This is a genomic window from Buchnera aphidicola (Periphyllus testudinaceus), from assembly GCF_964059035.1.
Lineage (GTDB): Bacteria > Pseudomonadota > Gammaproteobacteria > Enterobacterales > Enterobacteriaceae > Buchnera_J > Buchnera_J aphidicola_BN.
In genome coordinates this window covers 1-57,671 of record NZ_OZ060380.1, presented here as the reverse complement: position 1 = coordinate 57,671, position 57,671 = coordinate 1, and the positions used below count along the sequence as shown (strand labels likewise).

At 20.5% G+C, this 57,671-nt stretch carries 50 protein-coding genes and 7 tRNA genes (1 of these 57 running past the window's edge); 29 read left to right on the top strand and 28 right to left on the bottom strand.

Features of this window, described 5'->3' with window-relative positions; translation table 11 throughout:
- Nucleotides 1–50: the 5' end (the start) of a flagellar basal-body MS-ring/collar protein FliF gene (gene fliF / locus AB4W45_RS00285; protein ID WP_367671307.1), read on the bottom strand. Its footprint begins 1,618 nt before the window's first position; only the first 50 of its 1,668 coding nucleotides appear in the window; the start codon lies at nt 48–50; its stop codon lies off the left edge, out of view.
- Nucleotides 51–212: 162 nt separating this feature from the next.
- Here fliF and AB4W45_RS00280 point away from each other — a divergent pair, with 162 nt between their 5' ends.
- Nucleotides 213–521: a flagellar hook-basal body complex protein FliE gene (locus AB4W45_RS00280; RefSeq protein WP_367671306.1), complete on the top strand. Its 309-nt coding sequence runs from the start codon at nt 213–215 to the stop codon at nt 519–521.
- 110 nt (nt 522–631) lie between these two features.
- Here the strand turns inward: AB4W45_RS00280 and gltX are convergent, their stop codons facing one another.
- The gene (gltX, locus tag AB4W45_RS00275; RefSeq protein WP_367671304.1) at nt 632–2,044 is read right to left on the bottom strand and encodes a glutamate--tRNA ligase; all 1,413 of its coding nucleotides are present in this window, start codon (nt 2,042–2,044) and stop codon (nt 632–634) included.
- 158 nt (nt 2,045–2,202) lie between these two features.
- Here gltX and AB4W45_RS00270 point away from each other — a divergent pair.
- Both AB4W45_RS00270 and AB4W45_RS00265 read left to right on the top strand, forming a co-directional pair.
- Nucleotides 2,203–2,275, top strand: a tRNA-Val gene (locus AB4W45_RS00270).
- A gap of 11 nt (nt 2,276–2,286) precedes the next feature.
- Nucleotides 2,287–2,359, top strand: a tRNA-Lys gene (locus AB4W45_RS00265).
- Between the two features lie 14 nt (nt 2,360–2,373).
- Here AB4W45_RS00265 and ligA read toward each other — a convergent pair.
- A complete protein-coding gene (gene ligA / locus AB4W45_RS00260) occupies nt 2,374–4,389 on the bottom strand; it encodes an NAD-dependent DNA ligase LigA (protein WP_367671302.1) in 2,016 nt (671 codons plus the stop codon).
- Nucleotides 4,390–4,727: 338 nt separating this feature from the next.
- Here ligA and AB4W45_RS00255 point away from each other — a divergent pair, with 338 nt between their 5' ends.
- The 3 genes from AB4W45_RS00255 to crr all read left to right on the top strand — a co-directional run bounded on the left by AB4W45_RS00255 (nt 4,728) and on the right by crr (nt 7,338).
- Nucleotides 4,728–4,985, top strand: a complete 258-nt coding sequence (locus AB4W45_RS00255; protein WP_367671301.1) for an HPr family phosphocarrier protein — start codon at nt 4,728–4,730, stop codon at nt 4,983–4,985.
- A 96-nt stretch (nt 4,986–5,081) separates the two neighbouring features.
- Nucleotides 5,082–6,809, top strand: coding sequence for a phosphoenolpyruvate-protein phosphotransferase PtsI (ptsI, locus tag AB4W45_RS00250; protein ID WP_367671300.1), 1,728 nt, complete (start codon nt 5,082–5,084; stop codon nt 6,807–6,809).
- A gap of 22 nt (nt 6,810–6,831) precedes the next feature.
- The gene (gene crr, locus AB4W45_RS00245) at nt 6,832–7,338 is read left to right on the top strand and encodes a PTS glucose transporter subunit IIA (RefSeq protein ID WP_367671298.1); all 507 of its coding nucleotides are present in this window, start codon (nt 6,832–6,834) and stop codon (nt 7,336–7,338) included.
- A 106-nt stretch (nt 7,339–7,444) separates the two neighbouring features.
- On the opposite strand, the gene AB4W45_RS00240 is transcribed toward crr, so the two are convergent.
- Nucleotides 7,445–8,680 carry a tRNA CCA-pyrophosphorylase gene (locus AB4W45_RS00240; protein ID WP_367671296.1) on the bottom strand — a complete coding sequence of 412 codons (1,236 nt, stop codon included), beginning with the start codon at nt 8,678–8,680 and terminating at the stop codon, nt 7,445–7,447.
- Between the two features lie 158 nt (nt 8,681–8,838).
- Between AB4W45_RS00240 and ribB the strand changes: the two genes are divergently transcribed.
- On the top strand, nt 8,839–9,471 hold the full coding sequence (gene ribB / locus AB4W45_RS00235; protein WP_367671295.1) for a 3,4-dihydroxy-2-butanone-4-phosphate synthase: 633 nt from the start codon (nt 8,839–8,841) through the stop codon (nt 9,469–9,471).
- A gap of 34 nt (nt 9,472–9,505) precedes the next feature.
- Here ribB and tsaD read toward each other — a convergent pair whose 3' ends face one another.
- A complete protein-coding gene (gene tsaD / locus AB4W45_RS00230; RefSeq protein WP_367671293.1) occupies nt 9,506–10,513 on the bottom strand; it encodes a tRNA (adenosine(37)-N6)-threonylcarbamoyltransferase complex transferase subunit TsaD in 1,008 nt (335 codons plus the stop codon).
- 115 nt (nt 10,514–10,628) lie between these two features.
- On the opposite strand from tsaD, the gene rpsU reads away from it, so the two are divergent.
- From rpsU to rpoD, 3 genes are all read left to right on the top strand, one after another.
- Nucleotides 10,629–10,844 (top strand): 30S ribosomal protein S21, encoded by a 216-nt coding sequence (rpsU, locus tag AB4W45_RS00225; RefSeq protein WP_367671291.1) that lies wholly within the window; start codon nt 10,629–10,631, stop codon nt 10,842–10,844.
- Between the two features lie 95 nt (nt 10,845–10,939).
- Nucleotides 10,940–12,679, top strand: a complete 1,740-nt coding sequence (gene dnaG / locus AB4W45_RS00220) for a DNA primase (protein WP_367671290.1) — start codon at nt 10,940–10,942, stop codon at nt 12,677–12,679.
- Between the two features lie 132 nt (nt 12,680–12,811).
- Complete coding sequence (rpoD, locus tag AB4W45_RS00215) at nt 12,812–14,653, top strand: RNA polymerase sigma factor RpoD (protein ID WP_367671289.1); 1,842 nt, start codon at nt 12,812–12,814, stop codon at nt 14,651–14,653.
- A 115-nt stretch (nt 14,654–14,768) separates the two neighbouring features.
- On the opposite strand, the gene secB is transcribed toward rpoD, so the two are convergent.
- The 5 genes from secB to AB4W45_RS00190 all read right to left on the bottom strand — a co-directional run bounded on the left by secB (nt 14,769) and on the right by AB4W45_RS00190 (nt 19,527).
- Nucleotides 14,769–15,227: a protein-export chaperone SecB gene (gene secB / locus AB4W45_RS00210; protein WP_367671288.1), complete on the bottom strand. Its 459-nt coding sequence runs from the start codon at nt 15,225–15,227 to the stop codon at nt 14,769–14,771.
- A gap of 75 nt (nt 15,228–15,302) precedes the next feature.
- Nucleotides 15,303–15,734: a rhodanese-like domain-containing protein gene (locus AB4W45_RS00205; RefSeq protein WP_367671287.1), complete on the bottom strand. Its 432-nt coding sequence runs from the start codon at nt 15,732–15,734 to the stop codon at nt 15,303–15,305.
- 84 nt (nt 15,735–15,818) lie between these two features.
- A complete protein-coding gene (gene argH / locus AB4W45_RS00200) occupies nt 15,819–17,213 on the bottom strand; it encodes an argininosuccinate lyase (RefSeq protein ID WP_367671285.1) in 1,395 nt (464 codons plus the stop codon).
- A gap of 61 nt (nt 17,214–17,274) precedes the next feature.
- Nucleotides 17,275–18,477: an argininosuccinate synthase gene (locus AB4W45_RS00195; protein ID WP_367671528.1), complete on the bottom strand. Its 1,203-nt coding sequence runs from the start codon at nt 18,475–18,477 to the stop codon at nt 17,275–17,277.
- Nucleotides 18,478–18,648: 171 nt separating this feature from the next.
- Entirely contained in the window at nt 18,649–19,527 is an 879-nt protein-coding gene (locus tag AB4W45_RS00190) for a methylenetetrahydrofolate reductase (RefSeq protein WP_367671284.1), read from the bottom strand.
- 351 nt (nt 19,528–19,878) lie between these two features.
- Between AB4W45_RS00190 and AB4W45_RS00185 the strand changes: the two genes are divergently transcribed.
- The 13 genes from AB4W45_RS00185 (at nt 19,879) to AB4W45_RS00125 (ending at nt 32,416) form a co-directional block, all read left to right on the top strand.
- Nucleotides 19,879–19,951: transfer RNA gene (locus AB4W45_RS00185), tRNA-Thr, on the top strand.
- Nucleotides 19,952–19,984: 33 nt separating this feature from the next.
- Nucleotides 19,985–20,066, top strand: a tRNA-Tyr gene (locus AB4W45_RS00180).
- A gap of 16 nt (nt 20,067–20,082) precedes the next feature.
- A tRNA-Gly gene (locus tag AB4W45_RS00175) sits at nt 20,083–20,154 on the top strand.
- Nucleotides 20,155–20,212: 58 nt separating this feature from the next.
- Nucleotides 20,213–20,286, top strand: a tRNA-Thr gene (locus AB4W45_RS00170).
- 70 nt (nt 20,287–20,356) lie between these two features.
- A complete protein-coding gene (gene secE, locus AB4W45_RS00165) occupies nt 20,357–20,740 on the top strand; it encodes a preprotein translocase subunit SecE (protein WP_367671283.1) in 384 nt (127 codons plus the stop codon).
- Between the two features lie 45 nt (nt 20,741–20,785).
- Nucleotides 20,786–21,304 carry a transcription termination/antitermination protein NusG gene (gene nusG, locus AB4W45_RS00160; protein ID WP_367671526.1) on the top strand — a complete coding sequence of 173 codons (519 nt, stop codon included), beginning with the start codon at nt 20,786–20,788 and terminating at the stop codon, nt 21,302–21,304.
- A 26-nt stretch (nt 21,305–21,330) separates the two neighbouring features.
- Nucleotides 21,331–21,762 carry a 50S ribosomal protein L11 gene (gene rplK / locus AB4W45_RS00155; RefSeq protein ID WP_367671282.1) on the top strand — a complete coding sequence of 144 codons (432 nt, stop codon included), beginning with the start codon at nt 21,331–21,333 and terminating at the stop codon, nt 21,760–21,762.
- A 3-nt stretch (nt 21,763–21,765) separates the two neighbouring features.
- On the top strand, nt 21,766–22,440 hold the full coding sequence (gene rplA / locus AB4W45_RS00150) for a 50S ribosomal protein L1 (protein ID WP_367671281.1): 675 nt from the start codon (nt 21,766–21,768) through the stop codon (nt 22,438–22,440).
- A gap of 258 nt (nt 22,441–22,698) precedes the next feature.
- On the top strand, nt 22,699–23,190 hold the full coding sequence (gene rplJ / locus AB4W45_RS00145; RefSeq protein ID WP_367671280.1) for a 50S ribosomal protein L10: 492 nt from the start codon (nt 22,699–22,701) through the stop codon (nt 23,188–23,190).
- A gap of 36 nt (nt 23,191–23,226) precedes the next feature.
- Entirely contained in the window at nt 23,227–23,595 is a 369-nt protein-coding gene (gene rplL, locus AB4W45_RS00140; protein WP_367671279.1) for a 50S ribosomal protein L7/L12, read from the top strand.
- A 156-nt stretch (nt 23,596–23,751) separates the two neighbouring features.
- A complete protein-coding gene (gene rpoB / locus AB4W45_RS00135; RefSeq protein WP_367671278.1) occupies nt 23,752–27,774 on the top strand; it encodes a DNA-directed RNA polymerase subunit beta in 4,023 nt (1,340 codons plus the stop codon).
- A gap of 65 nt (nt 27,775–27,839) precedes the next feature.
- On the top strand, nt 27,840–32,072 hold the full coding sequence (rpoC, locus tag AB4W45_RS00130) for a DNA-directed RNA polymerase subunit beta' (RefSeq protein WP_367671277.1): 4,233 nt from the start codon (nt 27,840–27,842) through the stop codon (nt 32,070–32,072).
- Nucleotides 32,073–32,143: 71 nt separating this feature from the next.
- Entirely contained in the window at nt 32,144–32,416 is a 273-nt protein-coding gene (locus AB4W45_RS00125) for an HU family DNA-binding protein (RefSeq protein ID WP_367671276.1), read from the top strand.
- A 704-nt stretch (nt 32,417–33,120) separates the two neighbouring features.
- Here the strand turns inward: AB4W45_RS00125 and rpoH are convergent.
- Both rpoH and ftsY read right to left on the bottom strand, forming a co-directional pair.
- Nucleotides 33,121–33,987 (bottom strand): RNA polymerase sigma factor RpoH, encoded by an 867-nt coding sequence (rpoH, locus tag AB4W45_RS00120; protein ID WP_367671274.1) that lies wholly within the window; start codon nt 33,985–33,987, stop codon nt 33,121–33,123.
- Between the two features lie 113 nt (nt 33,988–34,100).
- Complete coding sequence (gene ftsY / locus AB4W45_RS00115; RefSeq protein ID WP_367671273.1) at nt 34,101–35,219, bottom strand: signal recognition particle-docking protein FtsY; 1,119 nt, start codon at nt 35,217–35,219, stop codon at nt 34,101–34,103.
- Between the two features lie 85 nt (nt 35,220–35,304).
- Between ftsY and rsmD the strand changes: the two genes are divergently transcribed.
- On the top strand, nt 35,305–35,865 hold the full coding sequence (gene rsmD / locus AB4W45_RS00110; RefSeq protein ID WP_367671272.1) for a 16S rRNA (guanine(966)-N(2))-methyltransferase RsmD: 561 nt from the start codon (nt 35,305–35,307) through the stop codon (nt 35,863–35,865).
- A gap of 85 nt (nt 35,866–35,950) precedes the next feature.
- Complete coding sequence (locus AB4W45_RS00105; protein WP_367671271.1) at nt 35,951–36,682, top strand: ATP-binding protein; 732 nt, start codon at nt 35,951–35,953, stop codon at nt 36,680–36,682.
- A 26-nt stretch (nt 36,683–36,708) separates the two neighbouring features.
- Here AB4W45_RS00105 and efp read toward each other — a convergent pair whose 3' ends face one another.
- From efp to AB4W45_RS00090, 3 genes are all read right to left on the bottom strand, one after another.
- Nucleotides 36,709–37,275 carry an elongation factor P gene (gene efp, locus AB4W45_RS00100; RefSeq protein ID WP_367671270.1) on the bottom strand — a complete coding sequence of 189 codons (567 nt, stop codon included), beginning with the start codon at nt 37,273–37,275 and terminating at the stop codon, nt 36,709–36,711.
- 162 nt (nt 37,276–37,437) lie between these two features.
- Nucleotides 37,438–39,084: a chaperonin GroEL gene (gene groL, locus AB4W45_RS00095; RefSeq protein ID WP_367671269.1), complete on the bottom strand. Its 1,647-nt coding sequence runs from the start codon at nt 39,082–39,084 to the stop codon at nt 37,438–37,440.
- Nucleotides 39,085–39,130: 46 nt separating this feature from the next.
- Nucleotides 39,131–39,424 carry a co-chaperone GroES gene (locus AB4W45_RS00090; RefSeq protein ID WP_367671267.1) on the bottom strand — a complete coding sequence of 98 codons (294 nt, stop codon included), beginning with the start codon at nt 39,422–39,424 and terminating at the stop codon, nt 39,131–39,133.
- Nucleotides 39,425–39,638: 214 nt separating this feature from the next.
- Between AB4W45_RS00090 and AB4W45_RS00085 the strand changes: the two genes are divergently transcribed.
- Nucleotides 39,639–39,711 (top strand) — tRNA-Phe (locus AB4W45_RS00085).
- A 45-nt stretch (nt 39,712–39,756) separates the two neighbouring features.
- On the opposite strand, the gene mnmE is transcribed toward AB4W45_RS00085, so the two are convergent.
- The 4 genes from mnmE to rpmH form a co-directional block, all read right to left on the bottom strand.
- Nucleotides 39,757–41,118, bottom strand: a complete 1,362-nt coding sequence (mnmE, locus tag AB4W45_RS00080) for a tRNA uridine-5-carboxymethylaminomethyl(34) synthesis GTPase MnmE (RefSeq protein ID WP_367671265.1) — start codon at nt 41,116–41,118, stop codon at nt 39,757–39,759.
- A gap of 86 nt (nt 41,119–41,204) precedes the next feature.
- A complete protein-coding gene (gene yidC, locus AB4W45_RS00075; RefSeq protein WP_367671263.1) occupies nt 41,205–42,842 on the bottom strand; it encodes a membrane protein insertase YidC in 1,638 nt (545 codons plus the stop codon).
- Between the two features lie 176 nt (nt 42,843–43,018).
- Entirely contained in the window at nt 43,019–43,363 is a 345-nt protein-coding gene (rnpA, locus tag AB4W45_RS00070; protein WP_367671261.1) for a ribonuclease P protein component, read from the bottom strand.
- A gap of 13 nt (nt 43,364–43,376) precedes the next feature.
- Nucleotides 43,377–43,520, bottom strand: a complete 144-nt coding sequence (gene rpmH / locus AB4W45_RS00065) for a 50S ribosomal protein L34 (RefSeq protein WP_343183559.1) — start codon at nt 43,518–43,520, stop codon at nt 43,377–43,379.
- Between the two features lie 241 nt (nt 43,521–43,761).
- On the opposite strand from rpmH, the gene dnaA reads away from it, so the two are divergent.
- From dnaA to gyrB, 3 genes are all read left to right on the top strand, one after another.
- Nucleotides 43,762–45,048, top strand: coding sequence for a chromosomal replication initiator protein DnaA (gene dnaA, locus AB4W45_RS00060; RefSeq protein WP_367671258.1), 1,287 nt, complete (start codon nt 43,762–43,764; stop codon nt 45,046–45,048).
- A gap of 4 nt (nt 45,049–45,052) precedes the next feature.
- Nucleotides 45,053–46,159, top strand: coding sequence for a DNA polymerase III subunit beta (dnaN, locus tag AB4W45_RS00055; protein ID WP_367671256.1), 1,107 nt, complete (start codon nt 45,053–45,055; stop codon nt 46,157–46,159).
- 75 nt (nt 46,160–46,234) lie between these two features.
- A complete protein-coding gene (gene gyrB, locus AB4W45_RS00050; RefSeq protein ID WP_367671254.1) occupies nt 46,235–48,646 on the top strand; it encodes a DNA topoisomerase (ATP-hydrolyzing) subunit B in 2,412 nt (803 codons plus the stop codon).
- Nucleotides 48,647–48,732: 86 nt separating this feature from the next.
- Here gyrB and atpC read toward each other — a convergent pair whose 3' ends face one another.
- The 9 genes from atpC to mnmG all read right to left on the bottom strand — a co-directional run bounded on the left by atpC (nt 48,733) and on the right by mnmG (nt 57,411).
- A complete protein-coding gene (gene atpC, locus AB4W45_RS00045) occupies nt 48,733–49,146 on the bottom strand; it encodes an ATP synthase F1 subunit epsilon (RefSeq protein WP_367671253.1) in 414 nt (137 codons plus the stop codon).
- 44 nt (nt 49,147–49,190) lie between these two features.
- Nucleotides 49,191–50,612 carry a F0F1 ATP synthase subunit beta gene (atpD, locus tag AB4W45_RS00040; protein ID WP_367671251.1) on the bottom strand — a complete coding sequence of 474 codons (1,422 nt, stop codon included), beginning with the start codon at nt 50,610–50,612 and terminating at the stop codon, nt 49,191–49,193.
- Between the two features lie 32 nt (nt 50,613–50,644).
- Nucleotides 50,645–51,514 carry an ATP synthase F1 subunit gamma gene (gene atpG, locus AB4W45_RS00035; protein WP_367671249.1) on the bottom strand — a complete coding sequence of 290 codons (870 nt, stop codon included), beginning with the start codon at nt 51,512–51,514 and terminating at the stop codon, nt 50,645–50,647.
- A gap of 37 nt (nt 51,515–51,551) precedes the next feature.
- Entirely contained in the window at nt 51,552–53,090 is a 1,539-nt protein-coding gene (gene atpA, locus AB4W45_RS00030) for a F0F1 ATP synthase subunit alpha (protein ID WP_367671248.1), read from the bottom strand.
- A gap of 13 nt (nt 53,091–53,103) precedes the next feature.
- Entirely contained in the window at nt 53,104–53,640 is a 537-nt protein-coding gene (atpH, locus tag AB4W45_RS00025; protein WP_367671247.1) for an ATP synthase F1 subunit delta, read from the bottom strand.
- Complete coding sequence (locus AB4W45_RS00020) at nt 53,637–54,122, bottom strand: F0F1 ATP synthase subunit B (protein WP_367671245.1); 486 nt, start codon at nt 54,120–54,122, stop codon at nt 53,637–53,639. Before AB4W45_RS00020 ends, atpH begins: the two co-directional genes overlap by 4 nt.
- Before the next feature lie 119 nt (nt 54,123–54,241).
- Nucleotides 54,242–54,481, bottom strand: coding sequence for a F0F1 ATP synthase subunit C (gene atpE / locus AB4W45_RS00015; RefSeq protein ID WP_367671243.1), 240 nt, complete (start codon nt 54,479–54,481; stop codon nt 54,242–54,244).
- Between the two features lie 31 nt (nt 54,482–54,512).
- The gene (gene atpB, locus AB4W45_RS00010) at nt 54,513–55,334 is read right to left on the bottom strand and encodes a F0F1 ATP synthase subunit A (RefSeq protein WP_367671241.1); all 822 of its coding nucleotides are present in this window, start codon (nt 55,332–55,334) and stop codon (nt 54,513–54,515) included.
- A 184-nt stretch (nt 55,335–55,518) separates the two neighbouring features.
- Nucleotides 55,519–57,411, bottom strand: coding sequence for a tRNA uridine-5-carboxymethylaminomethyl(34) synthesis enzyme MnmG (gene mnmG / locus AB4W45_RS00005; RefSeq protein ID WP_367671525.1), 1,893 nt, complete (start codon nt 57,409–57,411; stop codon nt 55,519–55,521).
- Nucleotides 57,412–57,671 lie beyond the last annotated feature (260 nt).

Genomic DNA, 57,671 nt, shown 5'->3' with positions numbered 1-57,671 from the left:
TTTAATATTTTTTTTTTTATATGTAAATCATTTTTTTTACAGAAATTCATAATTTTTTAATAACCTAAATTTTATTTAAAAAAATATTTTTATTAATTAAATATTTATATAATTTTTATAATAAAATAAAATAAAAAAATATTTTTTGAAAAATATTAAATTATGATATTATAAAAAATAATTAAAATATAATTTTTATTCAAGAGAAAAAAATGCTTATAAATAAATATCATTACTTATCTTATATAAAAAATATTTATAAAAAAATAAATTTTAATAAAAAAAATAACAATATAAATAATCAATTTTCTCAATATATGAAAAAATCTTTACAAAAAACAAATAATATAAAAAATAAAAAAATTAATTTTAACAATAAAATAAATTTAAACTCTTCTAATAATTTTGTAAATAAAATACTCTTTAATTTAAAAAAATCTAAAATTTCCATAGACGTAGCAATACAAATAAGAAACCAAATACTTTTTTCATATCATGAAATAATGAATATACAAACATAAAAAATTAAAATTAATATTTTAAATATTATTATAATTAATATTTTATAATAAATAACAATAATTTACAAAAATTTTTATATTAAAAATTTTAAATAAAATTTATTAATAAATTAAATAAAAATTATCTTAAGATATTTTATAAAATTTTTTAATCTTTTTAAAGATTCTTTTTTCCCTATAAAAAATAAAATTTTATTAATTCCTAAAGAATGTATTTTTCCGATTAAAGAAATCCTAATAGGAATAATAACATCTTTTAACGCAACTTTAAGAGATAAAGATAAAGACTTAATAGATTTTAAAATATTAATTTCATTCCAATCTATTAATTTTAAAAAAATATTATATAATTTTTCTAATATATAAATACTTTTTTTATTTAAATAAATTTTTATTTGTTCTTTATTAAATTTAATATTTTTTTTTACATAAAAAAATTTTATAGAATTAAACAATTCTAAAACAGTCGAACAATGCGGAGAAAAAGTTTTCAAAATTTTATTTAATTTAGTATTAATTTCAAAATCTATTTTATTTTTATAAAAAAAAGGAAAAATAATTTTTTTAATTTTTTTTTCACTTTTTAAATTCATATAATATTTATTTAACCAAAGCAATTTTTTTTTATCAAAAATACTAGGAGATTTAGTAATTGAATTAAAATTAAATAAATTAATCATTTCTTTTACACTAAAAATTTCTTTATTTTTATGTGACCATCCTAAACGAACGATATAGTTTAAAATAGCTTCTGGAAAATAACCAAATTTTTTATATTCTAAAACTTTAGCAGAATCACTTCTTTTCGAAAGAACTTTTCTATTACTATCTACAATCATAGATAAATGTGCATAAGATGGAATTTTAGATCCTAAAGAATTTAAAATATTTATTTGACGCGGAGTATTATTAATATGATCTTCTCCTCTTATGACATGTGTAATATTTGATTCCATATCATCAATAACTACACAAAAATTATAAGTTGGTATTCCATTTTCTCTTTGTATAATTAAATCATCTAATTCATTATTATTAAATGTAATTTTTCCTCGAATAGAATCATTAAAAAAAACTTTTCCATATTCTGGATTTTTAAATCTTACAACATACTTATTCAAACTAGTAAAATTCTTATTTAAATTTCTGCAAGTTCCATCATATCTTGGTTTCTCTCCTTTAAGAATTTGATGTTCTTTTATTAAATTTAATTTAGTTTTTCCACAATAACATTTATATGCTATTTTTTTTTTTAACATCATTAAAATAATATTTTTATAATGTTCAATTCTTGTGCTTTGAAAATAAGGACCTTCATCCCAATTCAATTTTAACCATTTTAAAGTTTTTATAATTTTTTTAGAAAAAATATTTTTTGAACGAAACATATCCGTATCTTCTATTCTTAAAACAAATATCCCATTATTTTTTCTTGCATATAACCAAGAATACAAAGCCGTTCTAATATTCCCAAAATGTAATTCCCCAGTAGGACTTGGAGCAAATCGAGTTTTTATAACCATAATTTCTCTTATTAGTAAAATTTATTTTATTTTTTTATAAAAATATTATATAATAAAATAAAAATTTTTAAAATTAAAAAAAAAATGAAATAAAATTTATTTTTTTATAAAAAATAAAATAATAAATATTAAAAATTTAATTTTAAAAAATAAAATTAGGGTGATTAGCTCAGTTGGTAGAGCGCCTCTCTTACACGGAGGATGTCGGCGGTTCGAATCCGTCATTACCCAAAATAAATAATGGGTCGTTAGCTCAGTTGGTAGAGCAGTTGACTTTTAATCAATTGGTCGCAGGTTCAAATCCTGCACGACCCACATAAAAAATTTTATTATTTTTTTGATATTTTTTTTAAAAAATTTATTTCATCTATTATTTTAATATTATATTTTATAGCTTTTATTAACTTTATTCCAGGATTTTTTCCTTTAATAACTAAATTTATATTTTTAGAAAAATGATTTTTTACATTTGCTCCTAATTTTTCTAATTTTTTAATTGCTGAAATCCTAGAAAATTTTTTTAATTCCCCGGTAATTAAAACATTTTTATTAAAAAATAAAGAATTAATATTTTTTATTGTTTTATTTTTAATAATATTTATTTTTAATTTGTTAACTAAATAATTAATTGTTTTTATATTTTTATAATTCATAAGAAAATTATATACATTTTTTGCTATAATTTTTCCTATTCCTGATACTTTATAAAAATCTTTTTTTTCAGATTTCATTAATTTTTTTAAAGATCGAAAATGTTTTGACAAATTTAATGAATTTACTTTACCTATTCCTTTAATTCCAAAAGAAAAAATAAATTTATCTAAACTAATTTTTTTAAATTTTTTTAAAGAAAAAATAATATTGTTAGAAGTTTTTTTTCCAACATTATTTAAACTTTTTAATTTTTTTTTATTTAATTTAAAAAAATCAATTGGATTTCTAAAATTATTTTTTTCAACTAATTGAGAAATTACTTTAGGACCTAAATCTTGTATTTCAAAAGATTTTTTAGAAAAAAAATGTATTAAACGTTTTTTTATTTGTTCTATACAAAATATACGATTAATACAATAATAACTTTTTTTATCTTTAGAAATTTGTAAATATGAAAAACAAGATGGGCATTTTTTTACAAATCTTACTTTTTTTAAAAAAAGTTTAGAATTAGTAATTTCTTTTCTAACAATTTTTGGTATAACATCTCCAGCTCTAGAAACAAATATAGTATCTCCTATATTTAATTTTAACTTTTTTAATTCATTTTTATTATATAAAGTAGCTTTCTTAATAATTATTCCAGATATAATTATAGGATTAAAATAAGCAACAGGAGTAATTATACCTGTTCTTCCAACTTGAAATAAAACTTTTAATAAAGTAGTTTTTTTTTCTTGAGAAGGAAATTTAAAAGCAATAGCCCATTTAGGAGATCGTGAAACAAATCCAATTTTATTTCTCAATTTTAAAGAATCTACTTTTACAACAATTCCATCAATATCAAATTTTAATTTTGAACGTTTCTTTTGTATATCTAAATAAAAATTTATAATTTTATCAATAGAAGAAGATAAAATAAAATTTTTACTAATCTTAAAACCCCAAATTTTAATTTTTTTAAGAATATTATAATAACTATCTATATTTTTAAAATAATCAAATAACTCAAATCCATGACACACAAAAAATAACTTTCTTTTAGAAAATGGATTAAAATTTTTTGTACGCAAAGTTCCTGATGCTAAATTTCTAGCACTAGAAAATTTTTTATAATTTAATTTTATATTTTTTTTATTTAAAGAAGAAAAATCTTTTTTTAGCATAAAAACTTCTCCTCGAATTTCCATTATTTTTGGAAACTTTTTTCCTTTTAAAAAATAAGGAATAGATCGTACAGAAAAAATATTTTTAGTAACGTCCTCACCAATTAATCCATCTCCTCTAGTAAATGCTTTTTGAAAAATACCATTTTTATAAATTAAATTTATAGCAATACCATCAAATTTCAATTCACAAAAAAAATTTATTTTACTATATTTTTTTTTATATTTTAATATTTTATAAATAAATTTCATAAAATCATTTTTATTAAAAACATTATTTAAAGATAACATAGGAGTTAAATGATTTTTTAAAATAGATTTATTAAATATCTTAGAACCTACAAATTGAGTAGGAGAATAAATATTACTTTTTTTTAAATACTTATTCTCAAGAAATCTTAATTTATTAAACAAATAATCATATCTATTATCAGAAATAATAGGATCGTCTAAAACAAAATATAAATAATTATGGTAAATAATAAGATTTTGCAAATTTTTAATTTTTTTTTTTACTTGACTCATATATATAACTTATTTTTTAAATAATATTTATTGTATAACATTTCTTTTTAAAAATTAATTAAAGAATAAAAAATTATTAAAATTAAAAAATTTAAAAAAAAATTTATATTAATTATATATTAAATTTAAAAAATTATACAAAAAACAACTATAAAATATTTCTTTTTAAATAAATACGGAAATTTTTTAAGTTTTTTTGTAAGAGTATAATTATTAATGTTAATATAAAAATTATTGACTTTACAAAAAAATTGTTTTTTTAATAAAAATTAAGAATAATTTAAATTAAATTTATTATAAAAAAATGTACAAATCTTTAATTAAGGAAAAAATATAAAATGGTTAAAAAAAAAATAAAAATTACATCACAAAATGGATTACATACTAGACCTGCTGCACAATTTGTTAAAGAAGCAAAAAAATACCTATCAAACATTACAATCATATCAAATGGAAAACAAGCAAATGCAAAAAGTTTATTTAAACTTCAAACTTTAGGATTAACTCAAGGAAGTATTATAACTTTATCTGCTGAAGGTTTAGATGAAAAAACTGCAATAGAAAAACTATCTATCTTTATCAAAAAACTTATATAAAAAAAAATATTTAAAAACTCTTAAATCTGTTAATCAAAATTTTATAAAAAATTTTGTATTAATAACTCTATAATTATAATATTCAAAGGTAATGTCATGATTTCAGGAATTTCAGCATCGCCAGGCATTGTTTTTGGAAAAGCGCTTCTTTTCAAAGAAAAAAAAATAAAAATTAATAAATTAAAAATATCTAAAAAAAATATAGAAAAAGAAATAAAAAAATTTTTAAAAGCTAGAAAAAAATCAGAAATACAAATCAATAAAATTAAAATACAAGCAAAAAAAAAATTTGGAAAAAAAAAATCTTCTATATTTGAAAGTCATATATTAATTCTACAGGATGAAGAATTTGAAAAAGAAATTATTAATTTAATAAAAAAAAAAAAAATAAGCGCTGAATTTGCTGTAGAAAAAACAATTCAAAAACAAATAAAAACATTAGAAAATATCCAAGACGAATATTTAAAAAATAGATCAATCGACATAAGAGACATTGGAAATAGATTATTACAAAATATATTAAATATAAAATTTATAGATCTAAATAACATTACAAAAAAAATTATCTTAATAACCAATGATTTAACTCCATCTCAAACTGCTCAAATGAATTTAAAAAAAGTAATTGGCTTTGCAACAAATTTAGGAGGAAGAACTTCTCATACTTCTATTATGGCTAGATCTTTAGAGATACCTGCTATTGTAGGAATAAAAAATATTACAAAAAAAGTAAAAAATAATGATTTCTTAATTTTAGATAGTATAAATAATAAAATTATTATTAATCCAACCAAAGAAAATATTAAAAAATTTAAAAAAGAAAAAAAAATATATATAAAAAATCAAAAAAAATTAATATCTTTAACAAATCTTTCAGCACGCACAAAAGATGGAAAAAAAATAAAAATAGGATCAAACATAGGAAGTTACGATGATGCTGTAAAATCAAAAAAATATGGATCAGAATTTATTGGATTATATCGTACAGAATTTTTATTTATGGGAAGAAATAATTTTCCATCAGAAGAAGAACAATTTCAAGCATATAAAGCAGTTGCTAAAAAAATGATTGGAAAAAAAATTGTTATAAGAACTATGGATATTGGAGGAGATAAAAATCTTTCTTATATGAATTTTCCAAAAGAAGAAAATCCATTTCTTGGATGGAGAGCAATTCGAGTATCAATTGATAAAACTAATATATTACATGATCAATTAATAGCAATTCTCAGAGCGTCAGCTTTTGGAAAGTTTAAAATTATCTTCCCAATGATTATTTCTATTGAAGAAATAAAATTTCTTAAAAAAGAAATTAAAAAAATAAAAAAAGAACTACAAAGAAAAAAAATAAATTTTGATAAAAAAATAAAATTAGGAGTAATGATAGAAACACCTGCATCTGCAATAATTTCTAAACATTTAGCTAAAGAAGTAGATTTTTTTAGTATAGGAACTAATGATCTAACACAATATACATTAGCGGTCGACCGTGGAAATGATCGTATATCTCAATTATATCAAACTATGAGCCCCTCTGTATTATATTTAATAAAAAAAGTAATTAAAGCATCTCATAAAGAAAAAAAAATAACAGGAATATGTGGAGAATTAGCAAGCAATAAAAAATATATTGCTTTATTAATTGGAATGGGGATAGATGAATTAAGTATGAGTTCTATATCTATACCAGAAATTAAAAATATAATAAGAAAAATAAATTTTATGAAAGCAAGAAAACTAGCAAAAAAAATTTTGAAACAACCTACAGTGAAAAAAGTAAAAAAATTAATACAAAAATTTAATAAAAAAGAAGATTTATTATAAATACTATAAATAGGAGAATATAATGAGCTTTATTTCAAATTTTTTTTCAAAAAAAGATGCTCATTTAAAAAAAAAAATAGAAATTATTGCGCCTATTTCTGGAAAAATAGTTCCAATTGAAAATGTTCCAGATGTAGTTTTTTCTAAAAAAATTGTAGGAGATGGAATAGCTATAAAACCTACAGAAGAAAATATTGTCTCTCCTGTTAATGGAATAATAGGAAAAATTTTTAAAACATTACATGCATTTTCTATTGAATCTTTCGAAGGAATTCAAATTTTTGTTCACTTTGGAATAGATACTGTTCAATTAAATGGAGATGGATTTACATCTTACGCAAAAGAAGGACAAAAAGTAAAAAAAGGAGATTTAATAATTAAAATAAATTTAAAATTATTAAAAAAAACAGCAAAATCTATTATTACTCCTGTAGTTATATCTAATATAGATGAAATAAAAATTATAGAAAAAAAAGAAGGTTTAATTATTGCTGGAAAAAGTATAATCATGTATGTTAATAAAAATTAGAAAAAATTATTTAAACGGCGTTAAATCGCCGTTTAAAAAAATAAAAATAAAGAAAATTTTTAAATAAATATATTTATAATTATAAAATTTAAAAAATATAAAAAATTTATTTAATTAAAAAAATTTTTAATCGATAAATTTCTAATAATAATGTTCTTAATTTAATTAATTCTTTTTTAATATAATACCCTTTAAAACCAGATTTTATAATCCATTTAATAGAAATAGAACTTGAAATAATAAATATTATTTTAAGAAAATTTTTAATATCATACCTTTTACAATGATATTTGCACTCTGGAAAAAAAATACAATATTCACTTAAAATTCCTAATTTTATTATTATTGAAGGATTTCTCCATACATCAATTTTATTAAATAAACAAATAATATCTTTAGAAGATTTTAAAAAAATATTATGTAAAAAAAAATAATTATTAGAAGAGATATAAGATAACTTTCTAATAAAAATAGGAATATTTAAGCGAATAAACATATTTTTAATTAAATTTGATTGAAAAAAATCTTCTTTAAATTTTTTATTAATTCGATAAATATATCTATAATAAATAAAAAATTGACAAAGAAAAGCAAATCTTAATTCAATACTTAAATTAAATTTTGAAAAATTTGATAAAGAAAATAAAAAATGCTCTCCTAAATTATTATTTTTAAAATATAAATTTTTAATTTTTATATTATATAAATAATTTATTTCTGGAAAAATAACAGATAAAGCATTACATTGTCTTAAAATATAAAAATAAACATGAGGAGAATAAGAAATTAATGCTTTTTTTGTTTCATTCCATATTCTATGAGAAGTTAAAAAAGATAATTCGCCTGTTCCTACCATAATTTTCATAAATTTCATAGTATTTTTTTCTACTTGAAAACCCAAATGAGATAACTGAGCAGAAAAACGAGCAACTCTTAAAATTCTTAAAGGATCTTCTTTAAAAGCTTTTGATACATGACGAAGTAATCGTAATTTTAAATCTTGAATTCCATTAAAAGGATCTATAAAATTTCCTTTTACATCTTGAGCTATTGCATTTATAGTTAAATCTCTACGAATCAAATCATCATTTAAAGTAACTCTTTTAGAATGATTTGTTTGAAAACCTTTATAACCTACTCCAAGTTTTTTTTCAGTTCTTGCTAAAGCATATTCTTCAAAAGTTTTTGGATGTAAAAAAACAGGAAAATCTTTTCCAACTTGTTTAAATCCTTTTTTAATTAATTCATTTGGAGTTGCTCCAACAACAACCCAATCTCGATCTTTAACAGGTAATTTTAATAAATTATCTCGAACAGCTCCTCCTACTAAATAAATTTTCATTCATTTTCCTATTAAAAATTTTATTAACCTAAATAAAAAATTATTAAAAAAAATTATAAAATATTATAAATATAATAGTCGAAGCTCAAAAAATATGCTAAAATTTTTATTCTTTAAAAAATTTAAATTTTTTATATAATTTAAAAAAGGTATATTTAATGCATACAAAACTATTTAAATTTGGAAATTCAATTCAAAGAATAAAAACAGCAATACATGACCTAAAACATGGAAAAGGTATTATTATTTTAGACAGCAAAAATAGAGAAAATGAAGGAGATTTAGTTTTTCCAGCAGAAACTATGACAGTTAATCAAATGGCGCTTTCTATTAGATATACTAGCGGAATAATTTGTTTATGTATTACAGAAAAAACACGTAAAAGACTAAATATTCCAATGATGGTAAAAAATAATACAAGTCAATATAAAACTAATTTTACAGTAAGTATAGAAGCAGCTCATGGAGTAACTACAGGAGTATCAGCTATAGATAGAATAAAAACTATAAAAACTGCAATTTCTAAAAAATCAAAACCTCACGATTTAAATAAACCAGGACATATTTTTCCATTAAGAGCTCATATAAATGGAATAAAATCTCGTCAAGGACATACAGAATCTTCTTTAGAAATAATAAAATTAGCAGGATTTAAAAAATACAGTGTAATAGGAGAATTAACAAATAAAAATGGAACAATGTCTCGTATTAAAGATAGTATAAAATTTGCAAAAACTCATAATATGACTATTATATCTATTAAAGATATTTTAAATTATTTAAATCAATAAAATTATTTTTTAAAAAAATAATTTAATTTTTAAATTATTTATAAATTTTCCATTTCGGATACACTTTAATTTTTAAATTTGATACAAAATTTTTTTTTTTGAATTTTAAAAAACCTAAATAAGCTATCATAGCGCCATTATCTGTACAAAATTTAGATCTTGGAAAATAAACATCACCTTTATATTTAAACAGCAGATTTTTTAATTTTTTTCTTAATAAAATATTTGAACTAACTCCTCCAGCTACAACTAAACGATTTAAAGACATTTTTTTAATAGCTCGTTCGCATTTAGAAACTAAAACATCTATTACAGAATTTTCAAAAGCATTAGCAATATCTGCTTTAATTTGAAAATTCAAAAATGAAAATTTTTTAATAAAATTAATAACAGAAGTTTTTAAACCAGAAAAACTAAAATTCAAATCTTTTCGATTAATCATGGGTTTAGGAAAAATATACTTATTTAACATTCCAAATCTTGATATTTTAGAAATTTCTGGACCACCTGGATATTTTAAACCTAATTCTTTAGAAATTTTATCAAAAGCTTCGCCTGCACTATCATCTAAAGATTCTCCTAATAAATAATATTTACCAATTTTTTTTGCATAAATTAATTGGGTATGTTTACCAGATACTAAAAGAACTAAAAAAGGAAAAATTGGACATTTTTTTTCCATCATAACAGATAATAAATGAGCTTCCATATGATTTATAGGAATAGCTGGTATATTTAAAGAATAAGATAAAGATAAACCAAATGTAGATCCTACTAATAAAGAACCAGCTAAACCTGGTCCTGCAGTATAAGCTACTGCAGAAATTTCATTTATATTAATATTTGTCTTTTTAAAAGTATTTTTTACTAATTTAATAATATTTAATAAATGTTTTCTAGCCGCTATTTCTGGTACAATTCCTCCATATTTATTATGAATCAAAGATTGACTTAATGTTTTATTAAAAATTAATCCAAAAATACTATCATATATAGCAATACCAGTATCATCACATGATGTTTCAATTCCCAAAATTTTCATATATATTATTCCTAAAATATAAATATTTTTTAATATAACTGATTTAAATTTATAAATTTGATAAACTGTTCTATAATATTTTATAAAATAAATCTCAAAAAAAAAAAGAAAAAAAATGCCTATAATAAAAGTACGTGAAAACGAACCATTTGATGTTGCACTTAGACGATTTAAAAGATCTTGTGAAAAAGCTGGAATTTTAGCAGAAATTCGTAGACGTGAATGTTATGAAAAACCAACTACAGAAAGAAAAAGAGCAAGAGCTTCTGCAATTAAAAGACTAACAAAAAAATTATGCAGAGAAAATCTAAAAAGAATTAGATTATATTAACAAATTTTTATAAAAATATTATTAAAACCGTTCATATTTTAAATACGAACGGTAATAATAAATTTTATATATAAAAATATAACTTTTAAAAAAATATGACTGGAAAAATTCCAAAATACTTTATTAATGAATTAATATTACAAACAAATATTGTTGACTTAATAAAATCTAAAATCTCTTTAAAAAAAACAGGAAGAAATTATCAAACTAAATGCCCATTTCATGAAGAAAAAACCCCTTCATTTATTGTAAGTTATGAAAAACAATTTTATCACTGTTTCGGATGTAATTCTCATGGAAATGTAATTGATTTTTTAATTAATTATGACGGTTTAACATTCGTAGAATCTATTGAAGAATTATCAATTTTAAATAATGTTTGTATTCCATATCAAAATAATAATTTTGAAATAAAAAAAAAATATAATATAAAAAAAAACTTATATCATTTAATGGATAATATTTCTAATATATATTATAAAAATTTTATTAATAAAAATTCTAAAAAAGCAATAAAATATATAAAAAAAAGAGGAATTAATTCAAAAATATTAAATTTATTTCTAATAGGATATTCAAATCCATTAGCAATGAAAAAAATATTAAAAACTCAATTAAAAAATTTTAAAAAAAAAGATTTAATTAAAGCAGGAATTATAAAAATTAATTATTCAGGAAAAATATATAATAGATTTAATCATAGAATAATTTTTCCAATTCGAGATAAACATGGAAGAATAAACGGATTTGGAGGACGAACATTAAAAAAAAAAATTCCAAAATATATAAATTCTCCTGAAACAGAAATATTTCATAAAAAAAAACAAATTTATGGATTATATGAAATAAAAAAAAAAATAAGAAAAATAAAATATTTAATAGTTGTAGAAGGATATTTTGATGTTATTTCATTAACTCAGTTTAAAATCTATAATTCAGTTTCTATTCTAGGAACAGCATATACAGAAAATCATATAAAAATTTTGTTTAACATTACTAAAACTATTATATTTTGCTATGATGGAGATCAAGCTGGAAAAAATGCATCATGGAAAACCCTTATTAAATCTTTACCATTTTTATATGGAAAAAGATCAATTAAATTTATTTTTCTTCCAAAAAATGAAGATCCAGATTCAATTATTAAAAAAGAAGGTGCTAAACTTTTTAAAAAAAGAATTAAAAAATCAATTTGTATGTCAAAATATCTATTTCAAGAGCTTATAAAAAAATACAACATTAATACAGTAGAAGGAAAAAAAAATTTTATTTATTATTCTATCTCTTTAATTAATAAGATTCCAAGTAAAACATATAAATTTTTTTTATATAAATATCTAGGAAAAAAAATTGGAATATTAGACGAATATTCTTTAAAAAAAATATTTTATAAACATACACATATTAATTTAAAAAAAGAAAAAAAATATAGTTTAATGAGAGTATTAATTAGTTTAATTATTCAAAATCCTAAATTATACAAATTAACTAAAAATTATTTAAAATTTTTAAACAAAAAAAAAAAAGGAATGAAAATATTTTTAAATATAATAAAAATATGTAATAAAAATAAAAATCTTAATACTGGAATTTTATTAGAACAATATAGAAAAAAAAAAATATATCATATTTTAAAATATTTGGCTAAATGGGAAAATATGATATCTCAAAAAAAAATAAAAAAAACTTTTTTAGAAATATTAACTTATTTAAATAAAAAATTTTTAAATAAAAAAATTGAAAAAATGATATTAAAAGAAAAAAAAATAGGATTAGATAATAATGAAAAAAAAAAACTTTGGAAAATAAATAAAAAATTAATAAACTTAAAATAAAAAAATAAAAATTTTAAAAACTAATATATTTTTTTAAAAATAAATTTTTTAACATAAAAAATTTATTTAAATCTAAATATAATTTACAACAATTCATTATTTAATTTAAATTCATAAAATGGATATTATCTTATGGGTCAAAAACCAAAATCACAGCTCAAATCGCTTATTACTTATGGTAAAGAGCAAGGATTTCTAACTTTTGCTGAGATTAATGATCATTTACCAGAAGATATGATTGATTCCGAACAAATTAAAAATATAATTCACATGATTCGTGATATGGGAATTCAAGTAGTAGAAAATGCACCTGATTCAGACGATTTAATTTTAAATAACTCAAGAAATAATAACGATTCTGATGAAGATACTGTAGAAGCAGTCACACAAGTTTTATCAAATGTAGAAACAGAATTAGTTCGAACCACAGATCCTATTAGAATGTATATGAGAGAAATGGGTACTGTTGAATTATTAACCAGAAAAGGTGAAATAAAAATAGCAAAAAAAATAGAAAATGGAATAAAACAAATTCAATCTTCTATTTCAAAATATCCTAAATCCGTTAAATATCTTTTAGAACAATATGAACAAATTCAATCTGGAAAAATTAAAATATCTGAAGTAATTACAGGATTTATAGACAAAAATATAGAATATACTTGTAAAAATTCAATTAAAAATAATAATTCCTATTACAATTTTATAGAATTAAAACAAAAAAATATAAATACAAAAAATAATAAAAACTTAGAAGAAGACAAAATAGATAAAAAACTAGCAAAAAAAAAATTTTCAGAATTAAGAGATCAATATATCTTAACCAAAAAAACAGTTAACAAAAAAAAACGAAATCATATAGACTCAATAAAAGAAATAAAAAAATTATCTAAAATTTTTAAACAATTTCGATTAGCACCTAAAAAATTTAATCATTTAATAAAAAATTTACGTTTAATCATGAAAAAAATAAGATTTCAAGAAAGTATACTCATGAAAGAATGTATAAAAAAATGTAAAATGCCAAAAAAAACATTTATAAAAATATATTTAGGAAACGAAGCTAATATAAAATGGTTTAAAAAAGCAAAAAACATGAATAAAACTTGGTCAAAAAAATTAAAAAAAATAAAAAAAAAAATTACATATAGAATAAATAAATTATTAAAAATAGAAAAAAAAATAAATCTTTCTATTAATCAAATAAAAGAAATAAATAGAAAAATTATAATTGGAGAAAAAAAAACTAATTTTGCAAAAAAAGAAATGGTAGAAGCTAATCTTAGATTAGTTATATCTATTGCAAAAAAATATACTAACAGAGGACTTCAATTTCTAGATCTAATACAAGAAGGAAATATTGGATTAATGAAAGCTGTAGACAAATTTGAATATAAAAGAGGTTATAAATTTTCAACTTATGCAACATGGTGGATTAGACAAGCTATAACAAGATCTATTGCAGATCAAGCAAGAACTATAAGAATACCTGTACATATGATTGAAACAATTAATAAACTTAATAGAATATCAAGACAAATATTACAAGAAATTGGAAGAGAGCCTACACCTGAAGAATTATCAGAAAAAATGTTTATTTCTGAAGAAAAAATTAGAAAAGTTTTAAAAATAGCAAAAGAACCAATATCTATGGAAACTCCTATTGGAGATGATGAAGACTCGCATTTAGGAGACTTTATTGAAGATACTACTTTAGAATTACCTTTAGATTCTGCAACATCAAAAAGTTTAAAAAATGCTACTAATAATATACTTTCCGGGCTCACTCCAAGAGAAGCAAAAGTTTTAAGAATGAGATTTGGAATTGATATGAATACAGATCATACATTAGAAGAAGTTGGAAAACAATTTGATGTTACCAGAGAAAGAATACGACAAATAGAAGCTAAAGCTTTAAGAAAACTCAGACATCCTAGTAGATCAGAAATTTTAAAAAGTTTTTTAGACGATTAAAAATATTAATTATATTTATTTTAAAAATATCGTTAACAATAATTTACTCCAATTATTGTTAACAAAAAATAATTAAATTAATTTCAAAAATTTTTTTAAAAACAATAAAAAATTTTTATTTAAGTAAATCTTTATTTTCATTGTTTTTTTTAAAAATAGTATCAAAATTTACAGGATCTAAATTTAAATTAGGAAAACCTCCTCGAGAAGTCAAACTAGATACGCATTCTCTAACATAAGGAAATAAAATATCAGGACAATAAACTCCTAAACAATAAAGAAGTTTTTTATCAGATAAACCTTTAATATAAAAAATTCCTGATTGATGAACCTCGCATAAAAATACTAATTTAAAATTAATATGAACTTTGACTATTACTCGTAAAGTAACTTCAAATAAAAATTCTTTTAATTTATTAAATATATTATTTAAATCACAAGAAATTTTTGGATTCCAAGTTTCTTTAAAAATATTTGGAGAATGCGGAGATTCAAATGAAACATCTTTAATATAAATTTTTTGAATCTGAAAAATTACTGTATCATCTTTTTTTTTTATTTTTTTTCCAAACATTAATTACATCCTATCAATTATTTATTTTTTATTCTATTTAACTCAACCTAAAAATAAAAAATAATTTTCAAAAAATTATTTTTTATAAATTAATGGTAAATTCTTAATATTCCAATCATCTAAACCATTATTCAATATATATAATCTATTAAAACCTAATTTATTAAAAATTTCTATATAATTATTTAAAGAAACATTAGAATAAGAAATAAAAATTATTCTTGTATTTTTTGAAAGAGATAATTTTTTTATATCAAAATTATAAATTTTTTTAAATGGAATATTTACAGAATAAGGAATATGACCTAATAAAAAATGTTTTTTAGATCGAGTATCTATTACAAAAGATTTTTTTTTATTTATTAAAAAAACAAAATAATAAATATCTATAAATATAGATTTTATAAAAAAATTTTTAATTGATGTAGATATTATTAAAAAAAATAACATAAACCATATAAAAAAAATAAACAAATGTTGATGAAAAAAATATAAAAAATTATTCACCTCTTATCCTTTTAATTGTTATAAATAAAAAATACTTATTTTTTTTAAAAAAATATATAAATATTTTATAATTATAATATTAAATTAATTCATTAAATTAATATTATTAAAAATTATTTTTTTATTTTTTTGAATTTCAGATAAAACTTTTTCAGGAGCTGTTCCTCCTTTAGAATTTTTTTGATTTAAACAATTTTTTAAAACTATATACTTATATATATCATTTTCAATTAACACACAAAAACTTTGATAATCTAACAAACTTAATTCTGATAAAGATTTATTATTATTAATTGCATGCAAAACTATTTTTCCAGAAATATCATGAGATTCTCTAAAACTTATACCTTTACGAACTAAATAATCTGCTAAATCAGTAGCATTCGAATAACCAGATTCTGCTGATTTTTTACAAATATTTTTATTTAATTTTAATCCTAATAAAACTATTTTAGACATCTTTAAACACATTCTCCATGTCTCTAAAGAATCAAACAATCCTTCTTTATCTTCTTGCATATCCTTATTATAAGATAAAGGTAATCCTTTTAATAAAACTAAAATATTTATTAAAGAACCATATACACGACCAGTTTTTCCTCGAATTAATTCTAATGAATCTGGATTTTTTTTTTGAGGCATTAATGAAGACCCTGAAGTTACTTTATCTGATAATTCAATAAAATTACATTCACCAGAATTAAAAAATATTAAATCCTCAGAAAATCGAGATAAATGCATCATTCCAATAGAAGCTATAGATAATAATTCTACAACATAATCTCTATCTGAAACACTATCTAAACTATTATTACTTTCTTTAGAAAAATTCATAAAATTAGCCAATTTTTTTCTATCAATTTTCCACCCTGTTCCTGCTAAAGCTCCTGAACCTAACGGACTAATATCTATTCTTTGTAAACAATCTTTTAATCGATCAAAATCTCTTTGTATCATTTCAAAATACGCTAAACACCAATGAGAAAATATAATCGGCTGAGCTCGTTGTAAATGAGTATATCCAGGAATAATAATAGAAAAATATTTTTCAGATAGAGTTATTAAAGATTTTTGAAAATTTATAATACTTTTTTTAAGTTTATGAATTTCTTTTTTACACCATAATCTTAAATCTGTAGCAATTTGATCATTTCTACTTCTTCCAGTATGAAGTTTTTTTCCAACATCTCCTAACATATAAATTAATTTCTGTTCTACCCATGAATGAATATCTTCAGAATTACTTAACAATATTTTTTTTGGTGTATTTTTTATTTCCGAATATATTATATTTAAAGATGTTTCTAACTTTTTTTGTTCATCTTCTGTAATTATTTTACTATCTAATAATATTTTAGACCATGCTATAGATCCAAAAATATCTTCTTTAACTAAAATAAAATCTATTTTTAAAGAATTATTAAATTTTTTAAAAAAAGAATTTTGTTTCTTTAAAAACCTTCCACCCCAAAGAGCCATATATTTGTTTTCCACAAAATTTTTTATAAAAATGAAATATAAATTTAAATACAAAAAATAATTATTTTTTTTTAATTGCTCTAATTTTAGAAGACAATGAAAAAAGATTAATAAAACCAGTAGCATCAGATTGTTTATAAACAGAATCTTTTCCAAAAGTAGAATAAGATTTTGAATAAAGAGAATTTATAGATCTTTTTTTAACTGCAATTACATTACCTTTATGTAATTTTAATACTACTTCTCCTGTTATTATTTTAGATAAATTATCAGCAGAAGATTGAATAGCATAACGAAGAGGAGAAAACCATCGTCCTTCATAAACAATATGCGACATTTCTAAAGCTATTTTAGATCTCCATTTCATAGATTCTCTATCTAACACTAATTGTTCAATAGAACGAATAGCTTCATTCATAATTGTTCCACCAGGAGTTTCATAACATCCTCTAGATTTTAATCCAATAATTCTATTTTCTAATAAATCTACTCGTCCTATTCCATGAATAGATCCAATTTTATTTAATTTTTTTAAACATTGAAAAGGAGTTCTATTTTTATTATTAATAGATACAATACAACCATTTTTAATTTTTATATGTACATATTCCGGTTTATTAGGAGCATTTTCTATGCTATTTGTCCATGACCAACATTCTTCTGTAGGCTCATTCCATAAATCTTCTAATAATCCTCCTTCTGTTGAAATATGCCATATATTTTCATCTCTACTATATATCTTTTTTAAAGTAGCATTTGTAGAAATATTTTTTTTATGTAAATAATTTAAAAGATCTTCTCGAGATTTAAATTTCCATTCTCTCCAAGGTGCAATTACTTTTAATTTAGGAGATAACGAAGAATAATTAATTTCAAATCGTATTTGATCATTTCCTTTACCTGTTGCTCCATGAGATACAGCAAATGCATTAATTTTATTTGCAAAATCAATTTGAGCTTTTGCTATTATAGGTCTAGCAATAGCTGTTCCTAAAAAATATTTTCCTTCATACAAAGCACCAGTTCTTAATAAAGGATAAATATAATCTTTTACAAATACTTCTTTAAGATCAAGAACTTTACATCCAATTGATCCTGATTTTATAGCTTTTTGTTTTATTCCTTTTAAATCATTTTTAGATTGACCAATATCAATTACTAAAGAAAAAATATCTAAATTGTAATTTTCTTTAATCCAAGGTATTATCGCTGAAGTATCTAATCCTCCAGAATATGCTAAAACAACTGTATTTTTTTTCAAAATTTTTACAAACCTCAAAATTAAAAGAAAAATTATTTTTTATTAAAAATAATATATTTTAAAAAATTTTTTTATTTTATTTACAAATAAATATAAAAAATTTTTTAATTATATTTAATATAAAATTATTATATCAGACTTTTTAAAAATAATTTATCTTCAATAAAAATATCTTTAATCTAAATTAATAGAATTACAAATAGAATAAGAAAAATCTAATTTATTTAAAGTATAAATATGAAAATCACGAATACCTTCTTTATATAATTCTTTTATCATATTTACAGCAATTTTAAATCCTATTAAATCATTTTTTTGATATAAATTGTTTGATCTTAAATATAAATTTTTTAACCATTTTGGAACATATATATTTGAAATTAAACAAAATTTATATACTTGATTAAAATCTTGTATAGGAAGTATTCCAGGAATAATTTTTTTTTTAATTCCTATTCCTGAACATCTATCTCTAAAACGTAAAAAATTTTCAATATCAAAAAAAAATTGAGTAATTGCTTGATCTGCTCCAGAATCAAGTTTATTTTTTAAATTTATCAAATCATATTGAGAACTTTTTGCTTCTGGATGAACTTCTGGATAAGCTAAAACAGATATATAAAAATTTGAAATTTCTTTTAATAATACAATTAAATTTATTGCATTAAAATGAAATTTTGTATTTTTATAAATAGAATCTCCACATAATGCTATTATATGTTTTATTTTTTTTTTTTTATATTTTATTGAAATTTTTTTTAATTCTTTATTCTTAAAATTTATACATGTCATATAAGGAGCTAATTCTATATTTGTATAATTTTTAATAATATTAATAAAATTATACATATTTTTTGTATTTCTATCATTAGAACTATGAACGATAGAAATAAAATTTGTATTTAACATACTTAACTTATTTATAAAAAATAAAAAATTTTTTTCAAAATTAATTTTAGAAGAAAAAAAAACTTCAAAAGAAAAATTTATTTTATTAAAATTATTTTTTTTTTTTTTTATAATACAATCTATTTCTTTTTTACATACTTTCATAAAAGTTTTCTCATAATTAAAAATTATTAAAAAAAAATAAATAATTTATTATCAAACTTAAAATAAAAAAATATTTAAAAAATTAATTACTAATTATTTTTTATATATAAAATTTAAATTTTATATAAAAATATAATTAATTTATAAATTATTTATTAAAAATATAATTTATTATATTATATAAATAATTTATAATTAAAAATTAATAATTCATTCACTTAACAAAATTTTTTATTTTTTTAAATAATTTTTTAAGCATTTGATTTTTTTAAAAAAAAAAAGTAAAATATATAAATAAAATTAAAATTTTATTGTAAATTCTAATTAATAAATTTATAATGTTTTAAATTTGCCGGTTTAGCTCAGAAGGTAGAGCAACTGACTTGTAATCAGTAGGTCACCAGTTCGATTCCGGTAACCGGCATAAAAAAAATTTTAAGAAATATTAAAAAAAAATGGTGAGATTCCCGAGCGGCCAAAGGGAGCAGACTGTAAATCTGACGTCATAGACTTCGAAGGTTCGAATCCTTCTCTCACCAAAATAATAAATAAAAAGCGAGCATGGTATAAAGGACATTACCTCAACCTTCCAAGTTGAAGATGTGGGTTCAATTCCCACTGTTCGCTCAATACTTAAAATTTTTATAAAAAATAATACAATATTTTTTAAAAAAATTTTAAAAAAGCTGATATGGCTTAGTCGGTTAAAGCGCACCCTTGGTAAGGGTGAGATCCTCAGTTCAAATCTGAGTATCAGCATTAATCTGATATTTAATATTAAAAATTTTTTGTTATAATAATTTTATATAAAACTTTTTTAGGATTTCTTATGAAATCTAAAATTTTAAACACAATATTTACAATTTTAAAAAAAAAAAAATGTGTTTTAGGAAATATTTTAATTATTTTTATTATGTTTTTTATTAAAAAATATAATTTTCCATCAACAACTTTAAAATATTTTACAATATTTATTTTTCTTTTATCACTTATAATAATAATTTTAATTATAAATAAATACTATACTTTTCTTCAATCCATATATAAAGATATACAAATAGAAATAAAAAACATCACATGGCCAAAAAAAAAAGACACATTAAACACAACATTTATTATTATTTTAATAAGTATTTTAATATCAATGGTCTTGTGGGGTTTAGATAATATAATATTTTATTTAATATCTTTTATTACATCTATAAAATACTAAGGTTATTATGAAAATAAAAAACCACAAAAAAAAAAATGGTATGCTATACAAATTTATTCAGGATTTGAAGATAAAGTTGTCAAATCTATAAAAGAACAAATCAAACAAAAAAAATTAAAAACAATATTTTCAAGAATATTAGTACCATCTGAAGAAGTCATAGAAATAAAAAAAGGAAAAAGAAAAAAAAGTGATTGCAAATTTTTTCCTGGATACGTTTTAATAAAAATGATTATGAACGAAAAAAGCTGGCATTTAATAAAAAGTATTCCAAAAGTTATAGGATTTATTGGAGGATCTCCAGAAAATCCCTTTCCAATTAACAAAACAGAAATAAAAAAAATAAAAAATAAACTTTTAAAAATTGGTAATAAACCAAGACCTAAAATACTATTTGAACCTGGAGAAAGTGTTAGAATAAATAATGGACCATTTTCAGATTTTAATGGAATAGTAGAAACAATAGATTATGAAAAAAATAGACTAAAAGTATCTGTTTCAATATTTGGGCGATCAACTCCAGTAGAATTAGACTTTAATCATGTAGAAAAAATTCTTAAATAAAAAATTTTAAAAACAAAGAGAAAATAATGTCTAAAAAAATAACAGGATATATAAAACTTCAAGTTCCTGCTGGACAAGCAAATCCTAGCCCACCTGTTGGTCCAGCTTTAGGGCAAAAAGGATTAAATATTATGGATTTTTGTAAACAATTTAATTCTGAAACTAATAAATTAGAAAAAGGAGTACCTACACCAGTTGTAATAACTGTGTTTTCCGATAAAACTTTTTCATTTATTACAAAAACTCCTCCAGCATCAATTTTATTAAAAAAATATGCAGGAATAAAATCAGGATCTAAAAAACCAAACATTGAATTTGTAGGAAAAATTAATATTTCAAAAATTCAAGAAATTGCAAAAATTAAAAAAAAAGATATGACAGGACGTAATATAAAAAAAATGTGCCTATCTATTATAGGAACAGCAAAATCTATGGGTTTAAAAATAGAAAAATCTTAAAAAATGAAAAATAATAATAAAAAAAAAAATCATATATTAAAAAAAATGAATATCATAAAAGCAATATCAATTTTAAAAGACAAATCTAAAAAAAAATTTGTTGAAAGTTTTGATATAGCTATAATGTTAGGAATTGATCCAAAAAAAACAGACCAAAACATTAGAGGAGCAACAGTTTTACCTCATGGGAATGGTAAAAAAATAAAAATAGCAGTATTTGCAGACGGAGAAGAAGCAAAAGAAGCTAAAAAAGCTGGAGCAGAATTCATTGGAATGGATGACTTAGCTAAAAAAATTAAAAAAAATAAAATTAAATTTGATATAACTGTTGCAACACCAAAATCTATGAAAATAGTAAGTTCTTTAGGATCTATTTTAGGACCAAAAGGATTAATGCCAAATCATAAAATTGGAACTATTACATCAAACATTTATAAAACTATTAAAAAAATAAAAAATGGACAAATAAGATATAAAAATGATAAAAATGGAATTATTCATGCATCTATAGGAAAAACAAATTTTTCTGAAATTCAAATAAAAGAAAATTTAATTAGTTTAATAACAGATCTAAAAAAACAAAAGCCTAATAAAATGAAAGGAATATATTTAAAAAAAATATTTTTAACCACTACAATGGGACAAGCAATACAAATTAAACAATCTATTTTAGAGTAAAAATTAAAAAATTATTTTTTTTTAAAATATATAAACTATCCTAGTTTCTTAATTAATTTCTTTATATTTTAGTTAGAAATTAGGTTTTTTATTTTTATTATGAAAAAATATAATTAAATTTCTTTACAAAAAAAATATTAAAATATAAAAAATTAATTCTTAAATTTTATTAATGAAATCTTGATCAATATTTAAAATATATACAATAATATTAAAAATAATTATAAAGGATTTCTTTAAAAAAATCTAGGAGTAAAAATGTCTATTAATATTAAAAAAAAAAAAAAAATAATAAATGAAATAAAAAAAATATCCGAAAATTCATTATCAGCAGTAATAGCAGATCCAAAAAAAATTAATTCAAATAAAATAAATATATTAAGAAAAAACGCAAGAAAAAACAACGTTAAAATTAAAGTCATAAAAAATACATTACTAAAAAAAGCAATTCATAAAACACAATTTGAATGTTTAAAAAAGAAATTAAAAAATTTTACTCTAATTGCTTATTCTATAAAAAATCCTGGAAGTGCAGCAAAATTATTATATTTATTTTCAAAAGAAAACAAAACTTTTAAAATAAAAGGAGCAGCTTTTGAAGGTAAATTTATTAAATCAAAAAAAATAAAAAAATTAGTATCAATACCTACATATAAAGAATCTATACAAAAACTAATGTTTACAATAAAAGAAGCAACAATAGGAAAATTAGTTAGAACTCTTATGTCTATAAAAAATAAAAAAGAATAAAATAGAAATAAAATTTATTTAAAATTGGAAAAAAAAATGTCTATTAATAAAAAAGAAATAATAAATACTGTCTCACAAATGTCAGTAATGGAAATAATGGAATTAATAAAATCCATGGAAAAAAAATTTGGAGTTTCAGCAACACAAATCACAAACCAAAATATACAACAAGAAGAAAAAAAAATAGAAGAAAAAGTAGAATTTGATGTTCATATACAATCTATAGGAAAAAACAAAGTTTCTGTAATAAGAGCTGTAAGAAGTTTAACAACTCTAGGGCTAAAAGAAGCTAAAGATTTAGTAGAATCTGCACCTACTATTATAAAAGAAAAAGTTAATAAAGAAGAAGCCGAATCTTTAAAAAAAACACTAGAAACAGCTGGCGCAATAGTAGAATTAAAATAATATTGATTTTTTATTTCTTAAAAAATTTTAAAAAATCAAGCTGGTGAAAAAATCACCAGCTATTTTACAAAATTTTTTTAAAAAAACATAAATTTTTTTTAAACAAATTTTTTTAAAAAAAAATATTTATAAAACTTTCATTAAAAGAGAAACAAAATGGTTTACTCTTATACAGAAAAAAAAAGAATAAGAAAAGATTTTGGAAAAAGACAAGAAATTTTAAAAATTCCTTATTTATTATCCATACAAATTAATTCCTTTAAAAAATTTATTAATCAAAAAAAAAATAAATCAAACGGAATAGAATCAGCTTTAAAATCAGTTTTTCCAATAAAAAGTTATAATGAAAATGCTGAAATTCAATACGTAAAATATAGACTCGGAAAAAAAAGTTTTAATGTTATGGAATGTCATATTAGAGGATTAACATATTCAGTTCCTTTAAGAGTAACTCTAAGATTAATAATATATGAAAAAGATTCTATACAAAAAAAAATAAAAAATATTAAAGAACAAGAAGTTTATATGGGCGAAATACCTTTAATGACTAAAAATGGAACTTTTATTATTAATGGAACAGAACGCGTTGTTGTTTCACAATTACATAGAAGCCCAGGGGTATTTTTTGATAGCGATAAAGGAAAAACGCATTCTTCAGGAAAAGTTTTATATAATGCTAGAATTATTCCTTACAGAGGTTCTTGGTTAGATTTTGAATTTGATCCAAAAGATCATTTATTTGTAAGAATTGATAGACGAAGAAAATTTCCAGTTACAATTCTTTTACAAGCTCTTGGATATAATTCTGAAAAAATTTTAAAAATTTTTTTTAAAAAAAATATATTTTTAATTAATAAAAAAAATGTTTATATGAAACTTATTCCAGAAAGATTAAGAGGAGAAACAATTTCATTTGAAATTAAAAAAAATAATATTATATATGTTAAAAAAAATGAAAGAGTCACAGCAAGACATATAAAAAAATTAGAAAAAAATAAAATTTTTTCTATAAAAATTCCTATACAGTATATTATTGGAAAAACATCTTTAAAAAACTATTTTGATAAAAAAAATGAACTAATTATATCTGCAAACTCAATTTTTACTTCTGAAATTCTAGAAAAAATTAAAAAAAATGAAATTTCTAAAATTAAAACAATATTTACTAATGATTTAGATCATGGTCCATATATCTCTGAAACATTAAAAACAGATCACACAACAGATAAAACAAGTGCTTTAATAGAAATTTATCGTATGATGAGACCAGGAGAACCTCCAACAAAAGAAGCTTCAGAAAATTTATTTCAATCTTTATTTTTTTCAGAAGAAAGATACGATTTATCTTCTGTTGGAAGAATGAAATTTAACCGATCATTATTAAGAAATAAAATTACTGGAAAAAATATACTGGATAAAAAAGATATACTTGATGTAATAAAAAAATTAATTAATATAAGAAATGGAAAAGGAGAGGTCGATGATATAGATCATTTAGGAAATAGACGAGTTCGATCAATTGGAGAAATGGCAGAAAATCAGTTTAGAATTGGTTTAATTAGAGTTGAAAGAGCAGTTAAAGAAAGATTATCTATTGGAGATATAGATGCTGCAATGCCTCAAGATATGATTAACGCAAAACCAATTTCTGCAGCAATAAAAGAATTTTTTGGGTCTAGTCAACTATCACAATTTATGGATCAAAATAATCCACTTTCTGAAATTACTCACAAAAGAAGAATTTCTGCATTAGGTGTAGGAGGACTAACCCGAGAAAGAGCAGGATTCGAAGTTCGAGATGTTCATCCAACTCATTATGGAAGAGTGTGTCCAATTGAAACACCTGAAGGACCAAATATTGGATTAATTAATTCTTTATCAATATATGCTAGAACTAACAAATATGGATTTTTAGAAACTCCTTATAGAGTTGTATCAAAAGGATATGTAACTAAAAAAATAGAATATTTATCTGCTATTGAAGAAGGAAATTTTATAATTGCTCAAGCAAACACAAATCTAAAAAATAATAATAAAATTTCAGATAAATTAATTACTTGCAGATATAAAAACGAATTCGGTTTATTTAAAAAAAATCAAATAAATTATATGGATGTATCAAATCAACAAATTGTATCTGTTGGAGCATCTTTAATTCCTTTTCTAGAGCATGACGATGCAAACCGTGCTTTAATGGGAGCAAACATGCAAAGACAAGCAGTTCCTATTTTAAAATCCGAAAAACCATTAGTTGGAACTGGAATGGAAAGATCTGTAGCTGTCGATTCTGGAGTTACTGTAATTTCTAAAAGAAGTGGAACTGTGCATTATATCGATGCTTCGAGAATTGTAATTAAAGCTCATAAAAAAGAAATAAAATCTAATGAAGCAGGAATTGATATTTACAATTTAATTAAATATAAAAGATCTAACCAAAATACATGTATTAATCAAATTCCATGTGTATCTTTAAAAGATACTGTAAAAAAAGGAGATGTATTAAGCGATGGTCCAGCTACAGATCTAGGAGAATTAGCTTTAGGACAAAATATGAGAGTTGCTTTTATGCCATGGAATGGTTATAACTTTGAAGATTCTATTTTAATTTCAGAAAAAGTAGTTCAAGAAGATAGATTTACAAGTATTCATATTCAAGAACTATCTTGTATTTCTAGAGATACCAAATTAGGACCTGAAGAAATAACTTCTGATATACCAAATATAGGAGAATCAGCTTTATCTAAATTAGATGAATCCGGAATTATTCATATTGGCGCAGAAGTACATGGAGGAGATATTTTAGTTGGAAAAGTTACTCCAAAAGGAGAAACTCAACTAACTCCAGAAGAAAAATTATTAAGAGCTATTTTTGGAGAAAAAGCATCTGATGTAAAAGATTCCTCTTTAAGAGTTCCTAATGGAGTTTTAGGTACTGTTATTGATATACAAATTTTTACTAGAGATGGAATAAAAAAAGACAAAAGAACAATTGAAATTGAAGAAATGCAAATAAATCAAATTAAAAAAGATCTTTCAGACAAAAAAAAAATGTTTGAAATAGGTTTATTTAGACAAACTAAATCTATTTTAATAAAATCTGGTTTATTATATAAAAAATTTAAAAAAAAATCTCCTGAAAAATGGATTTTTTTAAAATTAAAAAATAAAAAATATCAAAATAAATTAGAAAAAATTAAACATCAATATAAAATATTAAAAAAAACATTTAAAAAAAAACTTATAGAGAAAAAAAAAAAAATTACTCAAGGAGACGATTTATCACCAGGAATACTAAAAATAGTAAAAGTATATTTAGCAGTTAAAAGATATTTACAAACAGGAGATAAAATGGCTGGAAGACACGGAAATAAAGGAGTAATTTCTAAAATTAATCCAGTTGAAGATATGCCATATGATAAATATGGAATACCTGTAGATATTGTTTTAAATCCTTTAGGAGTACCATCTAGAATGAATATAGGGCAAATATTAGAAACTCATTTAGGAATGGCTGCAAAAGGAATAGGAAATAAAATAACAAAAATATTAAAACAAAAAAAAAGAATCTTTAATTTACGTTCTTTTATGCAAAAAACTTTTAATATAGGATATAATACACGCCAAAAAATAAATTTAAATAATTTTTCTGATGATGAAATATTATGTTTAGCTAAAAATTATAAAAAAGGCATTCCAGTCTCTACCCCTGTTTTTGATGGAGCTCTGGAAAAAGAAATAAAAGATCTTTTAAAATTAGGAGATTTTCCTAAATCTGGACAAATTCATTTATTTGATGGAAGAACTGGTCAAAAATTTGAAAGACCAGTAACTGTTGGATATATGTATATACTTAAACTTAATCATTTAGTTGACGACAAAATGCATGCACGTTCAACAGGATCTTATAGTTTAGTTACCCAACAACCTTTAGGAGGAAAAGCTCAATTTGGAGGGCAAAGATTTGGAGAAATGGAAGTATGGGCATTAGAAGCATACGGAGCTTCTTATACATTACAAGAAATGTTAACAGTAAAATCAGATGATGTTAGTGGAAGAACAAAAATGTATAAAAATATTGTTGATGGAAATCATAAAATGGAACCTGGAATGCCAGAATCATTTAATGTTTTATTAAAAGAAATACGTTCTTTAGGAATTAATATCGAATTAGAAGATTAAAACATTATTATAAATTAAAAAATCATATTTTATTTCACATAATACTTTAAAATAGGAAAAAATTTTTGAAAGAGCTATTTAAATTTATTAAAAAAAAAAATAAATCTGAAGATTTTAATGCAATAAAAATTTCACTACCTTCTCCTGAAGTTATAAGATCTTGGTCATATGGAGAAGTCAAAAAACCAGAAACAATTAATTATAGAACATTTAAGCCTGAAAGAGATGGATTATTCTGTTCTAGAATATTTGGTCCTGTTAAAGACTATGAATGTTTATGTGGAAAATATAAAAGATTAAAACATCGAGGAGTAGTTTGTGAAAAATGTGGAGTAGAAGTGACTCAAAGTAAAGTTCGAAGAGAAAGAATGGGTCATATTGAATTAGCTTCTCCTATAGCTCATATATGGTTTTTAAAATCATTACCATCAAGAATCGGTTTACTTTTAGATATGCCATTAAGAGATATTGAACGAGTATTATATTTTGAATCATATGTAGTAACTAATAACGGAACCACTAATTTAAAAAAAAATTCTATTTTAACAGAAGAACAAAACATTAAAGCTACAGAAAAATTTGGAGATGAATTTCAAGTAGAAATGGGAGCACAAGCAATACAAAAAATTTTAAAAGGAATAAATTTAAAAAAAGAATATAAAAATCTAAGAAAAGAACTAAAAAAAACTAACTCTGAAACTAAAAAAAAAAAAACTACCAAAAGAATAAAATTAATAGAATCTTTTATACAATCCAAAAATAAACCAGAATGGATGATATTAACAGTTTTACCAATTCTTCCACCAGATTTAAGACCATTAGTTCCATTAGATGGAGGAAGATTTGCTACATCTGATTTAAATGATTTATATAGAAGAGTAATCAACAGAAACAATCGATTAAAAAGATTATTAGAATTATCTGCTCCAGATATTATTGTTAGAAATGAAAAAAGAATGTTGCAAGAATCTGTAGATGCATTACTAGATAATGGAAGAAGAGGTAGAGCAATTATTGGATCTAATAAAAGACCATTAAAATCTTTAGCTGATATGATTAAAGGAAAACAAGGTAGATTTCGTCAAAATTTACTTGGAAAAAGAGTAGATTATTCAGGTCGTTCTGTAATTACAGTTGGTCCATATCTTAAATTAAACCAATGTGGATTACCTAAAAAAATGGCTTTAGAACTATTTAAACCATTTATATATGGAAAACTAGAACAAAAAAATTTAGCTACAACTATAAAATCTGCAAAAAGAATGGTAGAAAAAGAAGAATCAATTGTTTGGGATGTTTTAGATGAAGTTATTAAAAAACACCCAATACTATTAAATAGAGCTCCTACTTTACATAGATTAGGTATACAAGCTTTTGAACCAATATTAATAGAAGGAAAAGCTATTCAATTACATCCATTAGTATGTGCTGCATATAACGCAGATTTTGATGGTGATCAAATGGCTGTTCATATACCATTAACTATAGAATCTCAAGTTGAAGCAAAAAACTTAATGATGTCTACAAATAATATCCTTTCTCCAGCAAATGGAGAACCAATTATAGTTCCTTCTCAAGATGTAGTTCTCGGACTATATTATATGACACGAGAAAAAATAAATGGAAAAGGAGAAAACATGCTTCTATCTGATATAAAAGAAGCAGAAAAAGTATATGAATTAGGTTTTGCTGAACTTCATTCTATTGTAAAAATAAAAATTACAGAATATTCTAAAAAAAACAAAAAAACCTACAAAAAAAATACAAAAATTGTAAAAACAACTATTGGAAGAGCAATACTATGGAAAATTGTCCCAAAAGGACTTCCTTTTTCTATAGTAAATAAAACATTAAAAAAAAATACTATTTCAGATATGATTAATACTTGTTATAGAATTTTAGGTACTAAAAAAACAGTTATTTTTGCTGATCAAATAATGTACACTGGATTCTCTTATGCAGCACGTTCAGGATCTTCTGTTGGAATTGATGATATGAAAATACCTAAACAAAAAACAGAAATCATTAACGAAGCCAAAACTGAAGTTCTAGAAATACAAGAACAATTTCAATCAGGATTAGTTACTTCAGGAGAAAGATATAATAAAGTTATAGATATTTGGTCAACAGCTAACGAAAAAGTATCTGAATCTATGATGAAAAATTTATCTACAGAAAATATTATTAATAAAAAAGGAAAAATTAAAAAACAAATTTCATTTAATAGTATTTTTATTATGGCAGATTCTGGAGCAAGAGGATCAGCAGCTCAAATACGTCAATTAGCTGGAATGAGAGGATTAATGGCAAAGCCAGATGGATCTATTATTGAAACACCTATTACAGCAAATTTTAGAGAAGGATTAAGTGTTTTACAATATTTTATTTCTACACATGGAGCACGAAAAGGTCTTGCTGATACTGCTTTAAAAACAGCAAACTCTGGATATTTAACGCGAAGATTAGTAGATGTTGCTCAAGATCTTGTAGTAACAGAAAAAAATTGTAAAACAAAAAATGGAATAGAAATGATTTCTTTAATTGAAGGAGGAAATGTTAAAGAACCTTTAAGAGACAGAGTATTAGGAAGAATTTCTTTAAAAAATATTTTTAAAAATCACTCTCAAGAAATATTAATAAAAAAAAATACTCTATTAAACGAAAAATACTGTAATTTATTAGAAAAATATTCAATTGACACAGTAGAAGTTCGATCAATAGTTCATTGCGAAACAAATTTTGGAGTATGCGCATATTGTTATGGAAGAGATTTAGCTAGAGGAAAATTAGTAAAAAAAGGAGAAGCTATTGGTGTAATAGCGGCACAATCTATAGGAGAACCAGGAACTCAATTAACAATGAGAACTTTTCACATTGGAGGTGCAGCATCTAGATCAGTTACAGAATCAAATATTCAAGTCCGAAATACTGGAATATTAAAATTAAATAATTCTAAATCTGTTATTAATTCATCTGGAAAAACTGTTATTACAGCACGTAATGTAGAATTAAAAATCATTGATTCATTAGGTAGAACTCAAGAAAGTTATAAAATTCCTTATGGAACTATTTTAGAAAAAACAAATGGCGATAAAGTTTATTCTAGAGAAATTATAGCAGTTTGGGACCCACATACTATTCCTGTAATTACTGAAGTTAATGGATATATAAAATTTGTAGATATGTTAGAAGGACAAAGTATCATTAAACAAACTGATGAAATAACTGGTTTATCTTCTATAATAATTTTAGATATGTCTGAAAGAAGCTCACTTGGAAAAGATCTAAGACCATCTTTAAAAATAATTAATTCAAATAAAGATGATGTTTTAATACCAGGAACACAAATGCCTGCTCAATATTTTTTACCAGGAAAAACTATAATTCAATTAGAAAATGGAGAAAAAATAAGATCAGGAGATACTTTAGCTAAAGTTCCTCAAGAATCTGTAAGTACCAAAGATATTACAGGGGGTCTTCCACGAGTTGCTGATTTATTTGAAGCTAGAAAACCAAAAGAACCAGCTATTTTAGCTGAAAAAAGTGGAATAATTTCTTTTGGAAAAGAAACAAAAGGTAAAAGAAGATTAATTATTACTCCTTTAAATGGAAAAAATATATACGAAGAAATGATTCCAAAATGGAGACAATTAAATGTTTTTGAAGGTGAACGCGTAGAAAAAGGAGATATAATATCTGATGGTCCAGAATCACCGCATGACATATTGAGATTGCGAGGAATTCAATCTGTAACAAGATATATTGTGAATGAAGTACAAGAAGTATATCGATTACAAGGTGTAAAAATCAACGACAAACATATTGAAGCTATTATTAGACAAATGCTAAGAAAAGCAACAATTATAGATAATGGTGAATCAGAATTTTTAAATGGAGAACAAGTAGAATATTCCAGAATTAGAATATCTAATATAAAACTCAAAAAACAAAATAAAAAAATAATATCTTACAATAGAGATTTATTAGGAATTACAAAAGCTTCTTTAGCAACAGAATCTTTTATTTCTGCAGCATCTTTTCAAGAAACAACGAGAGTTTTAACAGAATCTGCAGTTGCTGGAAAAATAGATGATTTACGAGGTTTAAAAGAAAATGTTATCGTAGGAAGATTAATTCCGGCAGGAACTGGATATAAATATCATCAAGATAGATTATTAAATAAAAAAATTAATCAATTTCAAGGAAATAGAACAAAAAAAAATTCTTCAAAAAAAAAGATCAGTTTAGAAGAAGCTTCTGCTAATTTATCTGAACTTTTAAATTCAACTAATTTATAAAAAAATAATATATATAAATAAAATATTTTATTTTTTAAAATAATTATTATAAAAGGATATAAAAAAAAATTATGAACAAATCACAATTAATTGATATTGTTTCAAAAAAATCTTTAATATCAAAAATAAAAACAAAAAATATACTTGATACAATATTATCTGAAATTACAAAATCTCTACAAAAAGAAGAAAATGTTCAATTAGTTGGATTTGGAACATTCAAAATTAATAAAAGATCAGCTAGAACTGGAAGAAATCCAAAAACAGGAAAAGAAATACAAATATTAGCTACAAAAATTCCTTCTTTTATTTCCGGAAAAACATTAAAAGAAGCCGTAAAATAAATAATTTAAAAAAATTAGTAGGGATAAAACCCTACTATATAAAATAATGTATTATAAATATAATTATATACTAAATTATATAAATTTAATATATAAAATATAACTATATTTTATAAACTAAAATATATTTTTTTAAACATATTTTAAAAAATTTTATATAAAAAATTCTTCTAAAATTACACTTTTTTAATAAAAAATATAAATTTAAAAATTTTTTAATATAAATATTTATAAAACTTTTTTATTTTAAAAATTTATATAAATATATTTAACAATTTTAAAAATATGTTTTTATAATTTTTAAAAAATTAAATTTAATTAATTAAATTTAAAAAATAAAATAGATTTTTAATTCTTTATTAATTTATAATATTTATTTAAATAAAATATAAAATATATAATAAAAAAAATAAAAAAAATAAATTTAATTTAAATATTTTTTTAATATTTTTAAATTTTAAATTAAATAAAAATTTCTTAATAACATTCTAATTTAAAAAATTTAATTAAAAAATTATTCTTAAAAAAAATAATTTTTTATATAATATTTTTTTATTATAATATCTTTCTTATATTTTTTAAAATTCTTATCAATTCTATTTTTTTAAAAAACTCATATAATTTAAAAAAATATAATAAAAATATTTTTATAATTAAAAAATAATTTAATTTTTTATAAAAAATAAATAAAAAAAATTTTAAAACTATTTTTTTTCTATAGACAAACGTAATTTATTCATTGCTTTTTTTTCTAATTGACGTACTCTTTCTGCAGAAATTCCATAATTTTTAGCAATTGTCTTTAAAGTATTTTTTTTTCCTCCTTTTAACCAACGTGAATAAATAATATTTCTACTTCGATCATCTAAATCTAAAAGAGCTGTATTTAATTTTTTTTTAATATATTTCTTCCAATTTTCATTTTCAATATTTCGAGTAAAATCTAATAATTGTTCTCTAAAATACGAAATTGAATATATATTTTTAAAAGATTTATCAGAATTATATTCTTCAGAACTATTATTTAAAAAAACATCTTTTGCGCACATACGAGATTCCATTTCTATCACATCTTTATTTTTTACTTTTAAATTTTGAGCTACTTTTATAATTTCTTTTTTATTTAACCAACCTATTTTTTTTTTATTTTTTCTTAAATTAAAAAATAATTTTCTTTGAGATTTAGTAGTAGCTATTTTTACTATTCTCCAATTTTTTAAAACATATTCATGAATTTCAGATTTTATCCAATAAACAGAAAACGATACTAATCTAACTCCTAAATTTGGATTAAATTTTTTAACAGATTTCATTAATCCAATATTTCCTTCTTGGATTAAATCAGCTTGAGGTAATCCATAACCAGAATAATTTTTTGCAATTCGAATAACAAAACGTAAATGAGATAATATTAAAATTTTTGCAGCTTTTAAATCACCTTTATTAAAAAATTTTTGTGCTAATTTTTTTTCATCACTAGCCGATAATAATGGTAAATGATTAGAAGAATCAATATAAGTATTAAAAATACTTAATGATTTTATTGGAGAAAATTTAATTTTATCCATCATTTTTTTCCTATATATACTAATCATTATTTATAAATAATTTTTTCAATTAAAAAATTAAAAAAATATAAAACAAAATTTTTAAAAATTTTTTTTAATAATATAACATATTTTATTTATAAATCTTTTTCAAATATAGTATTTATAAATTCATTAATTTTAAATATATAAATATCATTTATAGATTCTCCTGTTGTAACATATCTTATTGGAATAGAAAATTGATCTGCTATTGAAAATATAATTCCTCCTTTTGCTGTTCCATCAAATTTTGTTAAAATTAAACCTGTAACTCCAAGAGATCTATGAAATAAATCTGTTTGAACTAACGAATTTTGACCATTACAAGAATCAATTGTTAAAAAAATATCCAAAGAACCATTATTATTATTTTTATTAATTACTCTTACAATTTTTTTTAATTCATTCATTAAATTAATTTTTGTATGCAAACGCCCAGCAGTATCAATAATTAAAATATCATAATCTTTTAATAATGCTTTTTGAATAGATTCATAAACAACAGAAGCAGGATCTGATCCTGATTTTTTAAAAAATATTGGAATTTTATTTCTATTACATAAAATATTAATTTGATCTACTGCAGCAGCTCGAAAAGTATCTGCTGCCGATACTAATACTTTTTTATTTTTATGTTGATATAATTTAGACAATTTTACAGCTGTTGTCGTTTTTCCTGATCCGTTAACCCCTACTAATAAAATAATAGATAATTTTTTAAACTTTAATTTTTTTTTTTTATTAGATTTTTTTAAAATATTTTTCATTTCACAAATAATAGATTTATGAACTATTTTAGGATTTTTAATATCTTTTCGATTTAAATTATTAATAGAATTATCTATAATTTTTTTAGAGGTTTGAAAACTAATATCAGAAGATATTAATTTTTCTTCTAATTTTTTTAAAAACATCGTATCAATTTTATTAACTAAAAAAAATTTTTTAAAAATCAAACTAAAATTTTTTTTAGTTTTAATAAATTTATTTTTAAAATAAGAAATGTAATTATTTTTTTTTATATCAGTTTCTTTACGATTATGAAAATTATCTTTTTTTAAAGGTAAATTATGTTTATCATAATGAGATTTTTTTAAACAAATATTTTTTTTTTTATTTTTTACACTTTGAATATCTTTTATGTTATCTTTTTTTTTAAAAAAATTTATTTTATCTATAAATGAAAAAAAAATGTTCTTTTTATTTTTTGACATATAATCTCCTTTTATTATAAATTTTTTATATAATATATAATATTTATAAAAATATTTAATTATAAAAAAATATATTTAAAAAATTATGAACAAAAAAAATGTTTTAAGAATAATTGGTGGAAAATTTAAAAGACATAAAATATATATTAAACATACAAAAAATTTAAGACCAACTCAAAATTTTATAAGAGAAACTTTATTTAATTGGCTAAAAAAATATATTCAAAATTCAAAATGTTTAGATTGTTTTTCAGGAAGCGGTATCTTAGGAATAGAAGCAATTTCTAGAAATGCAAAATTTGTTACTTCATTAGAAATTAATAAAAATTCTATCGAAAATATTAAAAAAAATAAAAAAAAACTAAAAATAAAAAATATGGAAATAATTCATACTAATTCACTTATATGGTTAAAAAAAAAAAAATTTAAATACGATATAATATTTTTAGATCCTCCATATAATAATACTAAATTATTAAAAAAATCTATTTTTCTTTTAGAAAAAAATAATTGGACAAAAAAAAATACAATAATATATATTGAAAAAAAAAATAATAAAAAAAATGTAATTACTCCAAAAAATTGGATTATTCAAAAAGAAAAAAAAACTAAAAATATTAATTATGGAATTTATTTAAGAAAATAATAAAAAATATTTTGTTAACTTAAATAAACATTTTTCTGAAATGAAAAATTTAGATATAAAAAATTATAACTAAGGATTTTCATTTATGAACAATTATATAAAATTAATAAAACGCATGAAATCTATTATACCAACACATATTAAACCAAAATTTAAAAATGAAAAAGATTTATTAAATTGGAATCAAAAAAAAGGGTTATTATCGTCTCAATCTATTCAAAAAAAAAATAACAAAAAAAAAATTAAAAAAATATTAAAAAATTCAGGAATTAAAAAACTTTATATTAACTGTACATTTAAAAATTATAATATTTATAATATAGGACAAAAAAAAGTTTTAAATTTTTCTAAAAAATATGCTAAAAACTTTAATAAAAAATTTTCAAATTTTATTTTTTCTGGATCTCCTGGCACTGGAAAAAATCATTTAGCTACAGCAATAGGAAAATATTTAATACTCAATAAAAAAAAAATACTTATTATAACAATTGCTGAATTAATGTCTGAAATAAAAAAAACATTTAATAAAAATAATACTCTTACTGAATCTTGCTTGATTAATAAACTTATAAAAATAGATCTATTAATTATTGATGAAATTGGAATACAACAAAAATCTCAATATGAAAAAATAATAATGCATCAAATTATAGATAGACGTTCATCATCTAAAAAATCTACAGGAATTTTATCTAACCTAAATTACAATAATTTATATAAACTATTAGGGGAAAGAATTATTGATCGTTTAAAATTAGGAAATAGTTCATGGTTAAATTTTAATTGGAAAAGTTATCGTTCTAATATTACAGAATAAAAAATAAATAATTTCTTAAAAAATTTTTAAATTCTAGAAATATATTTTTTATTTCTTGTATCTACTTTAATTATATCATTAATATTTATAAAATAAGGAACTTGAATAGATACACCTGTACATAATATAGCTTTTTTCATTCTATTATTAATAGATTGTTTTTTAATAGAAGAAGTTGTTTTAATAACTTTTAAATTAATAAAATTATTTACATAAATAGAAATAACATTTTTTTTCCACATAGTTAAATAACATTTACATTGAGGAATTAACCAAAAACTTTTTAATTTAACAATTTCTTTAGAAACAATTATTTCTTCAAAACTTTTAATATCTATAAAATACCAAAAAATACTATCATTATATAAATATATAACTTTAATATCTTGAACATCGGCTATTTTTAAAACATCAGTAGATTTAAATGTCGTTTCAACTATTTTACCAGATAAAATATTTTTAAATTTTACTCGAGAAAAAGCTTGACCTTTACCAGGTTTTACAAATTTACTACTTTGAATTATACATGGTTTATTAAAAATCAAAACTTTTAAACCAGGTTTAAAAGAATGTATAGAATATGATCGTGTCATTTTTTTTATTACAAGTATGTTTTTAAATATATTAATTAATATTAAATAATTTTTTATTTTCCCCTAATGTAAAATTATTACATCAAAGGGAAAATAAATTAAAATATTTTAAAATTATTAAAAATTTTTTATAGTTAAAAATTTATCTAAAATTTAAATAAATTACATCATTCCACCCATTCCACCCATTCCATTAGCAGATGGAGAAGGCATATCAGAAGATTTATCTTCTTTAGGAGAATCAGTAACCATACATTCTGTAGTAATCATTAAACCTGCTACAGAACCTGCGTATTGAAGAGCTGATCTTGTTACTTTAGTTGGATCTAAAATACCAAATTTAATCATATCTCCATATTCATCAGTTGCTGCATTATATCCATAATTTCCTTTGCCATCTTTTACATTATTTGTTACCACAGACGGTTCTTCACCAGAATTAGCAACAATCTGACGTAAAGGAGCTTCCATAGATCTTAAAGCAACTCTAATTCCTACATTTTGGTCTTCATTTTGACCAGTCATATTAGAAATTTTTGCTGCAACACGTACTAAAGCTACTCCACCACCAGCTACTACACCTTCTTCTACAGCTGCACGAGTTGCATGTAAAGCATCTTCTACACGTGCTTTTTTTTCTTTCATTTCTACTTCTGTAGCTGCTCCAACTTTTAAAACAGCAACTCCGCCAGATAATTTTGCTAATCTTTCATTTAATTTTTCTTTATCATAATCTGAAGTTGATTCATTAATTTGTTGACGAATATTTAAAATTCTTTTTTGTATTTCAGATTTTTGACCAAATCCACCAATAATTGTTGTTGAATCTTTTGTAATTACTACTTTTTTAGCTTGACCTAAATCTTCTAAAGTTGTTTTTTCTAAATCCATAGCTAATTCTTCAGAAATAACTGTTCCAGCTGTTAAAATAGAAATATCTTGTAACATAGATTTTCTACGATCTCCAAAACCAGGAGCTTTTACTGCTGCAATTTTTACAATTCCTCTCATAGAATTTACAACTAAAGTTGCTAAAGCTTCACCTTCTAAATCTTCTGAAATAATTAATAAAGGTTTACCAGATTTTGCAATAGCTTCTAAAATTGGTAATAATTCTCTAATATTAGAAATTTTTTTATCTGCCATTAATATATAAGGATTATCTAATTCTACAATACCAGTTTCTGGTTTATTGATAAAATATGGAGATAAATAACCTCTATCAAATTGCATTCCTTTTACAACATCTAATTCATCTTCTAAACCTGTACCTTCTTCTACTGTAATAACACCATCATTTCCTACTTTTTCCATAGCTTCAGAAATCAAAGAACCGACTGTTTCATCAGCATTTGCAGAAATAGTTCCAACTTGAGTTATAGCTTTAGAATCTGAACAAGGAACAGATAATCTTTTTAATTCTTTAACAGCTTGTATTACAGCTTTATCAATCCCTCTTTTTAAATCCATTGGATTCATACCAGCTGCTACAGCTTTTAAACCTTCATTTACAATAGACTGAGCTAACAAAGTTGCAGTAGTTGTTCCATCTCCTGCTACATCATTTGCTTTAGACGCAACTTCTTTTACCATTTGAGCGCCCATATTTTCAAACTTATCTTCTAATTCAATTTCTCTAGCTACTGATACACCATCTTTTGTAATACTAGGAGCTCCAAAAGACTTATCTAAAACAACATTTCTTCCTTTAGGACCTAATGTCACTTTTACAGCATCTGCTAAAATATTAACACCACGAAGCATTTTTGTACGAGCTTCATTACCAAATTTTACTTCTTTAGCTGCCATTTTTATAGTTTCTCCTTAAATAATTTTTTAAAAATAATAAAAAATATTATTTCTCAACAATTGCTAAAACATCACTTTCAGTTAAAATTAAAACCTCTTCATCATTAATTTTTTCTGTTTTAGCTCCATATCCTTCATTAAATATTACAATATCATTTATTTTAACATCTAATTTTTTAATTTTTCCATTATCTAAAACTTTACCGTTTCCAACTGCTAAAACTTTTCCTCTCGTAGATTTATTTGCTGCTGATCCTGTTAAAACTATTCCACCAGAAGATTTAGATTCCATTTCTTGACGTTTAACAATAATACGATCATGTAAGGGACGTATTTTCATTATTTATATTCTCCTTTTTTTTTTATTTAATCTAATTTTTTTTTCAAATAAATATTTTTATCAAAGAAATTTTTTTACTAATAATATTATATGGACGATTATTATAACTTTCAACCCTATTTAAAAAATAGATTATTTTTTTTAAAAAAATATTTTATTTATTAAAAAAATATTGACAAATAACAACAATTAATGTTTTACTATATTTATAAAAGCCCGAATAGCTCAGTTGGTAGAGCAGGGGACTGAAAATCCCCGTGTCGGTGGTTCAATTCCGCCTTCGGGCAATTTTATATTTTTTTAAATAAATATTATAAAATATGAAAAATACTTTATTTTCCAATACAAAAATTTGAAAAAATTTTGTTTAAAATATCCTCTGTATTAACTTCTCCCGTTATTTTATTTAAATAATTTTGAGAATTTTTTAAATAATAAGCTAAAATTTCATAATTTTTATTTTTTTTCCAATCTAATTGACTATTATTTAATTCTTTTAACGTTGATTTAATTTCTTGAATATGTCTTTGTCTAACTAAAAAAATATTTTCTTTTGGAATCGATATTAATTTATTTAATTTTTTTCTTAAACAAGAATATAGAATTTCTATTCCTATTTTTTTTTTTATAGATAAAAAAATTAATTCTATATTTTTTAAAAAAACTATTTTAGGATTAATATTTATTAAATCAATTTTATTTAAAATCAAAATAATATGAATTTCTGAAGAAAGATTTTTAATAATCTTAAAAAATTTTTGTATTTGTTTTTTTTTATTTTTACTTGAATCAATTAAAAATAATAATATATTAGAAAAATTAATTTCATTTTTTGCTAATTTTATTCCAATTTTTTCTATTTTATCTTTAGTTTGTCTAATTCCTGCAGTATCTGTTAATTCTATTAATTGTTTATTAAAAATAATTTTATTATGTATTAAATCACGCGTAGTTCCTTTAAAATTTGTCACAATAGAAGATTTTTTACATGATAATAAATTAAATAAACTAGACTTTCCAGCATTTGGAAATCCCGCAATCACAACTTTAGCTCCATTATTTAAAATTGAACTATTTTTAGAAATAAATAAAACTTTTTTCAAAGAAGAAATAATTTTTCTAATATTTAAAAATATTTTTTTTTCTATATTGAAATTTATATCTTCATCAGAAAAATTTAATTCAGCTTCAACAATAGATCTTAAATATGTAACTTTATCTATAATTTTATTTATATAATTTGAAAAATCTCCATTTAACGATCTTAAAGAAGCTTTTACTAATTCTTCAGAAGTTGAATTAATTAAATCAGATATAGATTCTGATTGAATTAAATCTAATTTTTTATTTAAAAAAGCTCTTTTAGAAAATTCTCCAGGATCAGCTATTCTAATACCTTTAATCTGTAAAATTTTTTTAATTAACAAATTTGAAATAAAATTATTTCCATGTCCTTGTAATTCAAGAACGTCTTCTCCTGTAAAAGAATTTGGAGAAGGAAACCAAATTCCAATACCTTGATCAATTATATTTTTATCCAAATCAAAAAATTTTGAATAAACAGCATATCTAGGTTTTAAAATTTTTCCTAAAATACACTTTGAAACAAAAGAAGATTTTTTTCCAGAAATTCGAACTATATAAACTCCTCCCATTCCTTGAGGAGTAGCTTGTGCAATAATTGTATCAGACATTTTTTTTATTATTATTTATTAAAAGATAAATTTATAATATATAAATAAAATTATTTTTTATTATAAATTTTTTTAAAAAATTTATTTTATAAAAAATTTTTATTTTTTTTTAAATTATTATAAATATGTTTTTGTTGAATTATACTAATTAAATTATTAACAATATAATATAGTACTAATCCTGATGGAAACCATAAAAAAAATATTATAAATGCCATAGGAACAACAAATGCAATTTGTTCTTGTAAACTATCCATAGAATTTTTATAACATTTATTTTGTGAAAAAATGTCTTGAGATGATAATCTTTGAATATAAAACATAGTTATACCCATTAATATCGGAAGTATATAAAATGGATCATAACTTGATAAATCTTGTATCCAAAAAATAAACGGAGAGTCTCTTAATTCGATAGAATTAGTTAACATGTAATACAAAGATAAAAAAATAGGCATTTGAAAAAAAACAGGAAATAAACCAGAAAAAGGACTTATTTTTTCTTTTTTATATAAAGCAAGAATTTTTTCTGTCATTTTTGTTTTATTGTTTTTATATTTATTTTTTAAATAATTTAATTTTGGTTGCAAAGATCGTAATTTTATCATAGAAATATATTGAGATTTATTTAAAGGATATGTAAAAATACGAATTATAATAGTAATTAAAATAATAGAAAAACCCCAATTTCCAAAAATTTTATATAAAAAATTTAATAATTGAAATAATGGTTGAGATAAAAACCATAAAAATCCATAATCTACTGTTAAATCTAAATTAGGAGCAATTAACTTCATTTCTTTTTGAATTTCTGGACCTATCCAAAGAGAAGATTCTATACAATTTAAACTATTATGAGGTATTAATAAATTTGATGTATGATAACCTATAATAGCTATTTTTGAATCAATATTTTTAGTATATATAGTATTTGGTCCTAAATTTTTTGATGGTATCCAAGCTGTTGCAAAATATTTTTGCAACATAGCAATCCAACCAGATTTAATTGTTTTATGTAAGTTTTTTTTAGAACTAATTAAATTAAAATCATATTTTTTAAATTTTTCATCATCAGAAGAATATGCAGTTCCTCTATAAGAACGTGAAGAATTATTATCTAAATCATCATATATGTCGTTTTTTACTGGATTAATTGTTTGAACAATTTCTCCAAACATATTTAAATGAATATTTTTTTTAGTTAAATTATAAATATAATTTTTTATTTTAATATTATACTTTCCTTTATAAAAAATAAGTATTTTTTTATATTTTATTCCATTTTTTAACGTACAAATCATTGGAACTATTAATTTTTTATGATTCGGTAATAATTTATAAAAATTTTTTTTAGTTTGATATTTTAATAAAATTTGTTCATTATTTTTGTCAATTTTGTTAAAACCATTTCGTACTTGATATAAAAAATTTGAATTAGTTTTTAAAAATTTAAAATTTTGTAAAGAATTTTTTTTATCTTTATATTTTAATAAATTTGCTATTTTTATATTTCCATTATATTTATCAATAACAATTAAAAAAACATCAGTTTTAATAATAATTTCTTGATCATTTTTTTTATTTAAAAAAGGATAAATAGAACTAACATAACTTTTTGAAATTAAATTATTTACTCTTATAAAATTTTCTTTTTTCCAAGTTTGCCATAAAAAAAAAGAAATCAAAAATAAAGCAAAAATAAAAAAATTACGTTTAAAATACATCTTGATTCTCTTTTTATTTGTTTTTTATATAATAATTTAAAAAAATTATTTTTTATGAAGTAAAAATTTAATTTTTTAACAAAATAAAAAAATTAGACTAAAAAATACAAGTTTTAATCTAACTTTAAAATTTTAAAAAATTAATATAATATTTATTACTTATTAATTTTATATTATTAAAAAAAATATCTAGACCATAAATATTTTAATTTATTTAAAAAAATTTTTTTTTTATTTTTATATATTTTTTTTTTCACAATAACTATAAAATCCATCATAAAAAATTTATTTCTATATATTCTAAAAAATTCTCTTATTAATCTTTTGATATAATTTCTATCAACAGATTTTTTAACATTTTTTTTTGAAATAGAAATTCCTAATCTAGGATATTTCATTTTATTTTTTTTTCCTAAAATAAGTATTTTTTTAAATTGTACTTTATAAGGATTTTTAAAAACATATTTATACTGTATAGAATTTAAAAGACGAAATTTTTTCTTAAAAAAAAATTTTATCATAATAAAAATAATTTTATTTAGAAGAAATAGTTAAAAAATATTTTTTCTTAGAACGTCTACGAGACAAAATATGACGCCCATTTTTTGTAGACATTCTTGATCGAAACCCATGCACTCTATTTCTTTTTAAAACAGAAGGTTGAAAAGTTCTTTTCATAATTATAAAACCTAAAATAAATGAATTTGAAAAAAAAATGTAAAATAATTTATTATTTTAATACTCATATTAAAAATTGTACATAAAAAAAATAAAATAACATCATGTATTTTTTTTTATTATAAATTATAACATTAACAGTATTTTATATTTCAATCTATAAAATATATTTAAAAAATTTTATTATTTTTTTTTAAAAAAAATAAAAAAAATATTTTAATAAAATATAGGAGATTTTAAAATGTTTTTTTTAATATGGAAAAAATGTTTAAATTATTTTAAAAAAAAACTTTCAATAAATGAATTTAGCATATGGATAAAACCATTACAACCAAAAATAAAAAATTCTAAATTAATTATTTATACTTCAAATAAATTTATTTCTAATTGGATAAAAAAAAAATATCTAAAAAAAATAAAAAAATTATTAAATTATTATTATAATTTTAAACTTCCATTTCTTAAATTAATTATTAAAAAAAAAAAAAATAAAAAAAAAAATATTCAATATATTAAAAAAAAAGTATATAATTTTAAAAATTTTATTATAGGAAAATCAAATAAATTAGCTTATAAAGCAGCTTTATTATCAGCAAAACATCCAGGAAAATTCTATAATCCATTATTTATATATGGAAAAACAGGTTTAGGAAAAACACATTTATTACACGCAATTAAAAATTTTATAATTAAAAATAAAAAAAATAAAAAAATTATTTATATAAGTTCTGAAAATTTTGTTCAAAATATGGTGAAATCATTAAAAAATAATTCTATTGAAAAATTTAAAAAATATTATCGTTCTGCAAATACTTTATTAATAGATGACATTCATTTTTTTTCTAAAAAAAAAAGATCACAAGAAGAATTTTTCCATACATTTAATGATTTAATAGAAAAAAAAAAACAAATAGTACTTACCTCTAATTGTTATCCAATTTCAATAAAAGGAATAAAAAATAAATTAAAATCTAGATTAGATTGGGGGTTAAGTATCCAAATACAACATCCAAAAAAAAAAATACGAATATTAATTTTAAAAAAAAAATTATTAGAAAAAAAAATTATTTTAAAAAATAAAATAATTTTATTTTTAGCAAAAAAACTAAATTCTAATGTTCGAGAATTAGAAGGAGCAATAAATAAAATTCAAGCTAATATTATTTTTTATAAAAAAAAATCTATTACTTTAAAATTTATAAAAAAAATATTAAAAGATCTATTTAAAGCAAAAAAAAAAAAAATTACAATAAATAAAATACAAAAAATAGTATCAAATTATTATAATATAAAAATATCAGATTTATTATCAAAAAAAAAATCTACATCTATAAATATTCCTAGACAAATAGCTATAAAAATTTCAAGAAAATTAACTAAAAAAAGTCTTAAAGAAATTAGTAAAGCATTTAATAAAAAAAGCCATACCACTATTATATATGCATGTAAAAAAATAAAAAAAATATGCCATAATAATCTTCTAATTAAAGATGATTATTTCTATTTACTTAAAAAAATATCTTTATAAAAATATGAAATGTATTGTTGAACAAAAAAATATAATTAATCCATTACAAAAAATTAATTCTTTACTAACTAAAAATAATACTAATGAAATTTTAGGAAATATTTTAATTGAAATTAATAATTCTAATATTCTGTTAACCGGAACTAATACAGAAATGGAATTAATTTATAAAATTCCTAATCAATATAATTGCGTATCTGGAAAAATAACCGTTTCAGGAAAAAAAATATTAAATATTTTTCGTATAATTTCTAAAAAATCATTAATAAATATCAAACTAATTCAAAAAAAACTCTATATAATTTCTAAAAAAAGCAAATTTTCTTTATTAACTATTTCAGAAAAAAAATTTCCATATTTTAAAAAACAAAAATATAAAATAAAATTTTATATAAATCAAAAAATTTTAAAAAATATGTTAGAATATATTTATTTTTCAATGTCTTCTCAAGACGTTCGATCATATTTAAATGGAATTTTAATAGATTTTAAAAAAAAATATATAAAATCTGTTGCAACAAACGGACACAGAATGGCAATTTTTAAAAAAAAAATAAAAAAAAATGAAAATTTTCCTATATTTTCAATTATCTTACCAAGAAAAACAGCTATTGAACTAAATAAAATACTTACTCATGAAAAAATTTTAATAAAAATTTTATTAAATAAAAATAATATTCAATTTCATATAAAAAACATTATTTTTACTTCTAAATTAATAAATAATAAATTTCCAAAATTAGATCATATATTAATTAAAGAAAAAAAATATAAAATAAAAATAAATAAAGAAATTTTAAAAAAATCTTTATCTCATGTTTCTATTTTAGTCCATGAACAAATAAAAGGTATATATTTAAAATTTTATAAAAATAAATGTACAATTTGGTCTCATAATCAAGACGAACAAGCAAAATATACATTTCCCATAGAATATAATTATCTAAAAAAAATAAAATTATCCATGAATATAAATTATTTATTAGATGTACTTAATATTTTGAAATATAATTTTATCTATTTAATTTTAGATAAAAATATTCAATATTTACAAATTGAAGTATTAGAAAAAATAGAATTAAAATATATAATATTACCATTATATCTTTAAATATATATATAAAATTTAAATATATATTAATGCTTTATTATAAATTTTTTAAAATATATAAAAAAAAGAGAAAAAATGCAAAATAATTATAATTCATCTAGTATAAAAATTTTAAAAGGTTTAGAAGCTGTAAAAAGACGCCCAGGAATGTATATAGGAGATACAGATGATGGAACAGGGCTTCATCATATGGTCTTTGAAGTTGTAGATAATTCAATTGATGAAGCGCTTGCAGGATATTGTAATAAAATAACAATATCTATACATAAAGATCATTCAATTTCAGTTGAAGACAATGGAAGAGGAATTCCTATTGATATACATCCTGAAGAAGGAATACCTGCATCTGAAGTAATTCTAACAATGTTACATGCTGGAGGAAAATTTGATGATTACTCTTACAAAATCTCTGGTGGTTTACATGGTGTAGGAATATCTGTTGTAAATGCTCTTTCTTCTAAATTAGAATTAGTTATATTTAGAAATAAAAAAATTTATCAACAATTTTATTCTAATGGAAATAAAAAAAGTGAATTATCAATTATAGGAAAAAGTAAAAACACAGGAACAAAAATAAGATTCTGGCCTAATCATAAAATTTTTAATAACATTAGAAAATTTAAACATAAAATAATCTCTCATCGATTAAAAGAATTATCATTTTTAAATCCAAATATTTCTATCAAACTTATTAATAATATTAAAAATATTAAAAAAACATACTATCATCAAGGAGGAATTAAAGAATTTATAAAATATGTTAATAAAAAAAAAAAATTTATACATCCTAAAACCTTGCACTTTATTTTAAAAAAAAAATCTATATTAATTGAATTAGCTATGAAATGGAATAATTCTTTTAAAGAAACTATTCTTTGTTATACAAATAATATTCCTCAAAAAGAAGGAGGAAGTCATTTATCTGGATTTAAATCTTCTTTAACTCGAACAATAAACAATTATATAGATAAAGAAAAATTTAACAAAAAAAATAAAATAAACATTATAGGAGATGATGTTAGAGAAGGTTTAATAGCAATTGTTTCAGTAAAAATTAATGATCCAAAATTTTCTTCTCAAACAAAAGAAAAATTAGTATCTTCTGAAGTAAAACCAGTCATAGAATCATTAATACATGAACATTTTCTTAATTTTTTATTAGAAAATCCCAATGATACAAAAATTATTATTAATAAAATCATTGAATCCGCTACTGCTAGAGAAGCAGCAAAAAGAGCACGAGAAATAACAAAAAAAAAAAGCGCTTTAGAGTTATCAGGTTTACCTGGAAAATTAGCAGATTGTCAAGAAAAAAATCCAATTTTTTCAGAAATTTATTTAGTTGAAGGAGATTCAGCTGGAGGATCAGCTAAACAAGGTAGAAATAGAAAAAATCAAGCAATACTTCCATTAAAAGGAAAAATATTAAATGTAGAAAAATCTACTTTTGAAAAAATGCTATCTTCACAAGAAGTTACATCAATAATTACAGCTCTTGGATGTGGAATTGGAAAAGAACACTATGATTTTAAAAAACTTAGATATCATAGTATTATTATTATGACAGATGCAGATATAGATGGTTCTCATATAAGAACTTTATTATTAACTTTTTTTTATAGATATATGCCAGAAATTGTTGAAAAAGGACATATTTATATTGCTCAACCTCCTCTTTATAAAATTAAAAAAGGAAAAAAAGAAAAATATATTAAAGATCATTTTTCTATGAAAAAATATCAAATAAAAATAGCACTTCAAGAAATAAAAATTTTAAGTAAAAATAAAAAATTTAATGAAAAAGATTTTAAAAATTTTAAAAAAATAATTTATAAATATATTAAAATAAAAAATCTAATCAAAAAAAAATATTCAATACAATTTAAAAAAATATTTACTCAACTAATTAAAAATAAAATTTTAAATAACTTAAAAAATGAAATAAAAATTAAAATTTGGATAAAAAATTTAATTAAAAAATTAAATTATCAATCAAAAAATAATTCTAAATATTCGTATAAAATAAAAAAAAATATCAATAAAAAATATTTTGATTTATTTATATATATAAAAATATATGGAAATATAAAAAAATATCATTTAACTCATAAATTTTTTAAAAATAATATTTTTAAAAAAATAAAATTTATACAAAAAAGAATGAAATTTTTTATAAAAAATAAAACCAGTATCATTAAAAATGATAAAAAAATATCATTTAAATGTTTAAAAAAAACTTTAACATGGATTATGAAACAATCTACAAAAAAAACCTATATACAAAGATATAAAGGATTAGGTGAAATGAATCCATCACAATTATGGACAACAACAATGAACCCAAAAACAAGAAGAATGGTTCAAGTAAAAATAAAAGATGCTGAACATGCAAATAAATTATTTAATATTCTAATGGGAGATTCTGTAGAACCTAGAAAAAAATTTATTCAAGAAAATGCATTAAAAGCAGAAAATATAGATTTTTAAAAAAAAATAATTAGCGGCATAAAATATATATTAAAAAAATATACAAAAAACAGCCGCTAAATACATTATTCATATAAATTAAATTTTTATTTAAATTTGTTTATTTTCTTAACAAATTCTATTTTTTTCAAAATATTTTGATATTTTTTATTTATTTTTATATCTAATTTAATATCTTTAATATTTTTATAATTTTCTTCTATTTTATTTTTCTTATTAATTAATTTATTTTTATTTAAGTCTTTTAAAAAAAAAGCATATTTAACTAATATATTTGAAATTTTTGATTTCATTTCAAAAATTCCTTTTGAAACATAAATATATTCTTTATTTCCTTTATTATTTAATATACTAATTAAACCAGATCTAATAAAAGTTAATAATGGAGAATGATTAGGATAAATACTAAAATTACCTTTAATTCCTTTAATTTTAGCACTCTTAACATTTTTAGAAAAAATACTTCTTTTAAAACTTACAATATTTAAACGAAAACACATAATTAAAATCTCAAAATATATTTAAAAAATTATTTTTTTTAAAATTAACTTTTTTTATAATTTTTATTTTTTTTGTTAAATTTATTTAAAACTTCATCAATAGAACCAATCATATAAAAAAATTGTTCTGGTATATCATCATAATGTCCTTCCAATATACCTTTAAAACCTAAAATAGTATCTTTTAAATTAACATATCTTCCAGAAATTCCAGTAAATATTTCTGCTACAAAAAAAGGTTGAGACAAAAATTTTTCTATTTTTCTTGCTCGTGAAACTAATAATTTATCTTTTTCAGACAATTCATCCATACCTAAAATTGAAATAATATCTTTCAAATCTTCATATTTTTGTAAAATAAGTTGAACATTTCTAGAAACATTATAATGCTCTTCTCCCACAATAACCGAATTTAAATTATTACTAGAAGAATTTAATGGATCTACAGCAGGATATATTCCTAAAGAAGAAATTTTTCTACTTAATGTTATTATTGCATCTAAATGAGAAAAAGTTGCAACAGGAGACGGATCAGTAAAATCATCAGCAGGAACATAAACTGCTTGTATTGAAGTAATTGATCCATTATTTGTAGATACAATACGTTCTTGAAAAACTCCCATTTCTTGTGATAAAGTTGGTTGATATCCTACAGCAGAAGGCATTCTACCAAGTAAAGAAGAAACTTCAGTTCCAGCTAAAATATACCTATATATATTATCTACAAAAAACAAAACATCTTTTCCTTCATCTCTAAATTTTTCAGCTAAAGTTAATCCTGTAAAAGCTGCTCTAAATCTATTACCAGGAGGTTCATCCATTTGTCCATAAACTAATGAAACTTTATCTAAAACGTTAGATTCTTTCATTTCATTATAAAAATCATTTCCTTCTCTTACTCTTTCTCCTACTCCTGTAAAAACAGAATATCCTTTATGTTCTATTGCAATATTTCTAATTAATTCCATCATATTTACAGTTTTTCCAACTCCTGCCCCTCCAAAAAGACCTATTTTTCCTCCTTTTGAAAAAGGACAAATTAAATCAATTACTTTAATTCCAGTTTCTAATATTTGATTAGTTTTAGACTGCTCTTCAAATAACGGAGGAGATCTATAAATCTCAGAATATTCTTCATGAATTTTATTTTCTTTATTAAAAATCGGACCACAATCATCTATAGGTTCTCCTAAAACATTTATTATTCTTCCTAAAGTAAATTTTCCAACGGGAACTTTAATAGAATGCTTTAAATTATAAACTTTTTGCCCTCTTTTTATTCCATCTGAAGAACCCATAGAAATAGTTCGAACAACATTTGATCCAATATGTTGTTGTACTTCTAAAATAAGAAATTTTTTTTTAATTTTTGTTCTTAAAATATGATTTATTTTTGGTAAGTTTTTTTGAAAAAATTCTACATCAATAACAGAACCAATAATTTGAACAATTTTCCCAACACACATATGCAAAAAACCTCTATATATTTTTTAATCCATTAAACAACAGATGCTCCTGAAATTATTTCAGTCAATTCTTGAGTAATATTATCTTGACGAGATTTATTATAAATTATTTTAGACTCAGTAATTAAATTAGAGCTATTTTCTGACGCATTTTTCATAGATATCATTCTTGAAGAATACTCACTAACTAAATTTTCTAATACACTATCATATATAGTTGTTTTAAAAAATTTATAAAAAATGCTTTCTATTAAATCAATAGATCTAGATTCATAAATATAATCCCAATTTTTTAAAAACATATTTTTTTTAATATTTAAATCTAAAGGAAATAATCTTTTAAAAATAGGTTTATAGTTCATATTCTTATTAAATTGATTAAAAACTATAAAAATTTGATCATAAAATCCTAATTTATAATTTTTAAATAATGTATTAGAAGTCTTAAATAAATCTTTTGAAAAAGACATTTTAAAAAAATTAAAATTATAAATTTGTATATTTTTTTTAAATTTATTTAAAAAATTAATTTCTTTTTTTCCAAAAATTATTAATTTATAAGAAATTTTCTTTAATAAAAAATTTTTTAAATATGGAAGAAGAAATTTAAACAAATTACTATTTAAACTACCACATAATCCTTTACTAGTTAAAATAACAATTATAACAACTTTTTTAGGATTTTTATTAAACAAAAAAATATTTTTTTGTTTTTTAATTTTTAACAAAAAAATTAAATTTTTAACTATTTTTGTAAGAATATTTAAATATGGAAAAGTTTTTTTTTTTTTTATTTCTATTTTTTTCATTTTAATTACAGAAATCATTTCCATTGCTTTAGTTATTTTTTTAATACTAGAAAAACTAACAATTTTATTTTTAATACTTTTAGTATTAATCATATATAAAAGCCTTTTTTAAAAAATAAAAATAATATATTTATAAATTTTCTATTTTAAATTTTTTAATTAAATTTTTTAACTCAAATTTTATAATTTTTGTATATTTTTTATTCTTATTTATTTTATTTATTAAAAAAGGAAAATTTTTTTTTGAAAAAGAAATAATATCTTTTTTAAAAATTAAAATATTCTTTAATTTAATATTATCTAATACTTTTTTATTTATAGAAAATAAAAAAATAGATTGTTCAGCAATAGATAAAGGTTGATGTTGATCTTGTTTTAATAATTCTATTATTTTTTTACCAAACTCTAATTGATTTTTTGTATCTATGTCTAAATCTGAAGAAAATTGAGAAAAAGCTTCTAATTCATTATATTGCGCTAATATTGATCGAATACCAGAAGATAATTTTTTTATAATATGAGTTTGTGCTGCACTACCAACTCGAGATACAGATATTCCCGAATTAACAGCTGGACGAATTCCTGAATAAAATAAATTTGATTCTAAAAATATCTGACCATCTGTTATAGAAATAATATTTGTAGGTATAAAAGAAGAAATATCACCTAATTGAGTTTCTACAATTGGAAAAGCTGTTAAAGAACCAGTTTTATTAGTTACTAAATTATTTGTTTTTTTTGATATATATTTTTCATTAACTTTAGATGATCTTTCTAATAATCTTGAATGTAAATAAAATATATCTCCAGGATAAGCTTCTCTTCCAGGAGGTCTTTTCAATAAAAGAGAAATTTGCCTATATGATATTGCGTGCTTAGATAAATCATCATATATAATTAACGCATCTTCTCCTTTATTTCTAAAATATTCACCCATAGCACAACCAGAATATGGAGATAAATATTGAAATGAAGCAGAATCAGAAGCAGAAGCAACAATAATAACTGTATTTTCTAAAACATTATTTTCATCTAAAATATTTACAACATTTATAACTGTAGACATTTTTTGACCAATTGCAACATAAATAGATTTTACACCAGATTTTTTTTGATTTATAATTGTATCAATAGCAAGTGTAGTTTTTCCAGTTTGTCTATCACCAATTATTAATTCTCTTTGCCCTTTACCTATAGGAATCATCGAATCAATAGATAAATATCCTGTTTGAATAGGCTCATTTATAACTTCTCTATCTATTACTCTAGGAGCAACACTTTCTATTTTAAGATATCCATCATTATTAATTTCACCTTTCCCATCGATTGGAATTCCAAGAGAATTAATTACTCTTCCTAAAAATTTATTCCCAACCGGCATTTCTAATATACGACCAGTACATCGAACTTTTGAACCTTGATGAATATTTTCAAAAGAACCTAAAATTACTGCTCCAACAATATATTTTTCTAAATTTAAAACAATTGCATAAATATTTTTTGATATTTCTAAAAGTTCTCCTTGCATAGCATCATATAATCCAGAAACTTTAATGATGCCATCCATTACTGATATAACTTTTCCTTCACTATAAAAATTTTTTTTATGTTTAAAATCTAAAATTCTTTGTTTAATAATTTCGCTAATTTCTACAGAGTTTATCTGCATTTTTTTATTTCTCTTATATGTTTATAAAATTTTTTAAAGATTTTAAATAATTTTTTATTGTATAATCAATAACAAAACCATTAATTGAAAGAATAAAACCTCCAATTAATTTTTTTTTAATAAAAATTTTAAAATTGATTTTTTTTAAAGTATTTTTTTCTAAAATATTAATAATTTTATTTTTTTGAATTAAAGTTAATGAATAAGGAGATTTTAAATAAACATCAATAATATTTTCATGTTTTTTTTTAATAAATTGAAATTCTTCAAAAATTTTAAATAATAAAAAAGTTCTATTATTCTTACATATAATTTTTAAAAAATTTTTTTCATGGTAATTTAGAGTAAAATCAAATAAAAAATATTTAAAAATTTTATATAATTTATTAGCATTTAAACATTCAGAAAAAATAATTTTTATATTTTTTTGAATAGAAATGTATGATAAAACTTTTAAAAATTTTTCCCAACGATTTATTTTATTTTCTTTTAAAGCTATATCAAAAATAGCTTTAGAATAAGAATAAATTATATTTTTATAAAAAATCATAATTTAAAACCTTTAAAATCTACTTTAAACTTATCAATCATTTTATTTGAATAATCTTGAGATAATTCTTTATTAAGAATTTTTTTAACAATTTCAATTATTAAAAAAACTGATTTTTTTTTTAATTTACTTTTTTCTTTATTAAACTTTATTAACAATTCTAAATGAGCATTTTTTATAATTTTATTTTTTTCAAATAAAGCTTTCTGAATAGATTTTTTTATTATACGATTTTTCTCTTCATGAGCTTTTTTTATAAAATTTATAGACTTTAACTTAGAATTTTTAATATTTTGAGAAATTTTTTTATTAATTTTTATTAATTTTTTTTTTGCATGTTTTACTAAAAGCATTGAATTATATATTTTTTTTTGTCTTTTTTTAATAACTTTAATGATAGGAGGCCAAATAAATTTCATACAAAATAAAACAAAAAAAACAAAAGATATAAATTGACCAAAAATTGTTGCGTTGATATTCATAAAATTATACTTGCCTTAATATAAAAAATTAAATCTATAAAAAATTTATTGAAATAAAAAAATATATAAATAAAATATTTTCTATAAAAAATTTACATATTAACTAATAATATAAAAAATTAAGAAATTCCAAAAATCATATATAAACCTAAACCTACCGTTATCATTGGAATAGCATCTACTAAACCCATTACAATAAAAAATTGAGATCTTAATATCGGTATAGAATCTGGTTGTCTAGCAGCTCCTTCTAAAAATTTTCCTCCAAGAACCCCAATACCAATAGCAGCTCCAATTGAACCTAAACCAATCATAATTGCAGCTGCAAGATATACAAAATTCATATCAATATTATTCATTTAAACCTCTAAATTTTTATAAAAAAAATTATTAATGCTTTTCAACTGCTGAAGAAATATAAACAATAGTTAACATCATAAAAATAAATGCCTGTAAAAAAATTACTAAAATATGAAAAATAGCCCATGGAACAGCTAAAATCCATTGAATCCACCAAGGTAAAAATGCTGAAATTAAAATAAAAATCATTTCTCCAGCATACATATTTCCAAATAATCTTAAACCCAAAGAAATAGGCTTAGATAAAAGAGAAGTAAATTCTAAAAAAAAGTTAAAAAAAGAAAAGAAAATATGATTAAATGGTTGAAAAAATAAACTTTTTAAAAAATTTAAAAAACCTTTATAAAAAATATTATAAAATAAAATAAGAAAAAATACACCAAAAGATAAAGAAAAAACAATATTTAAATCAGTAGATGGAACAATTCTAACATTAGAAATATTAAAACAATAATGCATAAAAAAAGGTAAAAAATCTATTGGAAACAAATCCATAAGATTCATTAAAAACACCCAAACAAAAATTGTTAGAGCTAATGGAGCAATTAACAAATTTTTTTTATAAGGAAATATATCTTTCACATTTTTATTTACAAAATCCACAGAAATTTCTACAATAGATTGTAATTTTCCAGGAACTCCTGTACTTAATTTTTTAGAAATACTATAAAAAAAAATTAAAAAAATTAAACCTAAAAAAAATGAAAAAAAAATTGAATCACAATTTAAAATTAAAAAATTATTATTTTTATTATTAATACTTAAAAATTTTAATGTCCTTAAATCTAATTGAAAATTTTTTAAATGATGACTAATATATTCTTGTGGATTAAACATAATTTTCGAACACATTATAATTCTAACCTTGTAAAAATTTTTAAAAATAAAAAATATTTAAACAAATATAATTTTTATAAAAAATAAATTTATAAAAAAAAATAAAAAATATTTTATATATTAAATAAAAATTTTAATTAAAAATTAATTAAAAAATATAATTTTAATATATATCATATATTATTTTTTTTACAATAATTTATTTATTTTCAGAATTTTTTTTTTTTAGATATATTAATAATATAGATATTGCAGCAGGAGTAATTCCAGAAATTCGAGAAGCTTGTCCAATAGAAAAAGGACGATAATTATTTAATATTTTAATAACTTCTGTAGATAATCCTTTAATTTTATTAAAATCTATATCAATAGATAATAATTTATTTTCATTTTTTATTTGATTTTTAATTTCTTTTTTTTGACGTTTAATATAACCTTTATATTTTTCTTGAATTTCAATTTGTTTTAATGCTTCATCATTATATGATAATTTAGAATTATAAATTCCTAATTTAATTAATTTTTTTATATTTATTTCTGGTCTTTTTAAAATTTTTAAAAGATTAGTTTTTAAACTAATAGGATTTAATAAAAATTTATTAATTTTTTCAGAAAAATATGTTTTAGGTTTTATTTTAATAGATTTAATTAAATCTTTTTCATTTTTAATATTTTCAAATTTTTCATTATATCTAATCCATCTTAAATTATCAACTAAACCTAAATCTTTTCCAATTTTAGTTAATCTTAAATCAGCATTATCTTCTCGAAGTAATAATCTATATTCTGCTCGAGAAGTAAACATTCTATAAGGTTCGTTTGTTCCTTTAGTACATAAATCATCAATTAATACACCAATATATGCTTGATCTCTTCGAGGATACCAATATGGCTTCTCTAAAGCAAAAAATGCAGCATTTATTCCTGATATTATTCCTTGAGCTGCAGCTTCTTCATATCCTGTAGTACCATTTATTTGACCAGCTAAAAAAAATCCTGGAAAAAATTTAGATTCTAAAGTTAAATTTAAATCTTTTGGATCAAAATAATCATATTCAACAGCATATCCTGGTTGCAAAATTTTTAAATTTTCAAATCCTTTAATAGTTTTTAAAAATTTTTTTTGAATATTTATTGGTAAACTAGTAGAAATTCCATTTGGATATATAATTTTATTTTCTAAACTTTCTGGTTCTAAAAAAATTTGATGTCGAGATCGATCTGAAAATCTTTTTACTTTATCTTCTATTGAAGGACAATAACGTGGACCTGCTCCAACAATTTTTCCAGAATATACTGCACTTAAGTTTAAATTATTAAATATAATATCATGTGTTTTAATATTTGTATAAGTAATATAACAAGAAATTTGTTGAAGAGGAGAAAAATTTTTATTATGTAAAAAAGAAAAAAAAGAAATAGGATAATCTCCTTTTTGCTTTTCTAAATTTTTAAAATTAATACTTTTTCTACAAATTCTGGGAGGAGTTCCTGTTTTTAATCGTTTAATTTTAAACGGTAAAAATTTTAATTTTTTAGAAAGAAGAATTGATGATTTATCATTTATTCTACCTCCTTTAAAAAATTTGTCCCCTATATATATTTTTCCATTTAAAAAAGTTCCTGCAGTTAAAACTATAGATTTAGAATAAAATTTTAAATTTTCAAGAGTTAAAACTCCAATAATTTTATCATTTTTTATAATCAAATCAATAACTTCTTGTTCTAAAATAAATAAATTTTTTTGAGAAAATAAAAATTTTTTTACTACTTTTGAATAAATATTTCTATCTATCTGAACTCTTGTTGAACGTACTGCTGGTCCTTTTTTTTGATTTAAAATTCTAAATTGTATTCCAGATTTATCTGCAAAAATTCCCATAAAACCACCTAATGCATCTATTTCTTTTACTAAATGACTTTTTCCTATTCCTCCAATAGCAGGATTACATGATAAAACACCTAAATTTTTTACACTTTGTGTAAGAAGAAGAGTTCGGCATCCTAACCTTGAAGAAGCTAAACACGCTTCAATTCCCGAATGACCACCTCCAATAACAATTACATCATAAGAATATCTTAAAAAACTCATATTTTCCATAATTTCTAAAAAAATTACAATATATATATATTATAATAATTAATCTAACATTTAAAGAATAAAAGAAAAAAAAATAAAAGAATTAAATAAAAATAAAAAAACTAAAAACAATAAATAAATATAAAAAAAATAAAAAATAAAAAATAATAATTTTATTATATAATAATTTAATTTTGTTTATAAAATAATAATTTTACTTTTTATAATAAGGTTTTTTAATGTATAAAAAAATGTTTATAAAATGTCAATAA

Bases quoted from the DNA above. Each gene is read 5' to 3' on its own strand.
- AB4W45_RS00280 (WP_367671306.1), top strand. From the start codon at position 213: ATGCTTATAAATAAATATCATTACTTATCTTATATAAAAAATATTTAT.
- gltX (WP_367671304.1), bottom strand. From the start codon at position 2,044: ATGGTTATAAAAACTCGATTTGCTCCAAGTCCTACTGGGGAATTACAT.
- ligA (WP_367671302.1), bottom strand. From the start codon at position 4,389: ATGAGTCAAGTAAAAAAAAAAATTAAAAATTTGCAAAATCTTATTATT.
- AB4W45_RS00255 (WP_367671301.1), top strand. From the start codon at position 4,728: ATGGTTAAAAAAAAAATAAAAATTACATCACAAAATGGATTACATACT.
- ptsI (WP_367671300.1), top strand. From the start codon at position 5,082: ATGATTTCAGGAATTTCAGCATCGCCAGGCATTGTTTTTGGAAAAGCG.
- crr (WP_367671298.1), top strand. From the start codon at position 6,832: ATGAGCTTTATTTCAAATTTTTTTTCAAAAAAAGATGCTCATTTAAAA.
- AB4W45_RS00240 (WP_367671296.1), bottom strand. From the start codon at position 8,680: ATGAAAATTTATTTAGTAGGAGGAGCTGTTCGAGATAATTTATTAAAA.
- ribB (WP_367671295.1), top strand. From the start codon at position 8,839: ATGCATACAAAACTATTTAAATTTGGAAATTCAATTCAAAGAATAAAA.
- tsaD (WP_367671293.1), bottom strand. From the start codon at position 10,513: ATGAAAATTTTGGGAATTGAAACATCATGTGATGATACTGGTATTGCT.
- rpsU (WP_367671291.1), top strand. From the start codon at position 10,629: ATGCCTATAATAAAAGTACGTGAAAACGAACCATTTGATGTTGCACTT.
- dnaG (WP_367671290.1), top strand. From the start codon at position 10,940: ATGACTGGAAAAATTCCAAAATACTTTATTAATGAATTAATATTACAA.
- rpoD (WP_367671289.1), top strand. From the start codon at position 12,812: ATGGGTCAAAAACCAAAATCACAGCTCAAATCGCTTATTACTTATGGT.
- secB (WP_367671288.1), bottom strand. From the start codon at position 15,227: ATGTTTGGAAAAAAAATAAAAAAAAAAGATGATACAGTAATTTTTCAG.
- argH (WP_367671285.1), bottom strand. From the start codon at position 17,213: ATGGCTCTTTGGGGTGGAAGGTTTTTAAAGAAACAAAATTCTTTTTTT.
- AB4W45_RS00190 (WP_367671284.1), bottom strand. From the start codon at position 19,527: ATGAAAGTATGTAAAAAAGAAATAGATTGTATTATAAAAAAAAAAAAA.
- secE (WP_367671283.1), top strand. From the start codon at position 20,357: ATGAAATCTAAAATTTTAAACACAATATTTACAATTTTAAAAAAAAAA.
- rplK (WP_367671282.1), top strand. From the start codon at position 21,331: ATGTCTAAAAAAATAACAGGATATATAAAACTTCAAGTTCCTGCTGGA.
- rplA (WP_367671281.1), top strand. From the start codon at position 21,766: ATGAAAAATAATAATAAAAAAAAAAATCATATATTAAAAAAAATGAAT.
- rplJ (WP_367671280.1), top strand. From the start codon at position 22,699: ATGTCTATTAATATTAAAAAAAAAAAAAAAATAATAAATGAAATAAAA.
- rplL (WP_367671279.1), top strand. From the start codon at position 23,227: ATGTCTATTAATAAAAAAGAAATAATAAATACTGTCTCACAAATGTCA.
- rpoB (WP_367671278.1), top strand. From the start codon at position 23,752: ATGGTTTACTCTTATACAGAAAAAAAAAGAATAAGAAAAGATTTTGGA.
- AB4W45_RS00125 (WP_367671276.1), top strand. From the start codon at position 32,144: ATGAACAAATCACAATTAATTGATATTGTTTCAAAAAAATCTTTAATA.
- rpoH (WP_367671274.1), bottom strand. From the start codon at position 33,987: ATGATGGATAAAATTAAATTTTCTCCAATAAAATCATTAAGTATTTTT.
- ftsY (WP_367671273.1), bottom strand. From the start codon at position 35,219: ATGTCAAAAAATAAAAAGAACATTTTTTTTTCATTTATAGATAAAATA.
- rsmD (WP_367671272.1), top strand. From the start codon at position 35,305: ATGAACAAAAAAAATGTTTTAAGAATAATTGGTGGAAAATTTAAAAGA.
- AB4W45_RS00105 (WP_367671271.1), top strand. From the start codon at position 35,951: ATGAACAATTATATAAAATTAATAAAACGCATGAAATCTATTATACCA.
- efp (WP_367671270.1), bottom strand. From the start codon at position 37,275: ATGACACGATCATATTCTATACATTCTTTTAAACCTGGTTTAAAAGTT.
- groL (WP_367671269.1), bottom strand. From the start codon at position 39,084: ATGGCAGCTAAAGAAGTAAAATTTGGTAATGAAGCTCGTACAAAAATG.
- AB4W45_RS00090 (WP_367671267.1), bottom strand. From the start codon at position 39,424: ATGAAAATACGTCCCTTACATGATCGTATTATTGTTAAACGTCAAGAA.
- mnmE (WP_367671265.1), bottom strand. From the start codon at position 41,118: ATGTCTGATACAATTATTGCACAAGCTACTCCTCAAGGAATGGGAGGA.
- yidC (WP_367671263.1), bottom strand. From the start codon at position 42,842: ATGTATTTTAAACGTAATTTTTTTATTTTTGCTTTATTTTTGATTTCT.
- rnpA (WP_367671261.1), bottom strand. From the start codon at position 43,363: ATGATAAAATTTTTTTTTAAGAAAAAATTTCGTCTTTTAAATTCTATA.
- rpmH (WP_343183559.1), bottom strand. From the start codon at position 43,520: ATGAAAAGAACTTTTCAACCTTCTGTTTTAAAAAGAAATAGAGTGCAT.
- dnaA (WP_367671258.1), top strand. From the start codon at position 43,762: ATGTTTTTTTTAATATGGAAAAAATGTTTAAATTATTTTAAAAAAAAA.
- dnaN (WP_367671256.1), top strand. From the start codon at position 45,053: ATGAAATGTATTGTTGAACAAAAAAATATAATTAATCCATTACAAAAA.
- gyrB (WP_367671254.1), top strand. From the start codon at position 46,235: ATGCAAAATAATTATAATTCATCTAGTATAAAAATTTTAAAAGGTTTA.
- atpC (WP_367671253.1), bottom strand. From the start codon at position 49,146: ATGTGTTTTCGTTTAAATATTGTAAGTTTTAAAAGAAGTATTTTTTCT.
- atpD (WP_367671251.1), bottom strand. From the start codon at position 50,612: ATGTGTGTTGGGAAAATTGTTCAAATTATTGGTTCTGTTATTGATGTA.
- atpG (WP_367671249.1), bottom strand. From the start codon at position 51,514: ATGATTAATACTAAAAGTATTAAAAATAAAATTGTTAGTTTTTCTAGT.
- atpA (WP_367671248.1), bottom strand. From the start codon at position 53,090: ATGCAGATAAACTCTGTAGAAATTAGCGAAATTATTAAACAAAGAATT.
- atpH (WP_367671247.1), bottom strand. From the start codon at position 53,640: ATGATTTTTTATAAAAATATAATTTATTCTTATTCTAAAGCTATTTTT.
- AB4W45_RS00020 (WP_367671245.1), bottom strand. From the start codon at position 54,122: ATGAATATCAACGCAACAATTTTTGGTCAATTTATATCTTTTGTTTTT.
- atpE (WP_367671243.1), bottom strand. From the start codon at position 54,481: ATGAATAATATTGATATGAATTTTGTATATCTTGCAGCTGCAATTATG.
- atpB (WP_367671241.1), bottom strand. From the start codon at position 55,334: ATGTGTTCGAAAATTATGTTTAATCCACAAGAATATATTAGTCATCAT.
- mnmG (WP_367671525.1), bottom strand. From the start codon at position 57,411: ATGAGTTTTTTAAGATATTCTTATGATGTAATTGTTATTGGAGGTGGT.